The sequence below is a fragment of the Paracoccus niistensis genome (assembly GCF_042432925.1).
Lineage (GTDB): Bacteria > Pseudomonadota > Alphaproteobacteria > Rhodobacterales > Rhodobacteraceae > Paracoccus > Paracoccus niistensis.
Map to the genome: position 1 here is coordinate 1 of NZ_JBHLWE010000008.1, position 55,432 is coordinate 55,432.

A 55,432-nucleotide genomic window follows, 5' to 3' on the forward strand; every position below is an offset into this window, starting at 1 on the left:
GTCGTGGACACCGACGAGAGAAACTCTCACGGGATCCGAAGTCGCATCTGGGGTAGCGCGTCCAGGGCCGGATCGTTTCCCCCGGCGGCACCGGGCAGGTCTGCGGCAAGGAAAGGAATGCAGGCTGCAGGGCGTGGCGCCAGTTGACCGGCGCTTTCCCGGCACCCGCCGCGATCAGGATGACGGGCCCTCTGGTCGTCCGGCCGTGAAGCAAATGCGTGATCCGGCATGACATCCGCCTCCGCGCGCTTGCGCGGCCCTGCCCTTGCTCTGTCCGGCTTATCCGGCGGGCTTCTGCATGATGAGGTCGAAGTAGCTGTCCATCACGCGGGTCAGTGCCGCGCGCGGATCGGCGGGATTTCCCCACAGCCGGGCGCGGTCCATGTCCTGCAGCGCGACAATGCCGAGCGTCAGCGCCCGCATCGTCAGCATCACCTCAGGAATGTCGATGTCGGCGCGGATGAGGCCGGCGGTGCGGGCCCGCTCCATCATCGACTCGGCAAGTCCGTAGATCGCGCTTGAGAACCGCTTCACCTGGTGCTGCGAAAGCACCGTCACGACGACGGGACTGACCAGCAGGCGCCCGCCGACGGGATTGTCGAAGAGCCATTCCACATAACCGTGGATCAGGGCGCGAAGCTGGGCGACCACATCGTCCGAAGGGGCCGCGGACACCCGCTGCGTCAGGTGATCCGTCACAAGCACCATCTGCTGTTCGAGAACGGCGACGCTCAGCGCATGGGCATCGGCAAACCACGTCTGCGCCTCGTCCAGCGGGACCCCGGCCTCCTGCGCGGCGAGCGCCAGGTCGGGCTGCGGGGTCAGCGCGGCCATCTGCTCGGCGGCGCGGCCCAGCAGACGGTCATAAGGGCGCATCTCGGGACCCTGCTTCATCGCCGCCCCTGTTCCCGCTTTGCTGCGCCGATTGTGCCGGCCGTCACTGTGGCGGTCCGGGTCCTCTCATGAGGACGTTTCTTGCGGCGTGGAGACTGTATGTGCATTGGCGGCTCCCACAGCGCACAATGCGCCCGCGTCCTGATGGTTCCTCAGGTTGCGGAACGGCCGGGTCATGCAACCGGGCCAGGAGAGGTGCCAGAAGGCCGCGGACCTGCCCCTGCGTCCGGGCAGCCCGGCCATGACGTCAAGCCCGCTGTCGGGGATGCCCACGCGGGTGGCGCGGCCTGCGGCCGGACGGGCGAGGGGCAGAGATGGCAGCCCTCATGAAACCGGCCACCGTCCGCCCGGAACCGGCAGGCGGTGGTCTTTCCGTTTGTCAGCCGATGATCCGGGTGAAGGTGGCCGAGGGGCGCATCACCCTTTCCAGCATGGCCGGATCGGGGTGGTAATAGCCGCCCAGATCGGCCGGCTTGCCCTGATCCGCAGCCAGCTCGGCAACGATCGTGGCTTCGTTTTCGGCCAGCGCCTCGGCGATCGGGGCGAAGTGGGCGGCCAGTTCGGCGTCCGCGGTCTGCGCGGCCAGCGCCTGCGCCCAGTACAGCGCGAAATAGAAGTGGCTGTCGCGGTTGTCCGTCTGGCCGACCTTGCCCAAGGGCGAGCGGTTGTTGTCCAGGACGCCCTGGGTCGCCACATCGACCGCCTCGCCCAGGACGCGGGCCTTGGCGTTGCCCTTGGCCTCGGCCAGGAACTTGAGGCTTTCGCCCAGGGCGCAGAACTCACCCAGCGAATCCCAGCGCAGGTGGTTTTCCTCCATGATCTGCTGGACGTGCTTGGGGGCCGAGCCGCCCGCGCCGGTTTCAAACAACCCGCCGCCGTTCATGAGCTTGACGATGGACAGCATCTTGGCGCTGGTGCCCAGTTCCAGGATCGGGAACAGGTCCGTCAGGTAGTCGCGCAGGACGTTCCCGGTGATGGCGATCGAGTTCTCGCCCTTGCGGATCGTTTCCAGCGTCAGGCGGGTCGCCTCGCGCGGGGCAAGGATCTTGAACCTGTCCGACACGCCCGCCGCGTCCAGGATCGGCGTGACGTATTTGATCAGCTCGGCGTCATGGGCGCGGGTCTCGTCCAGCCAGAAGATCGCCTGGCAGCCCTCGGCCTTCTGCCGCGAGATCGCCAGGTTCACCCAGTCCTCGATGGGCGCCTGCCGGGTCGAGGCCGCGCGCCAGATGTCGCCCGCCTCGACCTTGTGCTGGTGCAGCACGTCGCCATTGGCCAGTACGATCCGCACCGTGCCGTCATGCGGGATCTGGAAGGTGGTCGGGTGCGAGCCGTATTCCTCGGCCTTCTGCGCCATCAGGCCGACGTTCTGCACCGTCCCTGCCGTGGAGGGGTCCAGCGCGCCGGTTTCCTTGAAATAGCGCACCGACTCTTCATAGACTGCCGCATAGGAGCTGTCGGGGATCACGCAGTTGGTGTCCGCGGCCTTGCCGTCCGGCCCCCAGCCCTTGCCGCCCGCGCGCAGAAGCGCGGGGATCGAGGCGTCGATGATGACGTCCGACGGCACATGCAGGTTGCTGATGCCCTTGTCCGAGTTCACCATGTACATCGGCGGGCGGTCGGCCATGACGGCCTCGATGTCGGCCAGGATGGCCTTGCCTTCGGGCATGTCGCCCACCCGCTCCAGCAGGGTGCCGAGGCCCGAGTTCGGATCCGCGCCCGCCGCTTCCAGGGCCGCGCCGTGCTTGTCGAAGACGGGCTTGAGGAACTGCTTGACCGCATGGCCGAAGATGATCGGGTCCGAGACCTTCATCATCGTGGCCTTCAGGTGGATCGAGAACAGCACGCCCTCGCGCTTCGAGGCCTCGATCTGCTCGGCCAGGAAGGCGTCCAGCGCCCTGGCCGACATGAAGGTGGCATCGACCACGGTGCCCGCGGGATAGGTCACCTTGTCCTTCAGCAGGGTGACCGTGCCATCCTCGGCCACCAGTTCGATCCGGGCCGCGCCCGCCTGCTCGGCCGACAGGGTGGCCGAGATCTCGTTCGAGCGGAAATCGTTGCCCGACATGGTGGACACGCGCGTCTTGCTGTCGGCCGACCACTTGCCCATCGAATGGGGGTTGGCCTTGGCATAGTTCTTGACGGCGACGGCGGCGCGGCGGTCCGAGTTCCCTTCGCGCAGCACCGGGTTCACCGCCGAGCCCTTGATGGCGTCGTAGCGGGCGCGGATCGCCCGTTCCTCGTCCGTCGCCGGTTCCTCGGGGTAGTCGGGGATGTCATAGCCCTGCCCCTGCAGTTCCTTCACCGCCGCGACCAGCTGCGGCACCGAGGCGCTGATGTTGGGCAGCTTGATGACGTTCGCCTCGGGCGTCTTCACCAGTTCGCCCAGTTCGGCCAGGTCGTCCGACTGGCGCTGTTCGGCGGTCAGCCTTTCCGGGAAGGCCGAGATGATCCGCCCGGCCAGCGAGATGTCGCGGGTTCCCACCGTCACCCCGGCCGCCGAGGCGAAGGCGCGGATGATCGGCAGAAGCGAGGCCGAGGCGATCTGCGGGGCTTCGTCGACCTTGGTGTAGATGATGTCGGGGGTGGGCAGATCAGCCATGTCTTGAACCTGTCTTGCTGAGAAGGAATGCGCGTCGGACCGGCCTTAGCAGAGACCGCCGCCTGCGTCAGGTCCCCAGTGCGGTCGCGGCAAAGATCGGACGGCCTGCCCGTCGGCTTCCGACCGGGCCCCGGGCCCCGGGCCCCCGTCGCGGCAAAGGCCCTTGAAGACAAGGGCGGGCGTTCCGGGCAGGGCGATCCTGAGGCCGCCGCCGACGTCCGCAAGCCTTGGATGCAGCGGCTTGTGGCAAGCGCGAAGGTGAAGGGCATCGGGCGCGCCGGAACGGAAAGCGGCCCCCGAAGGGGCCGCGACCGGATTTCAGACCACCTTGACGGTGATGTCGTCCACGCCTTCCACATGGCCGGTCATCACGTCGCCCCGGACCACGGCGCCGACGCCCGCCGGGGTGCCCGCGAAGATCACGTCGCCGGGGCGCAGCTCGAACAGCCGCGACAGGTAGGAAATCATTTCCGGCACCTTCCAGATCATCTGGTTCAGGTCGCCTTCCTGGCGCGTCTCGCCATTGACGGCGACTCGGATCGCGCCCTGCGTGGGGTGCCCCACCTCGGACACCGGGTGGATGGCCGAGCAGGGCGCCGAGGCTTCGAAGGACTTGCCGGTTTCCCAGGGACGGCCCATCTTCTTGGCGGCGCCTTGCAGATCGCGCCGGGTCATGTCGAGGCCCACGCCATAGCCGAAGACGCAGTCCAGCGCCTTGTCCAGCGGGATGTCGGTGCCGCCCGATTTCAGCGCCACGACCAGCTCGATCTCGTGGTGCACGTCGCTGGTCTCGGTCGGATAGGGAAAGTCCTTGCCGGGCGGCACGATCGAGTCGGGGTTCTTCTGGAAGAAGAAGGGCGGCTCCTTGTCGGGATCGTGGCCCATCTCGATCGCGTGCTCGGCGAAGTTGCGCCCCACGCAGTAGATGCGGCGCACGGGAAACAGCTTGTCGCTGCCGGCCACCGGGATGGTGGGGGTGGGTTCGGGCACGAAGACATAATCCGCCATCTTGGTCATCTCGTTCATCATCTCGCTCCTGCGTAGTATTCGATGCGTTTTTCCGCGTTTTCCACGATCGCCGACAGCACCATCGCCGCGGCGAAGAGAACCAATGTGAGCGCCCAGAACCGCTCCATGTCGAAGCTGCGGGAATACAGCTCGAAGAGTTCGCCGTATCCGATCACGGCCACGAGGATCTGGCCGATGACCACCCCCTTGACCCCCCGGATCACGCCGATGCGGATGCCCGCGAGGATCTCGGGCAGGGCCGAGACCAGGATGATCTTGCGCATGATCGTGGCCTGCGAGGCGCCATAGGACCGCGCCATCTCGACCAGCGAGGCGGGCACCTGCATGACGCCCGCGCGGGCATCCAGCACGATGATCCAGACGGCGAACAGGAAGACCGTGACGACGATGGTCGCCTCGCCCATTCCGAAGAGGATCATCAGCACCGGCACCAGCGCCGACAGCGGCGCGCTGACGAAGATGTTCACCCACAGCCCGAAGATGTTGTCGATGATCTTCACCCGGCCCATCATCACGCCGAGCGGCACGCCGATGCCGATCGCCAGCGCCATCCCGATCACGAAGGACCGGATCGTGACCAGCGTGGCGTTCTGCCAGGAATTGGTCTGCACCAGGTCGAAGCCGGCGGCGATGATCGCGGTCATCGGCGGGATCAGGAAGATGATGTCCAGCCGGCCCACGATCTCCCACACCAGCGCCCAGACGATCAGCGAGGCCATCATGGGGATGCGATATCCGAACATGGTCATGGCCGGTCACTCCGCATAATGGCGCAGGCCCTGCCAGATCTCCTCGACGACGTCGAGATAGCCTGGGTCGCGCCGGATGTCGTCGGGGTTGGCGGTGCGGTCGATCCGGGGATCGATGATGTTCGACACGCGGCCCGGCCGCGGCGACAGCAGCACGATCCGGTCCGAGACATAGACCGCCTCCTCGATCGAGTGGGTGACGAAGATGAAGGTCTTGCGCTCCATCTCGACCAGCCGCAGCAGGTCCTCCTGGAACTTGCGGCGGTTCTGCTCGTCCACGGCCGAGAAGGGTTCGTCCAGCAGCAGCACGTCGGCGTTCACCGCAAAGGCGCGGGCGATGCCGACCCGCTGGCGCATGCCCCCCGACAGCTCGTGCGGATACTTGTCCTCGAAGCCCTGCAGCCCGACCTCCTCGATATAGCGCCGGGCGATGCGGTTGCGCTCGGCCGCGGCCATGCCCTTCAGCTCCAGCCCGAAGCCCACGTTGCGCAGGACCGTGGCCCAGGGCATCAGCGCGAAGTCCTGGAAGACAAAGGCGCGTTCCGGACCCGGCCCCGTGACGGCCCGGCCGTTCACGACGATCCGCCCCGAGGTCGCGGGAACCAGCCCCGCGATGATCTTCAGCAGCGTGGTCTTGCCGCAGCCTGACGGCCCCAGCAGCGTCGTCAGCTTGCCGCGCTCGAACTGCAGGTCGATGCTGCGCAGCGCCTCGACCGCGCCGTAATGCTTGCAGATCCCCTCGACCCGCACGACCGGATCGTTGGTGACGACGCTGGCGGGATCGAAGGCGTCGGTCGCGAGTGCGTTGACGGTCATCTCAGCTCCTCCTCTTTTCGGGGCGCATCACATTGGTCTCGAACCACTGCAGCAGGGCCAGCGTCACGGTGGACGCCGTGATGATGGCCGCGACGGCCGCATACATGTGCGCGTAGTTGGCGACCGAGCGGTGATAGGTGATCAGGTCGCCGATCCCCGTGGGGGTGATCAGCAGTTCGGCCAGCATGACGCCAATGAAGCCGGCGGCCACCCCCAGGCGCAGGCCCGCGAACAGGACGGGCGAGGCGTCGGGGATGATGATCTTGAAGATCTGCTGGCGCCGCGTGCCCTGGAAGGACCGGCACATGTCCACCAGCGAGGGGTTCACGTGCCGCACCGCCTTGTACGAGTTCAGCACGATCACCGGCAGCGCCAGCATGATGACGGCCAGCGTCTTGGCGACCAGCCCGATGCCGTAGACAAAGGTCACCAGCGGCACCAGCGCCGCCATGGGCGCGGCCTGCAGCACGATGAAGACCGGCGCGAGCAGCCATTCCAGCCGGTCCGACAGCCCCATCACGATCCCCAGCGCGATCCCCAGCAGCGCCGAGATGGCGACGCCCAGCACCAGCGGCTGCAGCGTCAGGAAGAAGGCGCGGATCATCGAGCCGTCCGCGACCATCTCGAAGAAGGCGGCCAGCGTGTCGAGGAAGGTCGGAAAGGCAAAGCTGATCGGGACACGGCCCGCGATCTCCCAGGCGGTGAACAGCACCAGCAGCGAAAGGACGACCCAGAAGGACCTGCGCCGTTCGGCAAACAGGCGCAGCGCCTGTCCCGTGGTGGCCGCGGGGGCCACCACCTTCACATCCTGTGACATGACGCTCATCTCACTGCGTCCCGAGCTTGCCGAGCACGCCGTTCAGGACAGAAAGATCCCAGAAGTCCTCGACCTTCAGGTCCTCGGGCTTGCCTTCCAGCGCGCCCGAGGCGGTGTAGAAGGCGAAGTCGCTGCGCGCGGCCTCCTCTCCGCCGCCGTTCAGCGGCAGGGCGTCCTTCATCCCCGCGTAATAGGGCTCGATCTCGGCCAGCATCTCGGGGGTGGCGTCGGGCAGCAGGTTGTACTGCTCGCGCAGCCTGACCGCGGCGGACGGGTCGGCCGCGATCTCGCGCCAGGTGGTCACGACCGCCTCGACAAGCTTCGCCACATCCTCGGGATTCTCGGCCAGGTAGGAGGTGTTGGCGAACATCGCCTCGTCCGTCGCCTCGACCCCGTCCAGCGGCAGGAAGGCGAACTTGTCGGGCGCCTCGGCTTCGAGCACGCGCTTGCCCGAGGAATCCACGATGGTCGCCTTGACGTTGCCCTGCAGCAGAGCCCCCGTCCGCACCTCGGCCCCCGGCACATAGGCGACGCTGGAATACTTGATGCCATGCTTGTCGGCCATCATCTGCATGATCGCCTCGGTGCCCGAGCCGCGCGAATGGACGGCGATCTCCTGCCCGTCCAGGTCGGCCCAGTCCTTGTAGAACTCGGTGTTGACCACGGGATACATCTGCAGCTCGCTCAGCTGCAGGAAGATGCGGATCGGCGCCTTGACCTTCTGCAGCAGCGCATAGGGGCCGCCGATGCCGATGTCCGCCTGCCGCTGACCACCGCCTGCGCGGCGATGTCCTCGCTTTTCAGGAAGGTCGGCTCGACCTCGACCCCCTGTTCCTTCGCCCGCTCGATCGCGATGAGCAGCCCAAGGGTCTCGATGGTGGCGATGTCGCCAAAGGCGATGCGCATCGGATCGGCGGACGCTGCAGCCGGCAGGGCCGCGACCAGCGCAAGTGCGGACACGGCCACCCGCCGCCGCATCCTGTCAGCAAGAAATCCCATCTTCTTTCCTCCCCAGGATCGGGCTCCTCCAAGCCCGGTATGGAACCAATCATCGTATTGATCGTAATTGTGCGTCAACGATCTTGAGAGGGGTCGCTGGCGAAGGTGCCAATGTTTACTTGTATTACTATGTTATAGAAAGATAATTTTCTTTCATCCGGGTAGATTGACATTCGAGTCTTGCACGTAAAGTATGAACCAATCAAAGGATTGGTTCAAAGATGCAGCCGCTTCATGCTTCCCCTTTGGATAAACTGCGGGCCTATCTCGAAACCGCCGATCTTGGCGAAGACGGCCGCCTTCCGCCCGAACGGGAACTGGCCGAAACGCTCGACATGGGCCGCACGGTGCTGCGCAAGGCGCTTGCCGCCCTGCAGGGCGAGGGGGTCGTGTGGCGCCATGTCGGCAAGGGCACCTTCATGGGCGAGCGGCCCATCAACAGCGCAAGCGAGATCAACGCCTTGGTCCTGCGGACGAACCCGACCGAGGTCATGGCGGCCCGCCTTGCCTTTGAACCCGAGATCGCGCGCCTTGCGGCCGCGAATGCCACGGGCGCGCAGATCAACGACCTGCGCGCCTGCGCCCTGAAATGCCGCGGGGCGCCGACCTGGCGCCAGTACGAGCATCACGACAACCGCCTGCACCGCGCCCTGGGCGAGGCGACCCAGAACTCGCTGCTGCTGGGCCTGCTCGACACGATGACGACGGTCCGCCGCGCCGTGACCTGGGGCCGCCGCCGCGACAACCCCGGCCGCCCTCCGCGCGACCACCACAGTTTCGAACAGCACGACCGGATCGTGGAAGCCGTCGCCGCGCGCGACGGCCAGGCGGCGGCGGACGCGATGCGCACGCATCTGCGGACGGTCGAGCAGAACCTGCGGGACAGCCTAGGGTATTGAAGGCTTGACTGGCAGGCCGGTGCCGGATCACGCGCCGGCATCATCGGGTTTCCCGATGCGACCTTGCAGGGACAGCCGGAGTGATGGTGGACCCTCGCGGGCCAGCGGTTTATCTATAAAAGATGGAAAACCAGCCCAGACATACCCTGGCCATGCAGATTGCGGGAACCCTGGCCGACCGCATCATCACGGGCGCCCTGCGGCCGGGCGCACGCCTGCGGCAGGATCACGTCGCGCAGGAGTTCGGCGCCAGCCATGTGCCGGTCCGCGAAGCCTTCCGGCAGCTCGAGGCGCAGGGCCTTGCCGTCAGCGAGCCGCGCCGGGGCGTCCGCGTGACCTCCTTCGATGTCGAGGAACTGCACGAGGTCGCCGCCATGCGCGCCTCGCTCGAGGCGCTGGCCCTTCGCCACGCGGCGCCGAACATGGGTGCGGATGTGCTGTCGGCAGCCGAACAGGCGGCGGAAGCTGCTGACTCTGCACAGGATGTCCGGGAATGGGAATCCGCCAACCGGCGTTTCCACCGCCTGATCCTGACGCCCTGCGGCATGCCCCGCCTGCTGTCCACGATCGACGGCCTGCACATGGCCAGCGCGCGCTTCCTGTTCGCGGCCTGGCGCAGCGACTGGGAAGCCTCGACCGATCACGAGCACCGCGCCATTCTTGCCGCCTTGCGCCGGCGGCAGACGGACGTGGCCTGCATGATCCTGTCCAGGCATGTCGGCCGCATCGGCGGACGCGGCGCACGGCGGGGGATCGTGAGACCCGCAATTGTCGGCTGATTATCTATAATACCGCTTGGATGGCAGGAGGCGTTGTTCCTAGTCATAGATAAACCAATTGGGAGATCCATGATGACGACTGACGCACTGTCTGCCACCCACGGCCGGCGCAGCATGTTCCTGCAGGGCGCGACGATGCTGGGCCTTGCCGCGCTCATCACCCTCGCCGCCAAGGTGCAGGTGCCCTTCTGGCCGGTGCCGATGACCCTGCACACGCTTGCGGTGATGATGATCGCCCTTATCGGCGGCCCCCGCGTCGCCGTAGGAGCGATGGCCACCTACCTGGCCGCCGGTGCCATGGGGCTGCCGGTGTTCTCGGGCTCGCCCGAGCGCGGGATCGGGCTGGCCTACATGGTCGGGCCCACCGGCGGCTATCTGCTGGGCTTCCTGATCGCGGCGGGGGTGACGGGCTGGCTTGCGGCGGGCGGCGGAACCCTGCGGCGCCTGCTGGCCATGCTGGCGGGGCTTGCGGTCACCTATGCCGCCGGGGCCGCATGGCTGGCCGTCTTCCTGCCGGCGGACAAGCTGCTGGCCGCAGGTGTCCTGCCCTTCGTCACGGGGGACCTTCTGAAGGTCGGCGTGGCGGCGCTGCTTGCCGGTGGCTGGGACCGCCTGCGCAAGGGCCGCTTCGCATGATCCGCACCGACTGGACGCTTGAGGAAGCGCGCGCCATCCACGCCTTGCCCTTCGCCGATCTCATGCACCGGGCGCAGACCGTCCACCGGGCGCATTTCGATCCGACCGTGGTGGAGCACGCCAGCCTGCTGAGCATCAAGACCGGGGGCTGCCCCGAGGACTGCGGCTATTGCTCGCAAAGCGCCCATCACGACACGGGCGTCAGGGCGACCAGGCTGATGGATGTCGAAGCCGTCCTTGCCGCGGCCCGCAAGGCCCGGCTGGCCGGTGCGCAGCGCTTCTGCATGGGGGCGGCATGGCGCAGCCCGAAGGACCGCGACCTTGACGCCCTTTGCGCCATGGTCCGCGGCGTCCGCGACCTGGGGATGGAGACCTGCATGACCCTCGGCATGCTGTCGCCGCCGCAGGTGGCGCGGCTGAAGGAGGCGGGGCTCGATTTCTACAACCACAACATCGACACCTCGCCCGATCACTATGCGCGCATCGCCACCACCCGGACGATGGAGGATCGGCTGGAGACGCTGGACCACGTGCGCGAGGGCGGCATCCGGGTCTGCTGCGGCGGCATCCTCGGCATGGGCGAGGACGAGGAGGACCGCATCGCCATGCTGGTCACCCTGGCCACCCTGCCCCGCCATCCCGAAAGCGTGCCGATCAACCTGTGGCAGCCCATCGAGGGCACGCCGGTCGAGGCGGTGGCGCGGCCGGTGGACCCCTTTTCCCTGGTCCGCGCCGTGGCGCTGGCGCGCATCCTGATGCCGGAAAGCGTGGTGCGCCTGTCGGCGGGGCGCACGGGGATGAGCGACGAGCTTCAGGCCCTGTGCTTTCTTGCCGGGGCCAACTCGATCTTCGTGGGGGACGTGCTGCTGACCACGGACAACCCCGCCTCGTGGCAGGACGCGGACCTGTTCGCGCGCCTGGGGATGCGCAGCGCTCCTGTCCAGCTGGCCGGGTTCGGGGCCTGAGCGGAACCTGCGCCGCTGAACCACTTGCGGCGCTTTCGCCACAAGGGTCGAGTTCCGGCTTCAAGCCCGATGCGTTTGAAGCCGGATTCTTCCGGCAGGCACGCGTCCTGCCTGTCAGGCGAAGGAATAGGCACGGGGCGAGGAGTTACGGGCGGGAAACCTGATTGCCGTAATTCCGATAGGAAACATTTCGCATCGGAACCCTGCTGCGGGATCAACGCCATCAGCCGATGACCGGGTCGAATTGCCTGAATGTCCTGCATGAACAGGCCTGCCAGCGGATGGCAGGTGACCCGAAGCGGAATGCATTTCGGGGTATGAACGAGGGATGGTTCGGTCCCTCGTTGGTACTTTTGAAACTGCCCGAACCGGCGAACTCTTTAACTGAAGACAACATAGCCCCAGTCGCGGGGGCGAAACAGTTGCCAAAATGGTCAGGTTCAATTCGCGCCGTCGCACCCCTGACAGCCGGGGGAATCGCTCGGCACGAAGCCGCCCTTGATCCCGGCAGGATCGCGCGTCGGACCTGACGATCCCGCCGGCCCGACGCGTCAACCTGCGGGCTGCCCCGGGGCGCGGCGCGGGCGTTCAGCCGTTGTCCTGGTCCTCGGGCTGGCCGCTGCGCTTGTTGTGCTGACTTTCCTGGTTCTCGCCGCGCAGCATCGGGTTGCCGTCGTCGCTGGCCAGCGGCGTCGGGTTCCGCGGCAGGTCGGTTTCCACGATCCGGTCGCGCACCTCCTTGGAGGCATTCAGGTAGGGCCGCGGGTCGAAGTCCTTGTCCGCGTTGCTGGTATCCACGCGCCCTTCGATGATCTGGCGCTGCTGCTGGTGGGTCTTGTCGCCGCTCATGCGGGTCTCCTTTCCCAAGGGGCCGCCGCGCCCGGAAAGGGCGCGGGACCGGGCTGTCACTTGTTCTCGCGGCCGCGCTGGTTCGGATCGATGCCGCCTTCGGGGGTGGTGTCGTTCATCACGTCCCCTTCAAAGGTGTTCTCGCCCTCCAGCTCGGGGTCCGAGCCGGTCGCGCCCTTCGAGCTGCCGATACCGGGATCGCGCCGCAGGTCGGCGTCCGAGGGGCTGTCGGTCTTGGGATGCTTGCTGCTGGTCATTGCCCCTGCTCCGTGCGGCTTTCGGGGCGCTCGTCGGCCAGCTTCTCGCGGTCCACGTCGCCCGCTTCGCCCTGCCCCGGCGCGTGGCTGGCCACGTTGTCGTGGCCCTGCTCGTTCAGGACATGGCGGGAATCGAGCCCGCGCTGGTCGGAATGGCGCGAGGTGTCGCGGTTCGACAGGACCTCGGTCGGCAGCGGCGCATCGGGCTCGAGCGGGGCCATGCCCCCCGAACCGTCGCCCTTGCCCTGGTCCTGCTGCCCCGCGCCGAACTTCTTGCTGCTTGCATTTGCCATGAGCTTTCCCCTGCGTGGTGCCGCGCGACGGCGGCGGTTCAGGGTATCAACGGCCGGGGGCGCGCCATGTTCCCCGGAAAGGACCGGCGGGGGCAGAAAGCGGCCCTTGCCTCACCCGGCGCCCGGTCCCTGCAGGCCGGGGGGCGGGATGGCCTCGGCATCGGGATCGCGGCCGTGCTTCCGGTCGAGCAGGCGCATGACCGGCGTGACCGTCAGCCCGTGCATGAGGATCGAGACAAGGATCACCAGCCCCGTGATCGCCCAGAGCCGCTCGGTCCCCTCGGCCTCCATGTGGTTCAGCCCATAGGCCAGGTAGTAGATCGAGCCCACGCCGCGGATGCCGAAAAAGGCGATGGTCAGCTTTTCGCTGAGCGAGGCGCGCAGCCCCAGAAGGCCCAGCAGGCCCGTCGCGGGGCGGATCACCAGCAGGATCACCAGCGCCGCCGCCACGTCCCCCGGCGCGAGGCCGGACAGCAGTCCCTTGGCCAGCGCCCCGCCGAACAGCAGCAAAAGGACCATCATCGCCAGCCGCTCGACCTGTTCGGTCACGTCATGCATCTCGCGGTGGAAGTCGTGGCTGCGGTGGGCGGCGCGGAAGGTCAGCGCGGTCACGAAGACCGACAGGAAGCCGTAGGAATGGATGATCTCGGTCAGGCCATAAGACACGAAGGTTGCCGACAGCGCGATCAACCCGTCGCCGGTCTGCGCCAGCTTGGTTTCGGCCGGGATGCGGAAGGTGACCCAGCCGAAGGCGCGGCCGATCAGCCAGCCCCCCGCGACGCCCGCGCCGATTTCCCACAGGACGTTGTAGGTCAGCCATTTCGCGGCCCAGGGCTCTCCGGTCGCGGCGGCCAGCGACAGGGCGATGGCCAGGTGGACAAAGGGAAAGGCCGCGCCGTCGTTCATCCCCGCTTCCGAGGTCAGGCCGAAGCGCACCTCGTCCTCCTCGCCCGACTTGGGCGGGCCGACCTGCACATCGGCGGCCAGCACTGGGTCTGTGGGCGCCAGCGAGGCGGCCAGAAGCAGCGCGACCGGCCAGGCCAGCCCCATCCATGTCCCGGCCAGCAGGGTGATGGCCGCGATGCTGAGGGGAAGGGTCACCAGGATCAGCCGCCAGCTGACCTCCCACCGGCGCCAGCCGAAGGGGCGGTCGAGCTTCAGCCCCGCCCCCATCAGCGCGATGATGACGACGAACTCGGCGAAGCGCTCGGTGAACTCGGGGTGGTCCAGGGGCGAGGGCACCAGCCGCGCGCCGGGCAGCGAGAAGACCGCAGCACCCAGGGCGATGCAGACGATGGGCAGCGACAAGGGCATCCGCCGCAGCGCCAGCGGCAGCCAGGCCACCAGCGCGATCAGGAAGCCCGCGCCGGTCAGGACAAGGATATAGGGATCGGGGTCGAGCAGCGGGACCATGGCACCCAAGGGGTCAGGGGTTCAGTCAGGCCGACAGCAGGTCTGTCCGGACGCGCGCCCGCGCGCCCCGCGCCTGTGTCCCTCGGATGCCGGTCCCCCGGGGAGATCGGCCATGGCCGCCGCCCCTTTGCGCGGGGCGGCGGACGGTGGCGGGGCTTACTCGCGCAGGGGGCCGCTTCCGCCGATGCGGCCCGCATCGGGGTGGCGCTCGGTGACGCGCAGGTTGTTCTGGACATGCCGCACGCCCGAGCAGCCTTCGGCCAGGTCCTCGGCATGGCGCTTGGCGAAGCGGCTGTCCACCGTGCCGCTCAGCGTGATCTCGCCGCCGCTGACCGAAACCTCGATGTCGGTGGCATCCAGCCGGGGGTCGTCGGTCAGCCGCTCGCTTACATCCTCGCGGATGCGGTCGTCCGAGCGGCTGTAGTTGCGGGGGCCGCGGCCGCGATGGCCCGCGTCCATCTCGCGCCGGCGGCTGGCCTCCTCGTCGCCGAACCACGAGGCGATCTCGTCGCCCGCGCGCTCGAAGAAGCCGCGCTCGTTGCTGCCGCGCCAGCTTTCGCCGCCGTGGCTGCGCCGCTCGTGCTCCATCCCGAAGGACGGGGGATAGCTGGACATGCCCATGCCCAGCCCCGTCATGCCGGGATCGGGGGCGCCGTAGTTGCGCCCGTAGCCCGGATCATAGCCCGGCCCGTCCGGGAAACGTCCGCCATAGGGGCCGCGGTCGTCGCCACGAGAGCGGGCGTCGCGCTGTTCAAAGCCCATCATGCCGTAGCCGCGCGCCTCGTCCATGCGGCGGCGGCGTTCCGCGTCCCGGTCGCCGGACCAGGACCGGACCTCGTCCCCTGCCCTGTCCATCCAGTCTCGGGACCGGTCCCGGCCCCAGTCGTCGCGGTCATGGCGGTCCTGTGCCATCTGCGTCCTCCTCCAGAAGCGGGATGCGAAGCGGCATCCCCCTGTCCTTCAACCCCGGTTCCCCGCCCGCCGTTCCCGGCACAGCGGCTCAGCGCAGGGTGCCGTCGGGGTTCACCTCGACCCATTCGCCGCGCTCGGCCGAGATGTAGATCGCCTCCAGCAGGTGCATGTCGCGCAGGCCCATCTCGGCCGGGGTCAGGATGGGGACCCCGTCGCGGACCGCCTGGCTGAAATGGTCGATCTCGCCCGTGAACTGCTGCTCGCTGGGTTTCGAGGGCGTGGGCATCTCGTCGCCCTCGGCCGTGCTCAGCGTCAGGCGGTTGCCGAAGTACTCGGTCGCGGGGTCCAAGACGGCCACGGCCTGCGAGCCCCACAGGTCGATGCGCTTCTTGTTGGCGACATAGCCCGACGAGATGCTGGCCCGCCGCCCCGAGGGGAAGACCAGCTGCACCTGCCCGATGGCCTCGATCTCGCCGAAGCGGCCGTCGGGGGTTTCGGGCGAGAAGGTGGTGGCGACCAGCCGTTCGGGCACCTCGTCCAGCAGCCAGATCAGCCCGTTCAGCGAATAGATCCCGATGTCCATCAGCGAGCCGCCGCCCGCGAGGTCGCGCACCATCCGCCACTGGTCGCGCTCCACGCTCGGGTCCAGCGGGCGGTGGTGGTCCGAGGTCGCATACCAGATGTCGCCCAGCTCGCCCTTCTGGACCATCTCCTTCAGGGCGGTGTTGTTGGGTTCGAAATGGGCACGGTAGGCGATCATGATCCTGCGGTCGGCGGCCTTCGCCGCGTCCATCATCCGCTGCGCCGCGGCCGAGTTGTGGGAGAAGGGCTTTTCGCAGAAGACGTGGTTGCCCGCTTCCAGCGCGGCGATCACGTTCTCCTCGTGGATGGCGTTGGGGGTGATGACATAAACGACGTCCACCTCGTCGTTGTCGGCCAGCCCCTGCATTCCGTAGTCGTAGACCGACCCTTCCGGCACGCCCCAGGCCCCGGCCACGGCCAGCGCCTTGTCGCGGCTGCCCGAGATGAGCCCGGTCAGCTTCGACTCGGCCGAGCGGCCGATTGCCGGGATGGCATAGTTCTGGGCGAAATGGCCCAGCCCGCAGACGGCCCAGCCGACCCGGCGCCCGGGCGGCGAGGGGCGCGGCGTCGCGTCCAGTTCCGGCTCGGGGCGTCCGGCGGCCTGCCGTTCCAGCGGATCGGCGGGCGGGGTCTGGCCGCTGCCGATGGCGCGGCCGGCGGTCTGGGCCAGGGCCTCGAACCCGCCGAGGCCGAGGCCCATCCCGGCCCCCAAGCCGAGGGCGGATGTCCGCATGAAGCCGCGGCGCGAGAAATCAGGCAGGTCGTTCATGGAGAGATCCACTTCCGCTGAGGGACCGAGGGGCAACTCGCCCTGCCGCCGATCGTTCCACGCGGTTCAGCCTGCGGACAGGTCCTGCGGCCGGTCCACGTCCACCAGCTCGGACGGGGCAGCGGGGATCGTCACGGCATCCCCCAGCAGGACGCCCGCGCCCTGATCGCCACGCAGCTTCGACAGCGCCGCGAAGGCAGAGGCCGGGAAGCAGGCAGGCGCGCCGGGGCGGCCGTCCGGGTGCAGGACGGCCGAAGGGCGGTCGCCGGTGCAGCCCTCGACCAGCGAGGCAACCGTGGCGTCGGACAGGGCGGGCATGTCGCCCAGCAGGACCAGCAGCCGCGCGGCGCCCGAGGACTGCGCCCAGGCCACCGCCGCGCGCAGGCTGGCCGACTGGTCCTCGCCCTCCGGCGCCAGCGGCTCCAGTCCCGGCAGCAGCGCCCCGATCCGCTTGTCGCGCAGGACAACCGCGCGCAGGTCCACCGGCGCGCGGGCCAGCAGCGCCGCGGCGCGGGCCACAAGCGCCTGCCCGTTCAAGGGGGCCAGCAGCTTGTTGTCCGGCCCCCAGCGGCGGGAATGGCCCGCGGCCAGCAGCACGCCGGCGGTCGGACCCCCGGTCATTGCGCGCGCTCGGCCAGGATCTCGGCCAGCACGGACACCGCCAGCACGCGCGGGTCGCGGGCCGAGGGGATCAGCCCGATCGGGCCGCGCAAGCGGGCAATGGCGTCCTCGGGAACGCCCATCCCGCGCAGCGCCTCGACCCGGGCGCGGTGGCTGCGCAGGCTGCCCTGCGCGCCCACGTAGAAGGCGGGGGTGGCCAGCGCCTCGGCCAGCACGGGCGGCTCGCGGTCGTGGTCGTGGTAGAACAGCACCACCGCCGTCCAGGGATCGGCGTCGCCGGGCCCGCCCGCGCGCAGCGCCACGCCCTGCGCGGCGGCGGTCGAGGCGGTCGCCTCGTCATGGGTCGCGAGTTCCGCCGGATAGCCCGCCGCGCGGGCCAGCGCCGCGAAGGTCACCGCCTCGACCCCCGCCCCCCAGGTCAGGAAGCGCGTGGCCGGCAGGATGCGCAGCGCGAAGCCGGGGCCGTCCAGCGCCACCGTGCCGCGGTCGAGGTCGATCCCCAAGCGGCTGTCCCGCCGCGCCGCGCGGGCCGCCAGCGCCTGCCGCACCGGCGCGGGGTCCTCGACCGGCACCAGCGCCACGTCCAGCCCGCCCCCGCAGGGCAGAACCAGGTCGCGGAAGGGCGAACCCGCGCCATAGCGCAGGCGCCGCACCCGGCCCTGCGCCGCCACCTCGCGGGCGTGCAGCGCAAGGTCGGCCTCGATGCAGCCGGAACTGAGCTGGCCGACGCTGCCGCCCGCCGCCGGAAAGGCCATGATCGTGCCGGGATTGCGGTAATGCGGACCTTCCACCCCCGTGATGACGGCCAGCACCCCGCCGTCCGCCAGCGCGGACAGCGGATCGCCCATCGGGTCGGTCCCGGCAGGCGTGGCGATCGGCAGGACCTCGGCCATTCGGGGGGCAATCTTGTTCATGGGCAGGGAACACCCGGCGCGCCGCGGTTGTTCCCTGTCGCGCCCGCAGCCGAAGGAGAGCCACGGATGGATGTCACCCTGACCGTCAACGGGACCCCCCATGTCCTGGAAATCGACGACCCGAGGGTCTCGCTTCTGGATGCGCTGCGGCAGCGGCTGGACCTGACGGGAACCAAGAAGGGCTGCGACCACGGGCAATGCGGGGCCTGCACGGTGATCGTGAACGGGCGGCGCATCAATTCCTGCCTGACGCTGGCGGTCATGCACGAGGGCGACGAGATCACCACCATCGAGGGGATCGGCACGCCCGGCGACCTCGCGCCGCTGCAGCAGGCCTTTATCCGGCATGACGGCTTCCAGTGCGGCTATTGCACGCCCGGCCAGATCATGTCCGCCACCGCCATGCTGGAGGAACTGCGCCAGGGCTGGCCCAGCCAGGTGACGGGCGACCTCGGCCAGCCCGACCTGACCGACGATGAGATCCGCGAGCGCATGTCGGGCAACCTTTGCCGCTGTTCCTGTTATCCCAACATCGTGGACGCGATCCGCGAGGTGGCAGAGGGGGGTGCGGCATGAAGGCCTTCGACTATGCCCGCGCGGCCACGCCCGCCGATGCGATCGGGACCGACGCGCGCATCATCGCGGGCGGCACGAACCTGCTGGACCTGATGAAGCTGCAGATCGAGACGCCCGCGCGGCTGATCGACATCAACCACGTCGGGCTGGACGGGGTCGAGCGTGACGGCGAGGGGCTGCGGGTGGGCGCGCTGGTGCGGAACTCGGACCTTGCCGCGCACCCGGCGGTGCGGCAGGACTGGCCGCTTCTGTCGCGCGCGATCCTGGCGGGCGCCAGCCCCCAGCTTCGCAACCGCGCCACCACCGGCGGCAACCTGATGCAGCGGACGCGCTGCTATTACTTCTATGACGTGGACGCGCCCTGCAACAAGCGCGTGCCGGGCTCGGGCTGCGGGGCCATCGGCGGGGTGAACCGCATCCACGCGATCCTCGGCGCCTCGGACCATTGCATCGCCACCTATCCCGGCGACATGGCCGTCGCGCTGAGCGCGCTGGACGCCGTGGTCGAGGTCGAGGGCCCCGGCGGCCGGCGCGAGATCCCGGCCACCGACTTCCACCGCCTGCCGGGCGACCGCCCCGACCTCGACACGGATCTGCAACCGGGCGAGATGATCCTGTCCGTGCGCCTGCCCGCGCCGCTTGGCGGGCGGCAGATCTATCGCAAGGTGCGCGACCGACGGTCCTATGCCTTCGCGCTGGTGTCCGTCGCCGCCGTCGTGACCATGCGCGCGGGCCGGATGGACACGGTGCGGCTGGCCTTCGGCAATGTCGCCCACAAGCCCTGGCGCGCGCCCGCGGCCGAGCGGATGCTGACGGGCCAGGCCCCCTCGCCCGAGCTGTTTGCCCGCGCGGCCGAGGCCGTGCTGGAAGGCGCACGCGGCCAGGGGCACAACGATTTCAAGATCCCGCTGCTGCGCCGCACGCTGGCCGCGGTGCTGGCCGAGGCCGTGGGGGAGACCGAGTGATGCCCGAACCGATCGAACTGAAGCTCGAACACCGGATGGACCTTCCCGACCAGGAGGACCTGCTGGACCGCATGGCGCAGGGCGTCATCAGCACGCCCATGGACCGCCCCGAAGGGCCGCTGAAGGTCAGCGGGACCGCAAGCTATGCCGACGAGGACCATCCCCCCGGCACCGCCTATGGCTGGTTCGTGCGCGCCAACATCGCCAAGGGCTGGGTCACGGGGCTGAACACGAAGGAACTGCAGGCCATGCCGGGCGTGCTGGCCGTGATCCGCGACGACCGCATGATCCGCAACCCGGCCCAGGGCGGGGACGCGAAGTCGCCCCATCAGGGCCCGGCCGAGATCTTCTACAAGGGCCAGCCCATCGCGCTGGTCGTGGCCGAAACCTTTGAACAGGCCCGCGACGCGGGCCTGGCCGCCCGCGCCGACTACAAGGACAGCAGCCACAAGGCCGTGATCCTTCCCGCGCAGGCGAAATACGAGGAGCCCAGGTCCAAGCAGTTCTCGCAGGGGAACCTGGACCGCGCGATGAAGAAGGCCGCCTTCTCGGTGGACGTGGAATACGACACGCCCTCGATGAGCCACGCCGCGATGGAGCCCCACGCCGCCGTCGCCTGGTGGGAGGACGGCCGCCTGACCCTGCGCGGCAGCTACCAGATGCTGAACAGCAACGCCCAGGAACTGGCCGACGCGCTGGGGGTCAACGTCAGGAAGGTCCGCATCCTGTCGCGCTATGTGGGTGGGGGCTTCGGCTCCAAGCTGGGGATCGGGCACGAGGGCGTGGGCGCCGCCATCGCCGCGCAGAAGCTGGGCCGTCCCGTCGCCATCGCGCTGCACCGCCGGCAGGTCTTCGAGGCCACCCACCGCCGCAGCGAGACGCGCCAGCGCGTGCGGCTGTGCTGCGACGCGGACGGCCATCTGACCGGCATCGGCCACGAGGCCTGGGTGTCGAACCTGCCCGGCGAGGACTTCAGCGAGCCGGTGACGCAGGCGACCTCGTTCACCTGGGCGGGCGAGAACCGCGAGATCGGCCATTACATCGGGCGGCTGAACCTGACCGGCGCGGGGTCCATGCGCGCGCCGGGCGAGGCCGTGGGCGTGCCCGTCACCGACGCGGCCATGGACGAGCTGGCCGAGGCCGCGGGCATCGACCCGGTCGAGTTCCGGCTGAGGAACATCCCCGAGACGGACCCCTCGACGGGCAAGCCCTTCAGCAGCAACCGGCTGGCCGACTGCATCCGGATCGGCGCGGAACGCTTCGGCTGGTCCGAGCGGCCCAGGGTGCCCGGCAGCCGCCGCGAGGGCGAATGGCTGATCGGCTTCGGGATGAGCGCGATCATCCGCGTCAACATGCTGGGCGATTCGACCGCGCGGGTGACGCTGCGCCCCGACGGCACAGCGCTGGTGGAAACCGACATGACCGACATCGGCACCGGCAGCTATTCGGTGCTGACCCAGATCGCGGCCGAGATGCTGGGCCTTCCGCCCGAGCGGGTGACGACCGTGCTGGGCGACAGCGACCTGCCGCCCTCCATCGGGTCGGGCGGCTCGCGCGGGGCGGCGTCCTCGGGCAGCTCGGTCATGCTGGCCGCCCGCGCGCTGCGGGGCAAGCTGGCCGAGCGGATGGGCTGCGACGAGGAGGAGCTAACCCTGAAGGACGGCACCGTCATCGCCGGGAACCGCCAGCGCGAGCTGACCGAGGTTCTGGCGGGCGACAGCCTGCAGGGCACCGGCACGATCCGCAAGGGCAAGGCCGAGGACGGGCACCGCCAGTCCTCCTGGGGGGCCGAGTTCTGCGAGGTCGCCGTCAGCAGCATCACGGGCGAGGTCCATGTCCGCCGCCTGTCGGGCGTCTTCGCCGCCGGGCGCATCCTGAACGCCAAGACCGCGCGATCGCAATGCATGGGTGGCATGATCTTCGGCATCGGCCAGGCCCTGCACGAAGAGGTCTTCCACGACGCCCGCGACGGCAGCTTCATGAACCGGGACCTGGCGGAATACCACATTCCCGTGAACCTCGACGTGCCGCAGATGGACATCGAGCTGCTGATGGACGACCGCGACCCCTTCGCCAATCCCATGCAGGCCAAGGGCATCGGCGAGCTTGCCCTGTGCGGCACGGCGGGCGCGATCGTGAACGCCATCGCCAACGCGACCGGGCACCGCTTCCGGTCCTTCCCGGTCACGCTGGACAAGGTGCTGGAAAAGCTGGGCTGACCCCTGTCAGCGGCGCAGGAAGGCTGCGACCGCGTTCAGTTCGGGTGCCGTGATCTCGTGGCCGCCGTCGTGCAGCGCAAGCTTAAGCGCGGCGCCCTGCGCCTTGAGCCAGCCCGCCAGCGCCTCGGTCTGCGGCAGGGGGCAGATCGGGTCGCGGCGGCCGGCGGTCACAAGCACCTGCCGGCCGGCCAGCCCCGGCTGGTCCGCGGGCGTCCAGGGGATCAGCGGGTGCATCAGCACCACGCGGTCGAACAGCTCGGGCGCCTCGAACAGGACGGCGGCCAGGATGTTCGCCCCGTTCGAATAGCCCATCGCATGGACGGGACGGCCGGGGTTCGCCTGCACATGGGCGCGCAGGAAGGCAGTCATCTGCCGGGTCCGGGCGCGCAGGTCCTCCATGTCATAGACGCCCTCGGCCCGGCGCCGGAAGAAGCGGCTGGCGCCATGTTCCGACACGTCCCCGCGCGGGGCGACGATCCCCGCTTCGGGCAGGATCTGCCCGATCAGGCCGGTGAACTGGTGTTCGTCCCCGCCGGTGCCGTGAAAGGCGAAGACCAGCGGCGCGCCCTCCGCCCCGGGCCGGGCAAGGTGGTGGTAAAGGTCGGTCGACATGGGGCTCAGTCCCTGATCTCGGGCAGCATCTGTTCCAGCCGGGGGCGCAGATGGGCGTGCTGGACCGGCAGCTTCAGCGCCTGGCCCAGATGCGCGGTATCCTCGTCGCGGTCGAAGCCGGGCTCGTTGGTCGCGATCTCGAACAGGACGCCCCCGGGGGTGCGGAAGTAGATCGCCCAGAAGTAGTCGCGGTCGATCACCGGGGTCACGTTGTAGCCCGTGTCCATCAGGGCGCGGCGGACGCGCAGCTGCGCTTCGCGGTTCTCGACGGCGAAGGCGACATGGTGGACCGATCCCGCGCCCTGGGCGGCAGGTCCGGCCACGGCCAGGGTTTCCACGTCGATGACATCGGCGCCGTTGCCGTCGATGGCGAAGCGGGTGATCCCGCCCTGCCGCTCCACCTCCTGATAGCCCATGAAGCGCAGCAGCTCGGCCGTGGCGCCGGCGTCGCGCAGCCGCAGGCTGACGCCGCGGAAGCCATGCACGCCCTGATCTGCAGGAACCGGGCCGCCCGTCCAGGGAGCGCGGGGGTCGTCCGCGACCTCGACCAGCGCGAAGCCGTCGCCGTCGGGCCCCTGGAAGCGCAGGCGCCTTTCGCCGAAGCGCTCCTCTTGCCCGAGGACACCCGCGCCCTGCGCCGCGAAGCGGTCCTTCCAGTAGTCAAGCGACCCTTGCGGGACCGAGAACAGGGTTTCCGACACCTCGCCCGTGCCGGGGCGGCCACGGCGGATATGCGGGAACGGGAAGTAGGTCATCACCGTGCCGGCCGAGCCCGTCTCATCCCCGTAATACAGGTGATAAACGTCCGGCGCGTCGAAGTTCACGGTCTTCTTGACCCGGCGCAGGCCGAGCGTCTTCGTGAAGAAGTCGTTGTTCTGCTGCGCATCCGCCGCCATCGAGGTGACGTGGTGCAGGCCCTTGATGTCGTTCAGCATGGCTGCCTCCGCAAGTGCATCGTTTCCCTTGGCCCCAAGATAAGGGCGCGGCGGGACGGGCAGAACGGCAGACAGCCGGCATTGATCATTGCGTTTTCCGCAATGATCCAGCGCTCAGAGGGGACGGGCCTCGCGGATATGTGCCTCGAAGAAGTCCGAGAAGGTGGCAACCTTCAGCGGCAGCCGCTCGTAGGGCGGATAATAGAGCGTGAGCCAGATCCCGGGCGCGGACCAGCCGGGCAGGATCTCGGCCAGACGCCCGGCGATCAGATCCTCTTCGACGATGAAGCGGGGCAGCAGGGCGATGCCTTCCCCATTCAGCACAAGCCGCGCCAGCACATCGCCATTGTTGGCGCTGAACCGCCCCGTCGCCCGGTGGCTGCGGCGCGAGGGTCCGCGGGACAGGTCCCACACCTCGTCGCGGGCGTCGGCGCGGTAGCCGAGGCAGGTGTGGCCCGCCAGATCGGCCGGGTCCTGGGGTGTGCCGTTGGCCGTCAGGTAGCCGGGCGCGGCGACCAGCACGCGGGGCACCGGGCTGATCTTGCGCCAGATGGTCGACTTGTCGTCCGGCGGACCCGAGATGCGGATGGCGAGGTCGTAATCCTCCTCGACGATGTCCACGAAGCTGTCCGACAGGTGCAGCGCCACATGCGTCTGCGGGTAGAGCGTGGCGAACTGCGACAGCACGTCGGGCAGCACCCGCATTCCCAGGGACATCGGCGCGCTGACGCGGATCAGCCCCGAGGCGATGCCCTGCGCCTCGCGCGTCTCCTGCGCGGCCTGGGCGAGCCCCTCGGCCAAGGGCGCCACGCGGGCGGCATAGACCGCCCCCGCCGAGGTCAGCGAGACCTGCCGCGTGGTCCGCACCAGAAGCTGCACGCCGAGCCGGTCCTCCAGCGCGGCGATAGTCCGGGTGACCGACGCCGGCGTCAGGCCAAGCTGCCGGGCGGCGCCCGCGAAGCTCTGCTGCTCGACAACGGCCAGGAAGACGCGGATGGATTCAAGCTCGCCCATGCGGGCATCGTTGCATCAGCCGGAACAATGGGCAACGTCGCCCCCTTCCGGCGGAAGGCTCCGGCCCCTGCCTCGCCCGACACCGGGGCGCCGAACGGGGAAGGCCTTTCATGCAGGCCCGTCCGTTCCGGCCGGGACAACGGCGCCTGCATGGCAGCCGCCTTGCAGGAAAGGCGCGCCGTCTTTCAGGCGGCCATCTCCTCCAGCGTCCGGCCGGCCTCCAGGGCGTCATGGACCCAACGGGGCCGGCGTCCCCGGCCGCTCCAGGTCTGTTCGGGATTGTCGGGATTCACATAGGCCGGCGGCCCGCTTGATTCGGCCTCGCCCGCCTTGCTCTTCGATCTGCCGGTCTGGCGATCGGAGATCAGTTCCGACAGCTTGAACCCGTGATCGCGGGCCGCCTGCTCCAGCGCCGACAGCGCCTGCTGCCGCTTCCGCGTCTCGTAATTCGAGATGGCACGATCCAGCTTCTTTCGCAGTTCCTTCAGCTCGCCGAGGTTCATTCTTTCCAGAACTTCAGACGAATCAGTCTTATCTTCCTTCCCATTCATCAGGTCAGTCTCCCCAAGTTTCTCCCGTCTCCTTTACGGGAGGATAATTCCGTGTCGTGGCCTCTATATTTGCCGGGTTTGTGCAAATTCAATATGAATGACCATGCAGTACTTGATAAAAATTAACGTGATTCTTTCGCTCCAGGCCGCTGGCTCACCGCCTGCCCTTGTCGCCGCGCGCGGGCTTTCCCAGTGGCCGATCCGGGCCCGGGGAAAAGGTCCTGCAGCGCGATCTCCTCCGCGTTACCGCCTTCCTTCCTCTCCGAAAGACTGTTCATCCTCTTGCGGATACAGGCGTGATTGCCGACCGCTCATGATCGCTGCTTAGCATGACTCGGGCAGGCTTGGGGTAGCCGGAATGTGACCTGAAGCTTCGCTCGGCAGATTTCAGCGCAATTGTTGCTCTGGCGCTTCTATTAAGGAGGCCCCGGCGGGCCGCGTTAATCATGCCCAAGGAAACGAACAGTCGTGAAATTCGATTTCACGAGGGAATGTCGGGTGGTCGATTCCGCCGATGTCCCTGAAAAGTCCGGAAAACCGGCGGCGCATCCGGGTGCTCCCCCGAATTGCGCCGGATTTCACGGGCAGCCTTCCCGTCCGGCGTCAGCAAAGGGAGGCTGCAGCGGCAATATGGCCCGCCGTCACTGCCCGGCGGCCAGCGTCACCGTGACCTCGGCCTCGCGACCCTCGCGCAGAAGGCCGAGCGCGACCGTCTCGCCCGCCCGCCGCTGGTCGAGGGCCGAGCGCAGGTCCTCGGAATCCTCGATCGCCGCGCCGTCAAGGGACCGGATCACGTCCCCCAGCGCCAGCCGCCCGTCGGGCGTGATCCGCGCGGGCCGCAGCCCGGCCGCGGCGGCGGGGCTGCCGGGCGTGACCTCCAGCACCATCACCCCTTCGATCCCGGCGCGCCTGAGCAGCGCGTCGCCGCGCGGGTCATGCGCGACGCCCAGAGTCGGCGGCGCATAGCGGCCCGTCGCGATCAGTTGCGGCACCACGCGGTTCACCGTGTCCACGGGCACCGCGAAGCCGATCCCCGCGCTTGACCCCGAGGGGCTGTAGATCGCCGTGTTGACCCCGATCAGCCGCCCCGCGCTGTCCAGCAGCGGCCCGCCCGAGTTGCCGGGGTTGATCGCCGCATCCGTCTGGACCAGCCCCCGGATCGCCCGGCCCCGCGCGCCCGGAAGTTCCCGGTCCAGGGCCGAGACGATGCCGGTGGTCAGCGTCCAGTCCAGCCCGAAGGGGTTGCCGATGGCAAGGACGCTCTGGCCCACGCGCAGGTCCTCGCTGACGCCCACGGCCAAGGGCAGCGGCGTTTCGGCGCCCGCGTCGATGCGCAGGACGGCCAGGTCGTGTTCCGGCGCGGCGCCCACCAGCCGGGCGGGATAGGCGCGGCCGTCGGCCAGCCGCACCAGCGCGCCGGTGGCGCCCTCGATGACGTGGTTGTTCGTCACCACGTGACCCTGCGCGTCCCAGATGAAGCCCGAGCCGCTGCCGCGCGGGACGTCATAAGCATTCCGCGTCCAGAAATCGACGACGCGGCTTTCGGTGGTGATCGAGACGACGCTGTCGCGGGCATTCTCGAAGATGGCGATGGTGGTCTGCTCGGCCCCCGTCAGATCCTCGCGGGGCGCGACGGCGCGGGGTTCGTCCACAGGGCCTCGAAGGGCCTGCTCCAGCAGGGGAAACCCGCGCCAGACCAGGATCACCAGGATCGCCGCAAGCGTCACCAGCGCGAGTTTCGGCAGAAAGCCGTCCTTGGTCATGCATCGCATCCTTCGCCGGGGTCCGGGGCCGCCACGCGGATCAGACCCCGAAGCGCGGCCGGGATCAACGGGGACCGGGGTCCCTGGGCGGGGCCTCGGGCGCGTGCTCGGGCGCGCCGACCAGCAGGGCGGTCTCGGGCAGGCGGACAAGCTGCAGATAGCGCTCGAACTGCACCAGCACGTCCGAGATGATCTGGTCGCGGGTCATGCCCATCAGGTCATAGCCCTGGCTGCCGTCGCTGAAGAAGGTGCGCGCCTCGAAGCGCAGCTCGGGGTCGGTGGCCTCGGGCAGGGTGAAGGCGGCGACCGCGCGGCTGGCCGGCTGCACGCCATAGACGAAGTCGCGGCTGTTGGGCGAGGGCACCTTCAGCACCGCCGCCTCCTCGTCATCCCCGAAGGTGACGGCGGCGTTCAGGCCCCGCCGCTTCAGCTCGGCCGCGACGGCGCGCAGGGCCGGCAGGACGGTGCGGGCGATATGCGCCTCGGCCTCGGCACGGGTCGGGGCGTCCAGCATCATGGCAAGCCGCCGTTCCCAGGACGGCCCGGCGGCAGGCTCGGCCCGCCGGGCGGCGAGGCTGCGGCCCATCTGGTACTGCGCCACGTCCGCCCGCATCCCCTTGGCCAGCCCCCAGATCAGCACCAGCATGATCAGCGTGAAGGGCAGGGCCGAGGCGATGGTCGCCGATTGCAGCGCGCCAAGACCCCCCGCCACCAGCAGGACGCCGGCGACCACGGCCTCCAGCGCGCACCAGAAGACCCTCTGCAGGGCCGAGGTGTCGGTGCGCCCGCCCGCCGCGATGGTGTCCACCACCAGCGAGCCCGAATCGCAGGAGGTCACGAAGAACACCGCGATCAGCGCCACGGCGAGGGCCGAGGTGACGGCAGGCAGCGGCAGGTATTCGAAGAACTGGAACAGCGCGACCGACATGTCGGCGGCGACCGCGGCGGACAGCGCCCCATCGGCAACGGTCGTGTCCAGAAACAGTGCCGTGTTCCCGAAGACCGTCATCCAGATGAAGGTGAAGCCCACCGGCACGCAGAGCACCGCCACCACGAATTCCCGCACCGTCCGCCCGCGCGAGATGCGGGCGATGAACATCCCCACGAAGGGCGACCAGGAAATCCACCAGGACCAGTAGAACAGCGTCCAGGCGTCGATCCAGGGCTTGGGCTCATAGGCATAGATGTTGAAGGTCCGCAGCAGGAAGCTGTCGAGGTAGAAGCCGATGTTCTGCACGAAGTCGCGCATCAGCAGCCCCGTCGGCCCTACCGCCAGCACGAAGAGCATCAGCAGGACCGCCATGACGAGGTTCAGCTCGCTGAGGATGCGGACGCCCTTGTCCACCCCCGTCACGACCGAGACCGTGGCCGCCGCGGTGACGATCGCGATCAGGGTCAGCTGCACCAGGACGTTGTTGGGGATGCCGAAAAGATGCTCGAGCCCCGCGTTGATCTGCAGCACGCCGAAGCCCATCGAGGTCGCGACCCCGAACAGCGTCCCGCAGATGGCGAAGATGTCCACGGCATGGCCGATGGGGCCGTTGATGCGTTCCTTCAGCAGCGGATAAAGGCCGGACCGGATCGTCAGCGGCAGGTTGTAGCGGTGGCCGAAATAGGCCAGCGACAGCCCGACCACGGCATAGATCGCCCAGGCGTGCAGCCCGTAGTGGAAGAAGGTCACGGTCATCGCCTGCCTCTGCGCGGCGACGGTCATGGGCTCGGCATCGGGCGGGGCCGCGTAATGGGTCATCGGCTCGCCCACGCCGAAATACATCAGCCCGATGCCCATGCCGGCGGCAAACAGCATCGCGCACCAGGACAGATAGGGGAAATCCGGCGTGGATTCGTCCGGCCCCAGCTTGATGTTGCCGTACCGGCTGGCCGCGAAGAAGACGACCGCCCCCAGGAAGACCGCCACGGCCAGCAGGTAGAGCCAGCCGAAGGAGGCCAGCGTCCAGCCCTGCACGGCGGCGAAGATGACCTCGGCCTGCCCCGGCAGGAAGGCGCCGACCGCCACAAACAGCCCCGTGAGCGCCACGGCGCCGATGAAGACGGGCGGGTTGATGATGAAGCGTTGCAAGAGTCCTTGGGCCTTCCCTGGCAGGTCTGTCTTGCCCGTTACAACGGCAGGGAGAGGATATGGTTCATGCTTCCGCGGCATGGCCGGTGCCCGCGGGGCGCCCGGCGACCGGGCCCGGGCGGGCGCTGGCGGTGTGCGACCCGCCGGCGGCCCTCTCCGGCAGGCACGTCCTCCGGAGCGGGAGCCTTCGAGACGATGGGCGCGGACGCGCGGAAGCCCTGACCGGGCATGGCGAGGGCCACCCTTTATCCCGCCACGCCCCGGCGTGCCGCCGTTCAGGAAGGCGACATCCGCGGCAGCCCCGGCAGCGGCAGTTCTTGCGGACCGCGCCGCCGGGCCGGGGTCAGCGGGGCGTCTCGATCCCCAGTTCGGCCGCCTTGGCGGCGTCGATCCGGCAGACGGCGGCCTTGGACAAGGTCGTGCCCTCGGCGGGGGCGGCGTCCCCGTCCAGCGCCTTCTGCGGGTTCTCGGCGGCGCTGGCGTCGGGCGCGGCGGCCTCGACCACCGGGGACAGGTCGCCGCTGGCGCCCGCCACCGCCGCGCCGGTCTGGTCGCCCGCCGAGGACGCGGCCTGCGTTTCGGCCAGCGCCTGCGTTCCCGAGGGGTCCGCGCTCGGGACCGGCTGCTCGGTGGGACCCACGCCCGAGGCGCGCTGCGTGTCCTCGGGCGAGGCCACGGGGGCAAGGTCGGTGGCATCCGCCGCGACCGAGGTCGCCGCCATGGTCGCCATCTGCGTGTCGAGCTCCTCCCATTGCTGAAGCAGTGTCTCGGCGCTGACGCCGCAGGCGCGGGCGGCCAGATCGACGGGCACCTCGACCACGGTGCCCTCGACCCCGATCCCGACGGTCCGGGGCGCACCCTGCGCCAAGGCGGCTCCGGCCAGCAGCGGCAGGGCAAGACAGGCGGCGACGGTCAGGCGATGTGACATGGCTGGAACTCCTCCCGGATGGATCTGCGCGAGACTGCGGACAGGGGCGCGACGGGACGGCCCCTGCCCGTGGACGGCGGCGGCGCGAGGGTGTCCCCGCCCGCGACCCTGATCCCGGAACCCGCACCGTCCGGGCGCGCACCGGGATGGGCGGCTGTCACAGGCTGTTCCCGAAGGCCGCCCGCAGCGCGTTCAGCGCCACGGCATCCGGGCCGCCCTCGCAGGAGGTCCGCATGGCGACCAGCCGGCGGTCGCCGCCCTCGTCACTGACGGAGACCTCGGTCCCCTCGGGGGTGACCTTGCCGCTTTCGTTCTCGCCCGCGACGACCTCGGGGGCGCCGGTGCCACCTTCGGTCCCGGCTTCGGGCGCCGCGGTTTCGGACACTCCGGCCCGTTCCGCGACGACCCGGCGCCCGGCGCCCGGCGCGGGCAGGGGCGTGTCCGGCAGGGGCTCGCCCGAGGCATGGGCCAGCATCGCCGCCTTGACCGCCACCTGGCCGCCCGCGTCAAGGGCCAGGAACTCGCGGCAGGTCATGGCCTCGAGCCGGGCCGCGGCATCGGGCGTGGCCTCCTGCGCAAGGGCCGGGGCCGCGATGCTGGCCGCCGCGACGACCGGGAACAGAAACCTCATCCTGAAACCCCTTCTGAGGGTGGTGGAAAGGACGGGGGGAACAGGCCCCCCGCTGCGTCACAGGTTGCCCGCGCCCATTTCGCGGGCGATGTGGTCGGCTTGGCGGATGGCCAGCGCCACGATGGTCAGGGTCGGGTTCTCGGCCGCTCCGGTCGTGAACTGCGAGCCGTCCGACACGAACAGGTTGGGGATGTCGTGGGTCTGCCCCCAGCGGTTCACCACCCCGTCGCGCGGGTTGTCCGACATCCGGTTCGTGCCGATGTTGTGGGTGGACGGATAGGGCGGCGTCGGCAGCGACCGCACGGCCCCCGCCGCCTTGTGGATCGCGATGCCGCGGGCATAGGCGTGGTCGCGCATGGCCACGTCGTTGGGGTGGTCGTCGTAATGGACCACCGGGGTCGGCAGCCCGAACTGGTCCACGACCGCCGGATCCACCGTCACCCGGTTGGTTTCCTGCGGCATGTCCTCGCCCACGATCCACATGCCGGCCATGTTCTCGTAGCCGTCCAGCGCGCTGGTGAACTCGCGCCCCCAGGCGCCGGGGTCGAGGAAGGCCGCCATGAAGGGCAGCCCCAGCGCCAGCGTTTCCAGTTCATACCCCGCGACGAAACCGCGCGAGGGGTCGTGGCGGGCCTCGTCCTGCACGATCCCGGCCATGGTGGTGCCGCGCCACATCCGCACGGGATGCTCGAAGATGCTGTAAACCGAGCCGGTGACATGGCGCATGTAGTTGCGCCCGACCTGCCCCGAGGAATTGGCCAACCCGTCGGGGAACATCGAGGACGCCGAGTTCAGCAGCAGCCGCGGGCTTTCGATGGTGTTGCCCGCCAGGCAGACGATCCGCGCGGCCTGCCGCTGTTCCACCCCGTCCTTGTCGAAGTAGACGACGCCCGTGACCTTTCCGCTGTCGTCATGCTCGATCCGGGCCGCGTGGCAGCGTTCGCGCACTTCCAGGTTGCCGGTCTCCTCGCCCAGGGGGATCTCGGTATAGGCGGTGGACCACTTGGCCCCCCACTTGCAGCCCTGGAAGCAGAAGCCCGTCTGCTGGCAGGCCTGTCGCCCGCCGTATTCGATCGAGTTGATCGCCATGCGGCCGGTGTGGACTTCCCTGTAGCCCACGTCCTTGGCGCCCTTTTCCATCACCAGGAAGTTGTTGTTGCCCGGCAGGCCCGGCAGGCCGTTGGTGCGCGTCACGCCCATCTTGGCCTCGGCCAGGGTGTACCAGGGGTCCATCTCGGCGGCGTCGATGGGCCAGTCGAGAAGGCTCGCGCCGTCCACCCGGCCATAGGTCGTCAGCGCCTTCCATTCATGGTCCTGGAAGCGCAGCGAGGCGCCCGCCCAGTGGGTCGTGGTGCCGCCCACCGCCTTGACGATCCAGGACGGCAGCCCCGCGAAGTCCCGCGACAGCCGGAAGCTGCCGTCCGACCGCCGGGTGTCCAGCCAGGCCAGTTGCGCGAAGCTGGCCCATTCGTCGTTGACGTAATCCTCGGGCAGGTAGCGGCCGCCCGCTTCCAGCGCCACGACGGAAATGCCCTTCTGCGCAAGCTCGTTGGCGAGCGTCCCGCCGCCCGCGCCGGTGCCGATGATGACGACCACGCTGTCGTCGGTGTTGCTGAACGGAGCAGCCATGGTCCGGTCCCTCCCTTACAGCCAGGCGATGTCGTTGAAGCCGCGGTCGATATAGCCGCCGTGGCTGAAGCTTTCCCCTTCATAGCCGAAAAGGGGCCAGATTTCCTTCTGGTTATAAAGGTCGGTGACCAGGCCCGCGCGGATCGTGCGGAAGAACTCGCCCTTCTCGATGCTGCGCAGGACGGCCACGCGCTCGGCCTCCCACAGGGCGCCGAGGTAGCCCGGATGGCCCTGTCCCTGCGCGGCGGCGTCCAGCGCGGCGATGCCCGCCTCGACCATGGGGGCCTTTTCGGCGGTGTCATAGCCCTTGACGGCGACGGCATAGCGGTCGTCGGGGATGCGGTCGTGGGGATAGATGTCGCGCGCCATCTGCACCAGCGTCGCCATGGTTTCGGGCTTCAGCGCCGTCACTTCCAGCGCCCAGGCGGCCCCGCGTTCCGTGACCCAGCTTGCGCCGACAAGAAGGCTGCCCCCTGCCGCGACGCTGCGCGCCAGAAGCTCGCGCCGGGTCATCCCGGCGCGGTTGATCCTGTTCATGTTGTTCCTCCCTTGGGTCCGGCCGCCTCCCTGCGGCCTTGCCTTCAGCGATAGCGGCCTTGCCGCTGCAGCACCTCGATCTGATAGCCGTCCGGGTCGGCGATGAAGAAGAAGCGGGCGATCACCTCGCCCGCGGGGGCGAAGTCCACCAGCTTGCGCGGGGCATAGCCCAGTTCCGTCAGCCGCGCGTGTTCCGGTTCCAGCTCGTCCACCACGAAGGCCAGGTGCCCGTAGCCGTCGCCCAGGTCATAGGGCTCGGTCCGGTCCTTGTTGATCGTCAGCTCAAGCTCGAAATCGGCTTCCGGGTTGCGCAGGTAGACCAGCGTGAAAGCCGGGAAATCCAGCCGCGTCTCGACCTTCAGCCCGAAGGCCCGGTCGTAGAACTCGACCGAGCGCGCCTCGTCCAGCACCCGGATCATCGAATGGATCGCCTTGGCCATCGTGCCCTTTTCCTTCTTCCGTTTCCCCAAGACTACAGCCTGCCCGGCGGGGCGGGCAGTAGCAGGTTACTACAGGTTCACGTTTCGGCCTATTCGGCCGCGGTGGCGAACGGGGTGTTCCGCGCCTGCTGCGTCTCGATCAGGCAGGCGCAGCGCAGAAGCGAGGCGAAGTTGCGCGTTTCCCCCTGGATGTCCTGCACCTCGTCATGCAGGCGCGAGATGAAGGCGGGCGTCGTCATGCCCTCGCGCGCGGCCATGCTGTCGAGGATGCGCCAGAAGCTGCGTTCCAGCCGGATGCTGGTGGAATGGCCGCTGAGCCTCAGTCGCCGGGTGACGGGTTCATAGCTTTCGGGACACTGGCCTGCGTAGACCTGACACATGGGGTCCCCCCTTGTTGTGACGCCCGGGTCCGATTCCCTTGCGCCGGGGCCTGAGCCTGAACTTGGCGCGGCTTTCCCGGTGGAGCAAGCCCGACGGCACGGGGGGCGCCGCCCGGGGCCGTCACTGCGCCAGCTGGTCCATCCCGGCCGTCAGGTGGACGATCAGCCCGCCCGGCTGCCAGTCGAACCCGATCCCGCCCCCAAGCTGGTCCGAGGCGGTCGCATGGGCAAGCTCGCTGCCGAAGCCCCGGCTGCTCGGCGGGGTGATCCCGGGGCCGCCGACCTCCTCGGCCCAGTCCAGCGACAGCTTGCCCTCCGACACCGTCCAGGTGACGGCAATGCGGCCCTCGGGGGTGGACAGCGCGCCATACTTGGCGGCGTTGGTCGCAAGCTCGTGGAAGATCAGCGCAAGGCCCACCGAGGCGCTTTCCCCCAGCGTGATGTCGGGGCCCTCGAAGGACATCCGCGGGTCGCCGGGCGCGCCGAGATGCGGCTGCACGATCTTCTCGATCAGCGCGCGCAGGGACGTGCTCTGCCCCTGCCCGACCTGGCCGCCCAGGGCCGAGCGGATGAGGTCATGCGCCCGCGCCAGCGCCGTCAGCCGGCCCCGCAGCGCCTCGGCCATCGCCGGGACCGAGGGCGCGCTGCGCGCCGTCATGGAAATCATCCCCAGCGCGATCGAGAACAGGTTCTTCACCCGGTGGTCCATCTCGCGCAGCAGAAGCTGGCGCTTTCCTTCCGCTTCCTTCAGGTCGTGGATGTCGGTGCAGGTGCCGAACCAGCGCGTGATCGCCTCGTCCTCGCCGCGCACGCAATGCGCCCGCCCGACGACCCAGCGGTAGCGCCCCGAACGGTGCCGCAGCCGGTATTCGATGTGATACGGCTCGCCCGTCGCGACGCTGTGCATCCAGGCCGCGCGGGCGCGTTCCTGGTCGTCGGGGTGGAACACGTCCTTCCAGCCGCTGCCATCGGTCGAGCCCGGCGCCGCGCCCGTGAAGTCATACCAGCGGTCGTTGAAATAGTCGTGGTCGCCGTTGGGCAGGGCCGACCAGATCATCTGGTCGATCGAGTTCACAATCGCCTCGTATTTCGCCTCGCTTTCGCGCAGGGCGGCCTCGGCGCGCAGGACGTCGGTCACGTCCGTCGCCTGGACGAAGATCCCCTGCCCCAGGTCGCCGGGGTCCGCCAGCGGCTGGTAGACGAAGTCCACGATGCGTTCCTGCGGCGCCTCGCCCCCGAGGCCCTGGAAGATCACGGGGATCGCGCGGCCGACATAAGGCACGCCCGTGGCATAGACGCGGTCGAGCAGGTCCAGGAAGCCCTGCGGGACAAGCTCGGGCAAGGCATCGGCGACCCGCTTCCCTTCGAGGTTCGTCTTGCCCACCAGCCGCTCGAAGGGGGCGTTGACGACCTCGAAGACATGCGACGGGCCGCGCAGGATGGCGTTCACGCTGGGGGCCTGGGCGAAAAGCCGCCCCAGCCGCTCGATCTCGGCCTCGGCCTTGCGGCGGGCGACGATCCCCTCGGTCGTCTCGTGGCCCTGGTTGAAGACGCCGACAACGGTTCCGTCCTCGTCGCGGATGGGCGTGAAGCTGTAGTTCCAGTAGGTTTCCTGCTGCACGCCGCCGCGCATGATCGGCAGCATCTGGTCGAAGGCGGAAAAGCCCTCGCCGGTTTCCATCACCCGCGCGAGCTGCGGTCCCACGACGTCCCAGATGTCGGACCAGACCTCGGCCGCCGGCTGGCCGAGACAGGCCGGGTGGCGCTCGCCCGGGATCGGCGACCAGGCGTCGTTGTAAAGCAGGCGAAGGTCGCGGCCCCAGTAGATCGCGGTCGGAAAACTGGAATCCAGGCAGATCGACAGCGCCAGCCGCAGCACCTGCGGCCATGCGTCGATCGGGCCAAGGGGCGTGCCGGACCAGTCGCGGGACCGGATGCGCCCGCCAAGTTCGCCGCCGCCCGGAAGGAAGCCCGGGGACCGGACGTCGTTATCTCGTTTCATCCAGTCCGCCATCATGGGGTTCCCCCTGCCCGAGACCGGGCGATACGCGGGCGAGGGGATCTTGTCGATATCCGGGACCGTTCGCGCTTTTCCCCGGATCGAAAATGAAGAACCCCGGCAATGAAATGAGCTCCGATCCAATCGCAACTGTCTGCGGAAGCCCGCGCCGGAAAACCGCCCTGCTTTCCGGCGACTATGCCGCGCCGCAGCCGTAACCAGAATCCGGCAAAAGCGGAACCGATCAAATGTTATCCGGCAGAAAGAAAGGCGGAAGGCCGCCCGAAGCGGCTCAGCGGCGGCGGCGCATCCGGTGGGCGATGCTCAGCAGGTGGCCTTCCATTGCGCGGGCGGCGCCGGCGCTGTCATGGGCCGAGATGCGGTCCACGAGCGCCTGGTGCTGCCGGCCCAGTTCCCGGATGCGCTCGGCGTCCAGCCGGTCGCCCCGCCAGGCGGCCCAGTCGGATTGTTCGCGGATGGACCGGATCTGGTCGTAGACGCGCAGGAACAGGGGGTTGCGCGCCAGTTCGGCGATGCGGAAATGGAAGATCGCGTCGGCGATCTCGTAGCCCTCGGGGCTGCGGGCGGTCAGGGTGTTGGCCATGAGGTCGCGCAGGGCGCGGGCGTCCTCGGCCGTGGCGCGTTCGGCGGCAAGCGCCGCCAGCGCCGGCTCGACCTCCATCCGCACCTCCATCACGTCGCCGGGGGTGACGCTGCGGGCGAGGCTTTTCAGCCCCGTCCCCGGCACCGGCGGCGGCACCGTGAAGGTGCCCAGGCCGTGGCGGCGGAACAGAAGCCCGTCGCCTTCCAGCACCGCCAGCGCCCGGCGCAGCCGCGTGCGGCCCACGCCGAAGCGCGCGGCCAGGTCGCGCTCGGGCGGGATGCGGCCTTCCTCGTCGGCGATGCGGGGCAGTTCGGCCCGCAGCATCGCCTCAAGCGGGGTAGCGGTATCCGTGTCAGGCGCCGGCAAGGTCGATCCACATCCTGATCGAGGTCAGCAGCAGGAAGATCCCGAAGGCCATCCGCAGCTTACGCCGGTCGATGCTGTGCGCAAGCCTGACGCCATAGCCCGCAAGCCAGGTGGACAGCGGGATGATGACGGCGGCCAGATACAGGTTGACGTAACCCAGCGACAACGGCGGCAGCCCCTCCTGCCCCAGGCCCGTCATGGCATAGATCACCGCGCCCGGCAGGCCGATGACAAAGCCGATGGCGGCCGAGGTGCCCACCGCGCGGCGGATGTCGTAGCCTAGGAAGTTCAGCAGCGGCACGCAGACGGTGCCGCCCCCGATCCCCATCATGGCCGAGACCGCGCCCGCGAAGACGCCGAAGCCGGCCCAGGCGGCGGCGGGGAAGCTGCGCGGCTCGACATTGCCCGAGGGTTTCCGCAGGATCATGTCCAGCGCCACGAACAGCGCAATGGTGGCGAAGACCGCGACCAGCACCCAGCCCGAGACATAGCCGCCCACCAGCGAGCCCAGGATCACGCCGACGATGATCCAGGGCACCCAGCGCCGCAGCAGGGCCGTGTCGATGGCCCCCCGGCGGTGATGCCCGATCCCCGAGGACAGCGAGGTGAAGACAATGGTGGACAGCGACGTCCCCACCGCCACCTGCATCGTCAGCGCCGGGTCCATCCCCGTCAGCGACAGCGCGAAATACAGCGCCGGGACGATCACGATCCCGCCGCCCACGCCCAGAAGCCCGGCGATCACGCCGCCAAAGGCCCCCGCCGCCAGCGCGATCAGCGTCAGTTCGATCAGCGCCTGCGTTTCCATGCCGCCCATCATGCCGCAGCCCCGCCCGTCCTGTCAGAGTTCCGCGCCATGTCAGCGCCCCACCGCATAGGCCTGCATCAGCCGCGGCGTGGCGGCGGCGCGCAGGATGCCGTCGGGTTCGCGCAGCGCGGCGGTCAGGCGGCCGACGGCCCAGGGCTCTGTCACCTCGACGACGTGGCCACGGGCGCGCAGTTCCTCGATCACGGCGGCGTCGAAGGCGGGCTCGATCAGCATCTTCGCCGGCTCGGCCTTGCGGGGGTAGAACGAGCCCTGGAAATGCACCGAATGGAACAGCGGCCGGTCCATGTTGGCCTGCAGGTTGCCGCCGTGATGGACGAAGCGCAGGAACCAGATCAGTTGCCACTGGTCCTGCTGGTCGCCGCCGGGCGTGCCGAAGGACAGCCAGCGGTCGCCGTTCCGCGCCAGCGACGGCGTCAGCGTGGTGCGCGGGCGCGAACCGGGGCGCAGGCCCGAGGGCACGCCTTCCTCCAGCCAGAACATCTGCGCGCGGCTGTTCAGCGGGAAGCCCAAGCCCGGCACGGCCGGAGAGCTTTGCAGCCAGCCGCCCGAGGGGGTGGCCGAGACCATGTTCCCCCAGCGGTCGATCACGTCCAGGTGGACCGTGTCGCCGCGTTTCTCGACCAGATGCGCCATGGTCGGCTCGACGCTGACGGCCACGCTTGCGCCGAAGTCCCGGGCGGCGCGGGCGATGGCGGCGTCGGCCAGGTGCTCGAAGCCCGGCACCCGGCCGGGGCGCTGCTCGGCCGAGGCCGTCGGGCCGATCAGCTTGCGGCGCTCGGCGGCGTATTCCTCGGACAGCAGCACATCCATCGGGATGTCCGAGAAGTCGGGGTCGCCGTAATAGGCCTCGCGGTCGGCATAGGCGAGCTTCATCGCCTCGATCACCGTGTGCACGAACTCGGTCCCGCAGGGGTCCATCGCGGCAAGGTCGATCCCGCGCAGGATCGCTAGCGCCTGCAGCAGCACCGGCCCCTGCCCCCAAGGCCCGGTCTTGTAGACCGTCCAGCCGTGGTAATCGAGCGACAGCGGTTCCTCGGTCCGGGCGCGCCAGCCCGACAGGTCCTCGCGCGCCAGCAGCGCACGGTTGCGCGCCCCGCTGACGTCGGCCAGTTCGGCGGTCTCGATGAAGTCGCAGATCGCGTCGGCCACGAAGCCGTCCGACCAGATGGCGCGGGCAGCCTCGATCTGGGCCACGCGGTCGTCCGACGCCGCCTCGGCCTCGTCGATGATCCGCTGCCAGGTGGCGGCCAGGACGGGGTTGCGGAAGATGCCCTCGGGATCGGGGCAGTCGCCGCCCGGCAGGCAGACCTCGGCCGACGTGGGCCATTCCGTGCGCAGGAAGTCGGCGATGCCCTTGATGGTGTTGGCGACGCGCGGCAGCACCGGGTGGCCCTCGCGGGCGTAGAAGACGGCGGGCTCCATGACCTCGCGCAGGGTCATGCTTCCGCCCTCGGCCAGCAGCTTCATCCAGCCATCGAAAGCCCCCGGCACGACGGTCGCCAGCAGCCCCGATCCGGGGATCAGCGTCAAGCCCAGGCCGCGCATCGCCTCGATGGTGGCGGCCTTCGGCGCCGGCCCCTGGGCGCAGATCACCTGCGGCTCGCCCTCGGCGGTGCGCCAGATCACCGGCAGGTCGCCCGCCGGGCCGTTCAGATGCGGCTCGACCACCTGCAGCACCAGGCCGATGGCCACGGCGGCGTCGCAGGCGTTGCCGCCGCGTTCCAGCATCGCCATGCCGACCGCCGAGGCGATCCAGTGCGTCGAGGTCACGACGCCGAAGGTGCCCCGGATCTCGGGGCGGGTGGTGAAGTCGCTCATCGTCAGTCCCTCAGTTTCTTGTCATTCGCGGGGGTCAAGCGCGTCGCGCAACCCGTCGCCCAGAAGGTTGAAGCCCAGCACGACCAGGAAGATCGCAAGGCCCGGCCACATCGCCAGCCACGGCGCCTGCGCCATGAAGTTCTTGGCCGTGTTCAGCATCGACCCCCAGGACGGCGCGGGCGGCTGCTGGCCGAGGCCGAGAAAGGACAGCGAGGCTTCCGCGATGATCGCGGCGGCGATCGTCAGCGTGGCCTGCACCAGCACGGGCGGCATGGCGTTGGGCAGGATGTAGCGGGCGAGGATGCGCGGGGTGGACAGGCCGATGGCATGGGCGCCCTCGACGTAATCCTCGGCCCGGATGTTGATGACCTGGCCCCGCGTCAGGCGCACGAAGATGGGCGTGGCCGAGATCCCGATGGCGATCATGGCGTTGGTCAGGCTCGGCCCCAGGAAGGCCGCCAGCGCGATGGCGAGGATCAGGAAGGGCACCGCCAGCAGCGCCTCGGTGCAGCGCGAGATGACGATGTCGGTCCAGCCGCCGAAATATCCCGCCAGCACCCCCAGCGGCACGCCGAGGATGATGGCGATCCCGACCGAGACGATGCCCGCCAGGACCGAGGCACGCGCGCCCCAGATCATGCGCGACAGCACGTCCCGCCCGATCTCGTCGGTGCCAAGGGGATGGGCGGCGCTGGGGGCCTGCCGCACGGCGGCCCAGTCGGTCGCGGCGGGGTCCAGCAGCGGCAGCAGCGGCGCCAGCAGCGCGACCAGCAGGAAGGCGCCCACGATGATCGCGCCCAGGATCGCGCTGCGATGGGTGCGGAACTTGCGCCAGCTGCGGCGGGCGGGGGTGTCGATGACGGGCGCGGCGCTGCGCGCGGCAATTGCCCTGGCCGCCATCACGCGGCCCTCAGGCGGGGATTGAGAAGGATATACAGCATGTCGGCCACGAGGTTCATGAGGATGAAGCCCACCGCCGTCACCATCACCACGCCCTGCACGACGGCGTAGTCCCGGGTGAAGACGGCATCGACCACCAGCTTGCCGAAGCCGGGGATGGTGAAGATCTGTTCCGTCAGCACCGCGCCCGCGATCAGTTCGCCGAAGAGCAGCGCGGTCAGGGTGACGATGGGGGTCAGCGCGTTGCGGAAGGCGTGGCGCAGGACCACGCGGCGTTCGGGCACGCCCTTGGCGCGGGCGGTTCGGACATAATCCTGCTTCAGCACCCCCAGCATGGACGAGCGCGTGTGCCGCATCAGCGCGCCCGCAAGCCCCGTGCCCAGCACGAAGGCGGGCATGATCATGGTGCGCATGGACTGCACGAAATCCTCGGTGGGCGGCACGTAGCCCGAGGCGGGCAGAAGCTGCCAGCGCACCGAGACCAGCATGATCAGCAGGATGCCCAGCCAGAAGTTCGGCACCGACATCCCCGACAGCGCGACAAGGTTCGCGGTGTAGTCGGTCAGCGTGCCCTTGCGGACCGCCGAGATGATCCCCGCGGGAATGCCGATCACCAGCGCGATCAGGATCGCCATGACGCCAAGCTGCAGCGTGACGGGCAGCTTCTGCAGGATCAGTTCCGTCACCGGCTGGCCGGTCCGCAGCGAGGTGCCGAGATCGCCCTGCAGCGCCGCCGTCAGCCAGTTGACATACTGCACCGGCAGCGGGTCGTTCAGGCCAAGCTGTTCCCGGATGGCGGCAAGGGCGACGGGGTCGCGCTCCTCGCCCGCCATCGCCAGCACCGGGTCGCCCGGCAGCAGCTTCTGCAGCGCGAAGACGAAGACCGAGATCAGCAGGATCGTCGGGATGGCGCCGACCACGCGCCGCAGGAAAAGGTTGAGCATGGGCCGAGGGCTCCGGCAATCGGTGGACGGGCGCGGCCTGTCGGGGCCGCGCCCGGATGGCGGATCAGTCCGCGTCGGACACGTTCTGCAGGCGGATCATCCCGTCGGGATAGGGCTTGAAGCCCTGAACGCCCGCATCCACGCCATAGAGCCACGCCTGATAGTAGAGGTAGCTGACCGGCAGGTCCTGCTGCAGGATCGCCTGCGCCGCGTCATAGCGTTCCTTGCGCTGCGCGGGGTCCGTCAGGGTGCGCGCCTCGTTCAGCAGGCGGTCCACTTCCGGGTTGGAATAATGCCCGTCATTGAAGCCCGCGCCGGTGGTGACGAACTGGTGCAGGTTCCCGTCCGGGTCGATCCGGCCAGACCAGCCCTTGGTGTGGGACTGGAAGTTGCCCTCGGCCCCGTCGGACACGAGCGTGGCATATTCCTTGGTCACGATGTTGATGTTGAAGCCCGCCTCGGCCGCCATGGCCTGGATCATCTGGGCGGTCTGCTGGTTCTCGGGGCGGTTCGGCACCTGCAGCTCGATGTTGAGGGGGATGGCGGCCCCGGCCTCGGCCAGCAGCGCCTTGGCCTTTTCCACGTCACGCTCGGGCGCGGCATAGGCCTCGTTGTAATAAGGGCTGTCCGGCGGGAAGGGCTGGCCCGCGGGCGGGAAGGCCCCCTGGAAGACCACCTGGCTGATCGCGTTGCGGTCGATCGACAGGTTCAGCGCCTGGCGGATGCGCGCGTCCTGACCCAGCGGGTTCTGGGACTGCGGCCCGTTGGCGAGATTGAAGTAGATGCCCTGGTAGCCCAGGCCCGTGACCTGTTCCACCCGCAGGTTGCCGTTGCCCTGCACGGCCGGGATGTCCGTCGCGGCCAGCTGGTTGATCATGTCCAGATCGCCCGACTGCAGGTTCGCCAGACGCACGGTGGTGTCGGGAATGGGCAGGTAGACCACGCGGTCCAGCTTGATGGCGTCCGCGTTCCAGTAGTCGGCGAAGCGTTCCAGTTCGATCCGGTCCTGCGCCACGCGGCTGACGAACTTGAAGGGGCCGGAACAGGCGGGCGCGCTGGCGAAGTCCTTGCCATCCGCAAAGGCCGCGGGCGACATCATCATCCCGGCGCGGTCGGTCAGCTGCGCCATGACGGTCGCGTCCGGCGCCGACAGGTTCAGCCGCACCTCGGTGGGCGAGATCACCTCGACCGATTCAACCGAGGCCAGTTCCGACTTGCGGACGCTGTCCTCGAGGGTCTTCGACCGCTCGATGTTGGCCTTGACGGCCTCGGCATTGAAATCGGTGCCGTCGTGGAACTTGACGCCCTCGCGCAGGGTGAAGGTGATGGACCGGCCGTCCTCGGACTGGGTCCAGGCGGTGGCCAGCTGCGGCACGATCTCGAGCTTCTCGTTCACGTCCACGAGCTTGTCGCACAGGGCGGTGAAGACGATGCGGCCCACGAACAGGCGCGAGCGGTCGGGGTCCAGCGTGTCGGGGTCGTTCTCAAGCCCGATGCGCAGTTCGGCGGCACTGGCGGCCGCGGCCGTGGACAGCAGAAGCGCCGCGATCAGCGAAAGTCTGGTGGTCATGCGTGTCATTTCCCTGTTGTCGGTGTCGGGGATTCGGCCTGCGCCACGGCGCGGCGGTAAAGGGCGATGCGGGCGGCGGCGGGGCCGTCCCCGTCGCGGTGGGCGGGGGGCGCGAAGGGGTTTTCCGCCGCGATCTCGCGCCAGAAATGGCAGGCAACCGGATGGCCGTCGCCCGCGTCGTCCAGCAGTTCCGGCACGTCGATCCGGCAGCGCTCGCGCGCATAGGGACAGCGGGTGTGGAAGCGGCAGCCGGGCGGGGGCGCGGCGGGCGAGGGGATCTCGCCCCCGATCGCCTCGGCCGGGCGGTCGAGGCCGGGCACGGGTTCGGGGATCGCCGCCAGCAGCGCGCGAGTGTAGGGGTGGCGGGGGGCGGCGAAGATCTCGTCGGTGTCGCCCAGTTCGACCAGCGTGCCCAGATACATCACCGCCACGCGGTTCGACATGTGCCGGATCACGGCCAGGTCATGGGCGATCACGATCAGCGTCAGGCCCAGGGCCTCGCGCAGGTCCGCCAGCAGGTTCACCACCTGCGCCTGGACCGAGACGTCCAGCGCGCTGACGGGTTCGTCCCCGATTACCAGCGTCGGACGCGAGGCCAGCGCGCGGGCGATCCCGATCCGCTGGCGCTGGCCGCCCGAGAACTCGTGCGGATAGCGGCCCATGTGCTCGGGGCGCAGGCCGACCTGGGTCAGCAGCTCGGCCACGCGGTCGCGCCGTTCGGCGGCCGACATCTGCGGGAAATGGGTTTCCAGCGGCTCGCCGATCAGGGTGCCGACGCTGGCGCGCGGGTTCAGCGAGGAGAAAGGGTCCTGGAAGATGAACTGCACGTCGCGGCGCAGGTCGCGCAGGGGCTTGCCCGACAGGCCCGCGATCTCGCGCCCTTCGAAGGACACGCTGCCCGCGGTCGGTTCCAGCAGGCGGGCCAGAAGCCGCGCCAGCGTGGACTTGCCCGACCCGGATTCCCCCACGATGGCGAAGGTCTCGCCCCGGCGGATGTCCAGCGACACGCCGTCCACCGCGCGCACGGGCGGGGGCTTGCGGAAGGGCGCGCCCGCGCCCTGGAAATGCCGCGTCAGGCCGCGGGCCGACAGGATGGTGTCATCGCTCATGCGGCGGTCCCGAAGCTGAGTTCAAGGGGCGCGTAATGGCAGGCCGCGCGGTGTCCCGCCGCAAGCTCGCGCAGGCGGGGCTGGTCGGCGCATTTCGGCTGGGCGAAGGGGCAGCGGGTGGAAAAGCGGCAGCCCTTCGGCATCTCGGCCGGCGAGGGCACCGAGCCCGGCACCGTGGCCAGCCGCGTGCGCGGACCCGTCAGCGAGGGGATCGAGCCCAGAAGCCCGATGGTGTAGGGATGCTGGGGGTCGTTGAAGACCTGCTCGACCGTGCCGGTTTCCGCGATGCGCCCCGCATACATGACGGCCACGCGGTGGGCGACCTGCGCCACGACGCCCAGGTCATGGGTGATGAAGACCACGGCCATCCCCCGGTCGCGCTGAAGCTGCGAGATCAGGTCGAGGATCTGGGCCTGGATCGTCACGTCCAGCGCCGTGGTCGGTTCGTCCGCGATCAGCAGCGCGGGCTCGTTCACCAGCGCCATGGCGATCATCACCCGCTGGCGCATCCCCCCGGAAAGCTCGTGCGGATACTGGCGCATCCGGCGTTCGGGGGCCGAGATCCCGACCTTGCGCATGATGTCCAGCGCGCGGGCGCGGGCCTCGGCCTCGGTCACGTCGCGGTGGCAGCGCACGGCTTCCGCGATCTGGTCGCCGATTCGGAAGGCCGGGTTCAGCGAGGTCATCGGTTCCTGGAAGATCATCGCCATGCGGTCGCCGCGCAGCCCGGTCAGGCTGTCGGGGCGGGCAAGGTCCAGCCGCTGGCCGTCGAACTCGGCCGCGCCCTCGATCCGCACGCCCTTGGCGCCCAGAAGGCCCATCACGGCCAGCGAGGTCACGCTCTTGCCGCTGCCGGATTCACCGACGATGGCCAGCGTCTCGCCCGGCGCAACCGCCAGATCGACGCCCGAGATCACCTCGGCCGAGCCCCCGAAGGTGATCCGCAGATCGCGGACCCTCAGCAGCGCCTCGGCGGGGGTTCCTGTCATGTCCGTGGGGTGAAGGGTCAAACCAATATCCAAACCACATTGCCAGTGGTTCAGTTATGGAGAGCGCCTTTCCCCCGAGTCAACATCTTTCGGCAGCCCTGCGCAGCTTATGCGCAGGGGCTTTCAAGCCTGCCGCCCCGGCAGGCAGCAGGCCCATCCGGGCGGCAGAGGTTTGCGCGTGGTTCGGGAAACCGCGCCCCTTTCAGGCGGCGCGGCCGGGGATCGGGCGGCCGAGGGTCAGGCCGGCCACCCGCGCGGCGATGGTGTCGGCGTCGAGGCCGAAATGGCGGTAAAGGTCGCCGATGGTGCCGGTCTGGCCGAAATGCTCGACCCCCAGAGGGATCGTCCGGTGGCCCGCCACCGCCCCCAGCCAGGACAGCGTGGCCGGGTGGCCGTCGATCACCGTGACCAGCGTGCAGTCGCGCGGCAGCGGCTCGAGCAGCGCCTCGGCGTGGGAGCGCGCGGATGCGTTTCCACGCGCCCTCGCCCGCTGCGCGGCGGTCCAGCCCGCGTTCAGCCGGTCGGCCGAGGTCACGGCCAGCACGCCCACGTCGCGCCGCCCTTCGGCGATCATGGCGGCGGCGCGAATCGCCTCGGGCGCGACCGCGCCCTGATAGGCGATCACGACGTCGCTGTTCGGCCCCGGCGGGCGCAGCCAGTAGGCGCCGTCGATCGCGCCCTGCCGGAAAGCCTCGTCGCGGCGGCGGCCGGGCTGCTCGATGGGGTTGGTGGACAGCCGCAGATAGACCGAGCCGCCGGTCTGGTCGCGCAGCCAGGTCCGCTCGTCGGGGTCGCCCTCGCCGTCGCGCTGAAGATAGTCGAAGGCCCATTCCATGATGACGGCCAGTTCATCCGCGAAGGCCGGTTCAAAGGCGGCAAGCCCGTCCTGGCTCATCCCGATCAGGGGCGTGCCGACCGACTGGTGCGCGCCCCCTTCCGGCGCCAGCGTCACCCCCGAGGGCGTGCCCGCCACGATGAAGCGCGCGTCCTGGTAGCAGGCGTAGTTCAGCGCGTCCAAGCCCCGCGCCACGAAGGGGTCGTACAGCGTGCCGACCGGGATCAGCCGCCGCCCGAACAGCGAATGCGACAGCCCCGCCGCGGCCAGCAGCAAAAACAGGTTCATCTCGGCGATGCCCAGTTCGATGTGCTGGCCTTCCGGCGCAAAGTCCCATTTCGCGGTCGAGGGGATGTTCTCGGCGCGGAAGGTGTCGGCCAGCGGGTTGCGGGCGAACAGCTTGCGGCGGTTGACCCAAGCCCCCAGCCCGGTCGTCCCCGTCACGTCGGGCGAGGTCGTCACCAGCCGCTCGGCCAGCGGGCTGTCGCCGCGCGCAAGCTGGTCGAGGATCTTGCCGAAGGCCGCCTGCGTGGAAATCTCGCGCTCGGCCGCGGGTTCCACGGCGGGCACGGGAAGCGCCGCGTCCGACAGCCGCCGCGTCCCCCTGGCGAAGAAGGGCACGGAGTCGAGGAAGGCGCGGAAGCCCTGAACGTCCTCGACGCCCGCGAAGCGGTCCCATTCCTGGCCCTCGGGCACGCCCATGTGGGCCTGCCATCCGGCCATCTGGGCCTTCGTCATCAGCCCGCCGTGGTTGTCCTTGTGCCCGGCGATGGGGGTCCCCCAGCCCTTGACGGTATAGGCGAGGAAACAGGTCGGGCGGTCATGGTCGATCCCGGCGAAGACCTCGGCCATCGTGTCCACGCAGTTGCCGCCCAGGTTCTCCATCAGCGCGGCGAGTTCCGCGTCGCTGCGGCGGGCGATCAGGGCGGACACCTCGCCCTGGTCGCCCAGGTCGTCCATCAGCCGCGCCCGCCAGACCGCGCCGCCCTGAAAGGTCAGGGCCGAGTAAAGCTGGTTCGGGCAGTCGTCGATCCACCGGCGCAGCGCCTCGCCGCCGGGTTCGGCAAAGGCCGCGCGCTGCAGGGCGCCGTATTTCACGCGCACGACATCCCAGCCGAAGGCGCCGAAGATCGCCTCGATCCGGCTCCACAGCCCTTCGCGGACGACGCCGTCCAGCGACTGGCGGTTGTAGTCGATCACCCACCAGCAGTTGCGCAGGTCGTGCTTCCAGCCTTCCTGAAGGCATTCGTAGATGTTGCCCTCGTCCAGTTCCGCGTCGCCCATCAGCGCGATCATCCGCCCCATGGGCCGGTCCCCCGCCCAGGGCTTGGCCGCGACATAGTCCTGCACCAGCGAGGCGAAGGCCGTGACCGCCACCCCGAGGCCGACCGAGCCGGTCGAGAAATCCACGTCATCCACGTCCTTGGTGCGCGAGGGATAGGACTGGACGCCCCCGAAGCCGCGGAAGTTCTCCATCTTCTCGCGGGAAAGGTTCCCCATCAGGTATTGCATGGCGTGAAAGATCGGCGAGGCATGGGGCTTGACCGCCACCCGGTCCTGCGGCCGCAGCGCGGTGAAATACAGCGCCGCGAGGATCGACACCATGGACGCCGAGGAGGCCTGGTGCCCGCCGATCTTGATCCCGTCCACCTTGGGGCGGACATGGTTGGCGTTGTGGATCATCCAGTGCGACAGCCACAGCAGCCGCTGCTCGACGGTCTTCAGATGGGGGCTGGACATGGCGCGTTCTCCTTGGCTTCGGGACAGGATAGTCCGGGCGCCCTGCGAGTGCGAGGCCGACCCTCAGATCGCCGAGGACGGGGGCTGGCGGAAGCGCCTGAACCGGCCCCAGCGGAAGGGCGACAGATCGTGCCGGGGGCGGCGGCCCATCGCCAGGTCCGCCAGCGCGCCCGCGACGCCGGGGCCGATGCCGAAGCCGTGCCCGCTCATCCCGGTGGCGACCGTCAGGCCGGGGATGGGCGTGTGGTCGATCACGGGCAGGGAATCCGGCGTCACGTCGATCATGCCCGCCCATTGCCGGACGATCGGCGGCCGCCCGATTGCGGGGAAGGCGCGGGCGAAATGCTGCCGCACCGCCGAAAGGTCGCCCGCGGCAGGGCGGGGGTCGAGGATGCGGCAGGCCTCATAGGGGCTTTCGCCGCGCCTTCCGGACCTGCGCCAGGCATCCGGAAAGCCGGCCGGCGCCATGGGGCGGAAGCGGGTGCTGGCGGGGTCGGCCAGGAACTGCGGCAGGAAGGGCAGAAGGTGGCGGAAGGCGGCGGGGCCGATGAAGAACTCGTGCCGCGACCAGGGGGTCAGGGTATAGCCGCCGTCGGCCCGCCTGCGGATGGCGAAGCGGTCGTCGGCCGCCGCCCCCGGCAGGAGCTCCGGCAGCGGCCCCGTGACGCTGACGCTGGAGGTGACGGAGAGCTGAGGCAGCGACAGCCCATGCGCGCGCAGAAACAGCGAGGACCAGGCCCCGCCCGCAAGGATCACGCGCTCGCAGCGGACCGCGCCCGCCTCGGTCTCGATCCCCGCGACCCGGCCCGCCGACAGGTGCAGGCCGCGCACGGCACAGTTTTCCCGGATCGTGACACCATCTTCGGCAGCGGCGCGGGCCAGCGCGGGGACGGCCCGCAAGGGCTCGGCCTGCCCGTCGGAGGGCGTGTGCAGCGCGCCGATCCAGCCCGCGGCATTGGGCAGCATCGTCTCGGCGCCCTGCCGCGACAGAAGCTGGCTGTCGAGGCCGAAGGCCCGCGCGCCGTCGAGCCAGTGTTCATAGGCGGCCAGATGCGCCTCGGTCCGCGCCAGATAGGTGATGCCGGTCTGGCGGAAGCCCGTGGCGCGGCGCAGGGGACCCGGCAAGCCGCGCCAGATGCGCAGCGCCTCGATCATCAGGGGCATCTCGGCCAGGTCGCGGCCCTGCTGCCGCACCCAGCCCCAGTTGCGGCCCGACTGCTCGCCCGCCATGCGGCCCTTTTCGCAGACCAGCACCCGCTGGCCTTCGCGGGCCAGCGCCCAGGCGGCCATCAGCCCGACGATGCCGCCGCCGATCACGGCCACATCCACCGCCTCGGGCAGGGGGCCTTGATGCTCGGGCGGGGTGGAAAGGGTGATGGGAAAGCCGTCCATGGGTCAGAACCTGCCGATGCCGTAGGGGGTGGGGTCGATCCGCGGCGCACGGCCCGCCACGGCGTCGGCCACCATCAGCGCCGTGATGGCCGAAAGCGTCAGCCCCAGGTGGCCGTGGCCGAAGGCGTGGATCACCTGCGGCCCCCCGGACGACGGTCCGATCACCGGCAGCGAATCCGGGGTCGAGGGGCGGAAGCCCATCCATTCCGTGGCGACCGGCCGGTCCGCCAGCCCGGGCAGCGCCCGGCGCGCGCCGGGCAGCAACGCCCGGATGCGGCGGAAATCGGGGGCTGCGGTCAGCCCCGCCAGTTCATCCCCGCTGACCAGCCGCAGCCCGCCCTGCATGGGCGACAGCACCATCCCCAGCGCGGGCAGCCCCACGGGGCGGCGCAGAAGGTCCTCGGTCCCGCGGCCGAAGCCCAGGTGATAGCCGCGCTCGGTGTCGAGGCTGACCCGGTCGCCCGCCTGCCGGGCGAGAGGGGCCGACCAGGCCCCCGCCGCGATCACCACGCGGGCGAAATGATGCGGCCCGGCCTCGGTCTGCAGCGTGACGCCATCGGGGCGGCGGGCGAGGTCCCGCACCCGCAAGCGCAGGTGGCGCGCGCCGCGTGACAGGGCGGCATCCGCATAGGCCTGCGCCAGCCCGCGCGGATTCCGCACGAAGCCGCTTTCGGGCTGGTGCAGCCCGATCCGGGCGAGGTCGGGGTTGAGGCCCGGTTCCAACGACAGGACCTCGTCCCGGTCCAGCACCTGATAGCGCACGCCCGCGCGGTCCATCAGCGCCCGGTCGGGGCCGGTTGCGGCAAACTCGGCCTCGGACGCGAAGACCTTGAGCCAGCCCTCGTCGGTGATCATCCCCCCTGCCCCGGCCAGCGCCGCCAGATGCCGGTGCGCCCGCAGGCTGCCCTGAACCAGCGGCTGCAGGGCGGCGGCGATGCGGGCGACCTCGGCCGGGCGGCCCGCGCGGACGAAGCGCCACAGCCAGGGCAGCGCGCGCGGCGCGTGGCGCAGGCGCAGGACGGCGGGGCCGTTGCGGTCCAAGACGTAACCCGGCAGCGACCGCAGCACCTGCGGCGTCGCGGTCGGCACCACGGCGCCCGTGACGATCCCGCCCGCGTTCCCCGACGAGGTGCCCGCGCCCGGCGGGTCGGGGTCGAGGATCGTGACCCGGTGGCCGTCCGCCGCCAGCGCCAGCGCGCAGGCCGCGCCGACAAGGCCTGCGCCGATCACGGCGATCTCCTGCGAGGGGTTCGTCATGGGGATCAGTGGTGCAGGATCTTGCCCAGGAAGTCCCGGGTGCGGGCATGGACGGGGGCGGTGAAGAAGGTTTCGGGCGGCGCGGTTTCCACAATGGCGCCCCGGTCCATGAAGATCACCCGGTCGGCCACCTTGCGGGCAAAGCCCATCTCGTGCGTGACGACCATCATGGTCATGCCCTCGCGCGCGAGGCCCACCATCACGTCCAGCACCTCGTTGATCATCTCGGGGTCCAGCGCCGAGGTGGGTTCGTCGAACAGCATCACCTTTGGCTGCATGCAGAGCGACCGCGCGATCGCCACACGCTGCTGCTGCCCGCCCGACAGCTGGTGGGGATAGTTCCCCATCTTGTCGCCCAGCCCCACCTTTTCCAGAAGCGCCCTGCCCCGGGCCTCGGCCTCGGCGCGGTTCAGCCCGCGCACGTGGATGGGCGCAAGCGTGACGTTCTCCAGCGCGGTCTTGTGGGGATAAAGGTTGAAGCTCTGGAAGACGAAGCCGACCTCCATGCGCAAGGCGCGCAGGGCGCGGCGGTTGGACAGGTCGGTGCCGTCCACGACCAGCCGGCCCTGCTGGAAGGGTTCCAGCCCGTTGACGCAGCGGATCAGCGTGCTTTTCCCCGACCCCGAAGGGCCGCAGACCACGACGACCTCGCCCTTGCCGACGGTCAGGCTGATGTCGTTCAGGACATGCAGGGGCCCGAACCACTTGTTGACGCCCGAGAACTCGATCATGCGCGCTTCTTTTCCCATGGGCTGATCCCCCCTCACAGCAGGGCGTCCTGCCCGCGCCGTTCCAGGCGCCGCGACAAAAGGATCAGCGGATAGCAGATGATGAAATAGCCCAGGCCCACGGTGCCGAAGACCATCAGCCCCTGCGGCACCGACTGCACGATCATCCAGCCCGAGCGCGTCAGGTCCAGAAGCCCGATGGCCGAGACGACCGAGGAATCCTTGATCAGCAGCACGAACTGCCCGACCAGCGAGGGCGTGACGATCCGGACCGCCTGCGGCATCAGCACCAGCCGCATCTGCTGCGCGGGCGTCATGCCCGAGGCAAGCGCGGCTTCCCGCTGCCCCTGCGGCACGGCCTTGAGGCCCGCGGCCACGATCTCTCCGATGAAGCAGGCCGCGAGGTTCGACAGCGCCACGACCCCTGCGGCAAAGGCCGACAGCTCGATCCCCGCGGCGGGCAGGATGAAGAAGACGATGAAGACCTGCACCAGGAAGGGCGTGCCGCGGAACAGGTCGATGTAAAGGCCAAGTGCACGGGACAGCCAGCGGTTGCCGCCCGCGCGGATGATGCCGAAGGCAAAGCCGACCGCGGCGCCGATCAGCAGCGACAGAAGCGACAGGCCGAGTGTCATCCCAAGGCCCTTCAGCAGGACCGGCCAGTAGCCGAGGATGCGTTCGGCGTAGAACCAGAACATGCCCCTACCCCCGGCCCGGAAGGGCGTTGCGCGCGGACCAGGCCCCCGCCGCCGATTTCAGCGCGTAATACAGCACCAGGTAGCCGAGTGCGGTCGCCACCAGTCCCTCGACCGGCATGAAGCGGTCGATGGCGATCCGCTGGCCCGCCCGCGTCAGTTCCACCACCGAGATCAGCGACAGAAGCGAGCTGTCCTTGACCAGAACGATGGTCTGGCCGATCACCGGCGAGACCGTCGCCCGCAGCGCCTGCGGCAGCACGATCAGCCGCATCCGCTGCATGTAGCTCAGCCCCGTGCTCATCCCCGCCTCGACCTGGCCGCGCGGGATCGACAGGATGCCCGAGCGGATGATCTCGGCCATGTAGGCGCCCGAGTTCAGCGCCAGCGCGATGATGCCGATCAGCATCTCGGGCAGGACGATGCCGAGGCGCGGCAGCCCGAAATACAGGAAATACAGCTGCGCCAGCAGCGGCGTGGCGCGGATCACGTCCACATAGGCGACGGCGGGCGCGCGCAGCCAGCGCAGGGGCTGGATCGCCAGCGCGCAGGCCAGCACCCCCAGGGCCATCGCCCCCAGGAAGCCCGCAGCCGAAAGCCACAGCGTCGAAAGGAAGCCCTGCCAGATCTCGGGCAGGTATTCCAGCATCACGCGCGTGTTCAGTCCGCCCAGCATCTCGCCCCAGGGGTTGCCGCAAAAACATGGCGCCGCGGGACACAGGCCCCGCGGCGCCGCACAAGGATCAGTGGTCAGCCTTCCAAGCGTCCGAGTTCACCCAGTAGTCCAGGTTCTTCTGCAGCCGCCCGTCCAGTTCCACCGTGTCGATGAACAGGTTGCCCCAGGTCAGCAGGTCCATCGAGTCGTAGCGGACCGCATAGGCCAGCGGCTCTTTCGACAGCATCTGGTCGAAGATGGCGAAGGTGCCCTCGGGGTAGGCCGCGGCCTGGGCCTTGACGGCCGAGTTGTCGTTCACCCCGCAATCGGCCTGGCCCGAGGCGACCGCGTCCAGCAGCAGCGTGCCGCCGCCCTTGAAGGACTTGATCTCGGCCTCGGGGAAGACGGTCGGAGCGAGCTTCTCGCCGGTCGAGCCGAGCAGGACGGCCACGGTCGCGCCGGGCTTCTTGCAGTCCTCGACCGAGGCGATCTCGCCCCCCTGCTTTGCGAAGGCCACCGCGCCCACATACATGAAGGGCTTGGTGAAGGCGACTTGGGTGGCGCGGGCCAGCGTCGGCGTCATGTCGGCCGCCAGCATGTCGGCCTTGCCCGACATCAGCGCGGGCAGAAGCCCGTCCCAGTCGAAATCGAGATAAACGACCTTCACGCCCATCTCCTGGGCCATCAGGGTGGTCAGCTCGATGGCGCTGCCGGTGCGCTGGCCGTTCTTGTCCATGAACGAGAACGGAGGTCCCTGGGTCTGCACCGCCACGCGCAGCTCGCCCCGCGCGAGGATGTCTTCCAGCGTTCCCGCCTCGGCCGGGGTTGCGGCCGGAACCGCCGCCGCCGCCGCCAGCCCCGCCAGCGCCACGACGCCGGCGATCGCATTCAGTCTGCCCATCTTGTGTGTCTCCCCTTCTGCCGGGGCGCTGCGGCCCCATTGTCCTGTTTGCCGGGCCTCAGGCCTCGGCGCGCCTGCCGCGGGCCCGGGGGTCCGCGGCGTCCTCCTCCCACACGCCTTTCGGCACGCTCAGCCACCTGTTGTGAGAGCGCATGACCACAAAGGTCTCGCTGCCCTGGATGCAGCCGGGCTCGGCCAGTCCCGGCAGCAGTTCGCTGGTGACGCGGTAAAGATCCGCCATGTCGCCCTCGATCAGCACCTCGGCGATGAGGTCGTAGCGCCCGGTGACGATGCTGACCGAGGTCACAAAGGGCAGCTCGGACATGCGCCGCGCGATCTCGTCCAGCCGGCCGCGCCCGTTGGCGTGGATGCCGATGATGGCGCTGATCAGTTCGGGCCGTTCCGAGACGTTCAGAACGCCCACGATCTTCAGCAGCCCCGCCCCCACCAGCGCCTTCAGCCGGGCGCGCACCGTGGGCGGGCTGACCTCGAGCCGCGCGGCCAGGTCGTTGACCGAGGCCCCGCCGTTCTCGGCCAGAAGCCGCGACAGCTTGCGGTCCACCCTGTCGAACACCTCCCGCACGCCGCCCTGCCCCGACCTTTCCACAGGCGCCAGCTTTCGGATCGGAAAACTTCCGTGTCAACGGGTTTTTATCAGGAAGATTCGAGGGCCTTCAATTTTCAACCCCCGCGTGAGGACCGACCTTGAAGGCTGCGGATTGCCAATTGGCAATTCAAAGAGGATTACCCTCGGCATAGCGGCGGAAGAAGGCCAGAAAGGCGCGGTCCGGGTCGTTGGGCGCATCCTTCCCTTTGGACCACGCGCGCCACTCGCCCTCGACGAAGTAGATGTCGTAGCCGGGATGGCGCAGGCGGGCGGTCTCATAGGTTTCTGTCAGCAGCGCAGGCCCGCGACTGTCGAGCCAGGCAGGGCGCCCGCGCAGGGGCGCAGCACCCTGCCCCGCCAGCGGTGCCGCTGCGGGCTCGACCTGCTCGGTCCGGCCCTCGGCCTTGGCGCGGCGGCCGACCTTGGAGAACTGCAGCGCCCGGTCAGCCGCCCCAGAGGCGTCGCCGTCCTTGCGCCACCAGCGCAGTTCCACATGCGTGACCGCCCTGCCCGTCTTCAGCGGCACCACCTCGACCATGAAATCCGACAGCGCATTCACCTCGGCCACCGCCGGGTCGATCGCCCGCAGCTTGAGGTTCGACCAGGACGACAGCTTGCCCTTGGGCACGCCGATGATCCCCCGGAAGCTGTCCAGCGCGAAGCGTTCCGAGGCCTTCCAGCGCAGGTTGCCGCGTTTCTGCACCATCTCGTAAAGCGTCAGCGCATATTTCGACGACAGCGCGAACATCACCTCGCGTTGAAGGCGTGCGAAGACTTGGCTGTTGCGGATGATCTTCCGCAGCCGCGCGGGGATCTCGTATTCCAGCAGCCCGTCCGCCCGCCCGCTTTCCAGGTTCCCGCCCAGAAGCTGGACCCGCTCGATCGCCGGCTCGCCGTCCCAGACCACCGCGACCTTGACGATGGCCGACATCAGGCGCTCCAGGCTTTCGCCCACGCGGTCGTTGGAATTGTGGCTTCCCCGCAGCGCCGCCTTGGCGATGACATGGGTCACCGGCTTGTCGATGGCATCCCAGGCGTTTTCCAGAAGCAGGTTGTAGATGCGGCGGTCGTTCAGCGTGAGCGGCGTGACCTCGACCAGATCGACCAGTTCGCCCGGCTTGACCAGGCTGTCGGCCGTGGGACGCGCCTCCACCGTGCGAATCGCTGTTGCCGCCATGCGTTCCCGCCCTCACCAATTCTTACGTTGGTAGCCGGGGTGCCGTAATTTTTCAACGGGGCTGCGGGCGTTGCACCCGAAAAGTAAGCAACGGGGTTGCCGAGAGGCGAAAGGCGATTCGCACTAGGCTGATTTCATTGAGCGATTTTGGTCCGATTGCCGGAGCGGTTGCCCTCACCCCAAAGGTAAGCCCTGGCACCCACCCGGAACGTAGGGGGAGCCGCCCCGATTCGTAGTGCCATACCGCCCCAAACGTAGCGGATGCCGTCCCGAAAAGTAGGAACTGGCGGAATAAACCTGCAGATATCAGTTAGTTGCCTCTCACGAACTGTGAACAAGAAGAATCCAGAACCAGAAGAGGTTTTGTTATCCACAGGATATGGGGAAGGCCGCTCTGGGGGTCAGCGTGAGTCCTTACGAATTGGGATGACAAGCCTGCCTGAAGGTACGGTTTCTGCCAACGAACGGTTGCCAAAATCGTTCGTGCACGGCGTAGCGCCTCGGTTTCCGTTTCTGGAACCTGCCCCTCGCAGAACCGAACTTTACCGGACACCCGCGACAGTGCATGGTTCCTGCAAACAAGGGAACCGGATCATGGACAGCGTTCTTCTGCCCGTCACGCTTGACGAGCTTTCCGTCCTCAGCCGCCGCGCCGCCACGGTGATCGAGCGTCTGCGCGAACGGGTCTTCGCCCCCGGCACGCAGAAGCAGCTGGACCTGCGCTTCAACGTCCGCACGGCCGCCGAGATGGTCGGCCGGTCGGAAAAGGCGATCCGCGACGCCGAAGGCGACGGTCGCCTGCCATCCCCCGACAAGGACGAGGACACCGGCCGCCGCCGCGGCTATTCGCTGGCCGACATCGCCCGGATGCGCGAGGTCTTCGGCACCCTGCCGCATCGCGCCCCCGACGACCCGCCGCTGGTCCTGGCCGTGCAGAACTTCAAGGGCGGCGTTGGCAAGTCCACCATCGTCACGCATCTGGCGCAGTATTTCGCGCTCAAGGGCTATCGCGTCTGCATCATCGACTGCGACAGCCAGGCTTCCAGCACCGCCGTCTTCGGTCTGAATCCCGACGTGGATGTGGATGAGGAAGAGGACACGCTTTACCCGTTCCTGCGCCACGGCGGCCCCAAGACGCTGCACTATGCCTTGCGGGCGACCTATTGGCCGGGGATCGCGATCATCCCGGCGAACCTCGGCCTTTACGACGCCGAATACGAGTTCGCGGCCCGGATGGCGCGCGACCCGGCCTTCATCCTTGA

Annotated in this window: 54 protein-coding genes (1 of these 54 cut by a window edge); 8 read left to right on the forward strand and 46 right to left on the reverse strand. The window is 69.3% G+C overall.

Annotated elements, in window-relative coordinates; all coding sequences use genetic code 11:
• Positions 1 to 279: 279 nt before the first annotated feature.
• From ACFFII_RS02185 to ACFFII_RS02220, 8 genes are all read right to left on the reverse strand, one after another.
• Positions 280 to 894, reverse strand: coding sequence for a hypothetical protein (locus ACFFII_RS02185; protein ID WP_377697250.1), 615 nt, complete (start codon positions 892 to 894; stop codon positions 280 to 282).
• Between the two features lie 379 nt (positions 895 to 1,273).
• Positions 1,274 to 3,496, reverse strand: coding sequence for an NADP-dependent isocitrate dehydrogenase (locus tag ACFFII_RS02190; protein WP_377697251.1), 2,223 nt, complete (start codon positions 3,494 to 3,496; stop codon positions 1,274 to 1,276).
• Positions 3,497 to 3,814: 318 nt separating this feature from the next.
• Positions 3,815 to 4,504: a fumarylacetoacetate hydrolase family protein gene (locus ACFFII_RS02195; protein WP_377697332.1), complete on the reverse strand. Its 690-nt coding sequence runs from the start codon at positions 4,502 to 4,504 to the stop codon at positions 3,815 to 3,817.
• Between the two features lie 17 nt (positions 4,505 to 4,521).
• Positions 4,522 to 5,274, reverse strand: coding sequence for an ABC transporter permease (locus ACFFII_RS02200; RefSeq protein ID WP_377697252.1), 753 nt, complete (start codon positions 5,272 to 5,274; stop codon positions 4,522 to 4,524).
• Positions 5,275 to 5,280: 6 nt separating this feature from the next.
• On the reverse strand, positions 5,281 to 6,090 hold the full coding sequence (locus ACFFII_RS02205) for an ABC transporter ATP-binding protein (protein WP_377697253.1): 810 nt from the start codon (positions 6,088 to 6,090) through the stop codon (positions 5,281 to 5,283).
• A gap of 1 nt (position 6,091) precedes the next feature.
• Complete coding sequence (locus ACFFII_RS02210) at positions 6,092 to 6,916, reverse strand: ABC transporter permease (protein WP_377697254.1); 825 nt, start codon at positions 6,914 to 6,916, stop codon at positions 6,092 to 6,094.
• A gap of 1 nt (position 6,917) precedes the next feature.
• Positions 6,918 to 7,580, reverse strand: a complete 663-nt coding sequence (locus tag ACFFII_RS02215) for an ABC transporter substrate-binding protein (RefSeq protein ID WP_377697255.1) — start codon at positions 7,578 to 7,580, stop codon at positions 6,918 to 6,920.
• Positions 7,581 to 7,591: 11 nt separating this feature from the next.
• Positions 7,592 to 7,984, reverse strand: coding sequence for a type 2 periplasmic-binding domain-containing protein (locus ACFFII_RS02220; protein ID WP_377697256.1), 393 nt, complete (start codon positions 7,982 to 7,984; stop codon positions 7,592 to 7,594).
• A 167-nt stretch (positions 7,985 to 8,151) separates the two neighbouring features.
• Between ACFFII_RS02220 and ACFFII_RS02225 the strand changes: the two genes are divergently transcribed.
• The 4 genes from ACFFII_RS02225 to bioB all read left to right on the forward strand — a co-directional run bounded on the left by ACFFII_RS02225 (position 8,152) and on the right by bioB (position 11,185).
• Positions 8,152 to 8,805 carry a FadR/GntR family transcriptional regulator gene (locus ACFFII_RS02225; RefSeq protein ID WP_377697257.1) on the forward strand — a complete coding sequence of 218 codons (654 nt, stop codon included), beginning with the start codon at positions 8,152 to 8,154 and terminating at the stop codon, positions 8,803 to 8,805.
• 122 nt (positions 8,806 to 8,927) lie between these two features.
• Entirely contained in the window at positions 8,928 to 9,584 is a 657-nt protein-coding gene (locus ACFFII_RS02230) for a GntR family transcriptional regulator (RefSeq protein WP_377697258.1), read from the forward strand.
• Between the two features lie 72 nt (positions 9,585 to 9,656).
• Positions 9,657 to 10,220: a biotin transporter BioY gene (locus tag ACFFII_RS02235; protein WP_377697259.1), complete on the forward strand. Its 564-nt coding sequence runs from the start codon at positions 9,657 to 9,659 to the stop codon at positions 10,218 to 10,220.
• Positions 10,217 to 11,185: a biotin synthase BioB gene (gene bioB, locus ACFFII_RS02240; protein WP_377697260.1), complete on the forward strand. Its 969-nt coding sequence runs from the start codon at positions 10,217 to 10,219 to the stop codon at positions 11,183 to 11,185. Before ACFFII_RS02235 ends, bioB begins: the two co-directional genes overlap by 4 nt.
• A gap of 588 nt (positions 11,186 to 11,773) precedes the next feature.
• Here the strand turns inward: bioB and ACFFII_RS02245 are convergent.
• From ACFFII_RS02245 to ACFFII_RS02280, 8 genes are all read right to left on the reverse strand, one after another.
• The gene (locus tag ACFFII_RS02245; protein WP_090756801.1) at positions 11,774 to 12,034 is read right to left on the reverse strand and encodes a hypothetical protein; all 261 of its coding nucleotides are present in this window, start codon (positions 12,032 to 12,034) and stop codon (positions 11,774 to 11,776) included.
• A 56-nt stretch (positions 12,035 to 12,090) separates the two neighbouring features.
• Positions 12,091 to 12,291, reverse strand: a complete 201-nt coding sequence (locus ACFFII_RS02250; RefSeq protein ID WP_090756800.1) for a hypothetical protein — start codon at positions 12,289 to 12,291, stop codon at positions 12,091 to 12,093.
• A complete protein-coding gene (locus ACFFII_RS02255; RefSeq protein ID WP_377697261.1) occupies positions 12,288 to 12,584 on the reverse strand; it encodes a hypothetical protein in 297 nt (98 codons plus the stop codon). The genes ACFFII_RS02250 and ACFFII_RS02255 overlap by 4 nt, the downstream gene beginning before the upstream one ends.
• A gap of 111 nt (positions 12,585 to 12,695) precedes the next feature.
• Entirely contained in the window at positions 12,696 to 13,997 is a 1,302-nt protein-coding gene (locus tag ACFFII_RS02260) for a cation:proton antiporter (protein ID WP_377697262.1), read from the reverse strand.
• A 156-nt stretch (positions 13,998 to 14,153) separates the two neighbouring features.
• Entirely contained in the window at positions 14,154 to 14,909 is a 756-nt protein-coding gene (locus ACFFII_RS02265) for a BON domain-containing protein (RefSeq protein WP_377697263.1), read from the reverse strand.
• An 88-nt stretch (positions 14,910 to 14,997) separates the two neighbouring features.
• On the reverse strand, positions 14,998 to 16,260 hold the full coding sequence (locus tag ACFFII_RS02270; RefSeq protein ID WP_377697264.1) for a Gfo/Idh/MocA family protein: 1,263 nt from the start codon (positions 16,258 to 16,260) through the stop codon (positions 14,998 to 15,000).
• 66 nt (positions 16,261 to 16,326) lie between these two features.
• The gene (locus ACFFII_RS02275) at positions 16,327 to 16,881 is read right to left on the reverse strand and encodes an NTP transferase domain-containing protein (protein ID WP_377697265.1); all 555 of its coding nucleotides are present in this window, start codon (positions 16,879 to 16,881) and stop codon (positions 16,327 to 16,329) included.
• A complete protein-coding gene (locus tag ACFFII_RS02280) occupies positions 16,878 to 17,795 on the reverse strand; it encodes an XdhC family protein (RefSeq protein WP_377697266.1) in 918 nt (305 codons plus the stop codon). The genes ACFFII_RS02275 and ACFFII_RS02280 overlap by 4 nt, the downstream gene beginning before the upstream one ends.
• Before the next feature lie 66 nt (positions 17,796 to 17,861).
• On the opposite strand from ACFFII_RS02280, the gene ACFFII_RS02285 reads away from it, so the two are divergent.
• The 3 genes from ACFFII_RS02285 to ACFFII_RS02295 are packed head-to-tail and all read left to right on the forward strand — an operon-like array spanning position 17,862 to position 21,555.
• Complete coding sequence (locus ACFFII_RS02285) at positions 17,862 to 18,371, forward strand: 2Fe-2S iron-sulfur cluster-binding protein (RefSeq protein WP_377697267.1); 510 nt, start codon at positions 17,862 to 17,864, stop codon at positions 18,369 to 18,371.
• Positions 18,368 to 19,336, forward strand: coding sequence for an FAD binding domain-containing protein (locus tag ACFFII_RS02290; protein WP_377697268.1), 969 nt, complete (start codon positions 18,368 to 18,370; stop codon positions 19,334 to 19,336). The genes ACFFII_RS02285 and ACFFII_RS02290 overlap by 4 nt, the downstream gene beginning before the upstream one ends.
• On the forward strand, positions 19,336 to 21,555 hold the full coding sequence (locus tag ACFFII_RS02295) for a xanthine dehydrogenase family protein molybdopterin-binding subunit (RefSeq protein WP_377697269.1): 2,220 nt from the start codon (positions 19,336 to 19,338) through the stop codon (positions 21,553 to 21,555). Before ACFFII_RS02290 ends, ACFFII_RS02295 begins: the two co-directional genes overlap by 1 nt.
• A 6-nt stretch (positions 21,556 to 21,561) precedes the next feature.
• Here ACFFII_RS02295 and ACFFII_RS02300 read toward each other — a convergent pair whose 3' ends face one another.
• The 30 genes from ACFFII_RS02300 to ACFFII_RS02445 form a co-directional block, all read right to left on the reverse strand.
• Positions 21,562 to 22,167: an alpha/beta hydrolase gene (locus tag ACFFII_RS02300; protein WP_377697270.1), complete on the reverse strand. Its 606-nt coding sequence runs from the start codon at positions 22,165 to 22,167 to the stop codon at positions 21,562 to 21,564.
• 5 nt (positions 22,168 to 22,172) lie between these two features.
• Positions 22,173 to 23,102: a VOC family protein gene (locus ACFFII_RS02305; RefSeq protein ID WP_377697272.1), complete on the reverse strand. Its 930-nt coding sequence runs from the start codon at positions 23,100 to 23,102 to the stop codon at positions 22,173 to 22,175.
• Positions 23,103 to 23,216: 114 nt separating this feature from the next.
• Entirely contained in the window at positions 23,217 to 24,116 is a 900-nt protein-coding gene (locus ACFFII_RS02310) for a LysR family transcriptional regulator (RefSeq protein ID WP_377697273.1), read from the reverse strand.
• Between the two features lie 185 nt (positions 24,117 to 24,301).
• Positions 24,302 to 24,667, reverse strand: a complete 366-nt coding sequence (locus ACFFII_RS02315) for an H-NS histone family protein (protein WP_377697274.1) — start codon at positions 24,665 to 24,667, stop codon at positions 24,302 to 24,304.
• Between the two features lie 641 nt (positions 24,668 to 25,308).
• A complete protein-coding gene (locus ACFFII_RS02320) occupies positions 25,309 to 26,430 on the reverse strand; it encodes a S1C family serine protease (protein WP_377697275.1) in 1,122 nt (373 codons plus the stop codon).
• A 64-nt stretch (positions 26,431 to 26,494) separates the two neighbouring features.
• Positions 26,495 to 28,510, reverse strand: coding sequence for a BCCT family transporter (locus tag ACFFII_RS02325; RefSeq protein ID WP_377697276.1), 2,016 nt, complete (start codon positions 28,508 to 28,510; stop codon positions 26,495 to 26,497).
• Between the two features lie 343 nt (positions 28,511 to 28,853).
• Complete coding sequence (locus ACFFII_RS02330) at positions 28,854 to 29,438, reverse strand: hypothetical protein (protein ID WP_377697277.1); 585 nt, start codon at positions 29,436 to 29,438, stop codon at positions 28,854 to 28,856.
• A gap of 157 nt (positions 29,439 to 29,595) precedes the next feature.
• On the reverse strand, positions 29,596 to 30,069 hold the full coding sequence (locus tag ACFFII_RS02335) for an HdeA/HdeB family chaperone (protein WP_377697278.1): 474 nt from the start codon (positions 30,067 to 30,069) through the stop codon (positions 29,596 to 29,598).
• 57 nt (positions 30,070 to 30,126) lie between these two features.
• The gene (locus ACFFII_RS02340) at positions 30,127 to 31,698 is read right to left on the reverse strand and encodes a GMC family oxidoreductase (protein WP_377697279.1); all 1,572 of its coding nucleotides are present in this window, start codon (positions 31,696 to 31,698) and stop codon (positions 30,127 to 30,129) included.
• Positions 31,699 to 31,713: 15 nt separating this feature from the next.
• Positions 31,714 to 32,235, reverse strand: a complete 522-nt coding sequence (locus ACFFII_RS02345; RefSeq protein WP_377697280.1) for a Twin-arginine translocation pathway signal — start codon at positions 32,233 to 32,235, stop codon at positions 31,714 to 31,716.
• A gap of 44 nt (positions 32,236 to 32,279) precedes the next feature.
• Positions 32,280 to 32,675 (reverse strand): VOC family protein, encoded by a 396-nt coding sequence (locus ACFFII_RS02350; protein WP_090756782.1) that lies wholly within the window; start codon positions 32,673 to 32,675, stop codon positions 32,280 to 32,282.
• 89 nt (positions 32,676 to 32,764) lie between these two features.
• Entirely contained in the window at positions 32,765 to 33,055 is a 291-nt protein-coding gene (locus ACFFII_RS02355; RefSeq protein ID WP_090756781.1) for a ribbon-helix-helix domain-containing protein, read from the reverse strand.
• Between the two features lie 121 nt (positions 33,056 to 33,176).
• Complete coding sequence (locus ACFFII_RS02360) at positions 33,177 to 35,072, reverse strand: PAS domain-containing HWE histidine kinase family protein (protein ID WP_377697281.1); 1,896 nt, start codon at positions 35,070 to 35,072, stop codon at positions 33,177 to 33,179.
• A 274-nt stretch (positions 35,073 to 35,346) separates the two neighbouring features.
• On the reverse strand, positions 35,347 to 36,024 hold the full coding sequence (locus ACFFII_RS02365; protein ID WP_377697282.1) for a FadR/GntR family transcriptional regulator: 678 nt from the start codon (positions 36,022 to 36,024) through the stop codon (positions 35,347 to 35,349).
• Positions 36,011 to 36,841 (reverse strand): sulfite exporter TauE/SafE family protein, encoded by an 831-nt coding sequence (locus tag ACFFII_RS02370; protein WP_377697333.1) that lies wholly within the window; start codon positions 36,839 to 36,841, stop codon positions 36,011 to 36,013. Before ACFFII_RS02370 ends, ACFFII_RS02365 begins: the two co-directional genes overlap by 14 nt.
• A gap of 42 nt (positions 36,842 to 36,883) precedes the next feature.
• A complete protein-coding gene (locus tag ACFFII_RS02375; protein ID WP_377697283.1) occupies positions 36,884 to 38,671 on the reverse strand; it encodes a gamma-glutamyltransferase family protein in 1,788 nt (595 codons plus the stop codon).
• A 21-nt stretch (positions 38,672 to 38,692) separates the two neighbouring features.
• Positions 38,693 to 39,571, reverse strand: a complete 879-nt coding sequence (locus ACFFII_RS02380) for an ABC transporter permease (RefSeq protein ID WP_377697284.1) — start codon at positions 39,569 to 39,571, stop codon at positions 38,693 to 38,695.
• Positions 39,571 to 40,515, reverse strand: coding sequence for an ABC transporter permease (locus ACFFII_RS02385; protein ID WP_377697285.1), 945 nt, complete (start codon positions 40,513 to 40,515; stop codon positions 39,571 to 39,573). The genes ACFFII_RS02380 and ACFFII_RS02385 overlap by 1 nt, the downstream gene beginning before the upstream one ends.
• Positions 40,516 to 40,579: 64 nt before the next feature.
• A complete protein-coding gene (locus ACFFII_RS02390; protein WP_377697286.1) occupies positions 40,580 to 42,085 on the reverse strand; it encodes an ABC transporter substrate-binding protein in 1,506 nt (501 codons plus the stop codon).
• A gap of 5 nt (positions 42,086 to 42,090) precedes the next feature.
• On the reverse strand, positions 42,091 to 43,194 hold the full coding sequence (locus ACFFII_RS02395; protein ID WP_377697288.1) for an ABC transporter ATP-binding protein: 1,104 nt from the start codon (positions 43,192 to 43,194) through the stop codon (positions 42,091 to 42,093).
• A complete protein-coding gene (locus tag ACFFII_RS02400; RefSeq protein ID WP_377697291.1) occupies positions 43,191 to 44,183 on the reverse strand; it encodes an ABC transporter ATP-binding protein in 993 nt (330 codons plus the stop codon). Before ACFFII_RS02400 ends, ACFFII_RS02395 begins: the two co-directional genes overlap by 4 nt.
• Before the next feature lie 202 nt (positions 44,184 to 44,385).
• Positions 44,386 to 46,758 (reverse strand): thiamine pyrophosphate-binding protein, encoded by a 2,373-nt coding sequence (locus ACFFII_RS02405; RefSeq protein WP_377697293.1) that lies wholly within the window; start codon positions 46,756 to 46,758, stop codon positions 44,386 to 44,388.
• Between the two features lie 63 nt (positions 46,759 to 46,821).
• Positions 46,822 to 48,150 carry an NAD(P)/FAD-dependent oxidoreductase gene (locus ACFFII_RS02410; protein ID WP_377697294.1) on the reverse strand — a complete coding sequence of 443 codons (1,329 nt, stop codon included), beginning with the start codon at positions 48,148 to 48,150 and terminating at the stop codon, positions 46,822 to 46,824.
• A gap of 3 nt (positions 48,151 to 48,153) precedes the next feature.
• Complete coding sequence (locus ACFFII_RS02415; protein WP_377697296.1) at positions 48,154 to 49,407, reverse strand: NAD(P)/FAD-dependent oxidoreductase; 1,254 nt, start codon at positions 49,405 to 49,407, stop codon at positions 48,154 to 48,156.
• A 5-nt stretch (positions 49,408 to 49,412) separates the two neighbouring features.
• Positions 49,413 to 50,156, reverse strand: coding sequence for an amino acid ABC transporter ATP-binding protein (locus ACFFII_RS02420; RefSeq protein WP_377697297.1), 744 nt, complete (start codon positions 50,154 to 50,156; stop codon positions 49,413 to 49,415).
• A 14-nt stretch (positions 50,157 to 50,170) separates the two neighbouring features.
• Positions 50,171 to 50,833, reverse strand: coding sequence for an amino acid ABC transporter permease (locus ACFFII_RS02425; protein ID WP_377697299.1), 663 nt, complete (start codon positions 50,831 to 50,833; stop codon positions 50,171 to 50,173).
• A gap of 4 nt (positions 50,834 to 50,837) precedes the next feature.
• Positions 50,838 to 51,506, reverse strand: coding sequence for an amino acid ABC transporter permease (locus ACFFII_RS02430; protein WP_377697300.1), 669 nt, complete (start codon positions 51,504 to 51,506; stop codon positions 50,838 to 50,840).
• 67 nt (positions 51,507 to 51,573) lie between these two features.
• Complete coding sequence (locus ACFFII_RS02435) at positions 51,574 to 52,386, reverse strand: ABC transporter substrate-binding protein (RefSeq protein ID WP_377697301.1); 813 nt, start codon at positions 52,384 to 52,386, stop codon at positions 51,574 to 51,576.
• A 58-nt stretch (positions 52,387 to 52,444) separates the two neighbouring features.
• Entirely contained in the window at positions 52,445 to 52,960 is a 516-nt protein-coding gene (locus ACFFII_RS02440; RefSeq protein WP_377697302.1) for an Lrp/AsnC family transcriptional regulator, read from the reverse strand.
• Positions 52,961 to 53,120: 160 nt separating this feature from the next.
• Complete coding sequence (locus ACFFII_RS02445; protein WP_377697303.1) at positions 53,121 to 54,170, reverse strand: replication initiation protein; 1,050 nt, start codon at positions 54,168 to 54,170, stop codon at positions 53,121 to 53,123.
• Between the two features lie 594 nt (positions 54,171 to 54,764).
• Between ACFFII_RS02445 and ACFFII_RS02450 the strand changes: the two genes are divergently transcribed.
• On the forward strand, positions 54,765 to 55,432 hold the 5' portion of the coding sequence (locus ACFFII_RS02450) for an AAA family ATPase (protein ID WP_377697304.1). It continues 532 nt past the right edge of the window; only the first 668 of its 1,200 coding nucleotides appear in the window; it begins with the start codon at positions 54,765 to 54,767; its stop codon lies off the right edge, out of view.

Bases quoted from the DNA above. Each gene is read 5' to 3' on its own strand.
- ACFFII_RS02350 (WP_090756782.1), bottom strand. From the start codon at position 32,675: ATGGCCAAGGCGATCCATTCGATGATCCGGGTGCTGGACGAGGCGCGC.
- ACFFII_RS02335 (WP_377697278.1), bottom strand. From the start codon at position 30,069: ATGAGGTTTCTGTTCCCGGTCGTCGCGGCGGCCAGCATCGCGGCCCCG.
- ACFFII_RS02245 (WP_090756801.1), bottom strand. From the start codon at position 12,034: ATGAGCGGCGACAAGACCCACCAGCAGCAGCGCCAGATCATCGAAGGG.
- ACFFII_RS02275 (WP_377697265.1), bottom strand. From the start codon at position 16,881: ATGACCGGGGGTCCGACCGCCGGCGTGCTGCTGGCCGCGGGCCATTCC.
- ACFFII_RS02380 (WP_377697284.1), bottom strand. From the start codon at position 39,571: ATGGCGGCCAGGGCAATTGCCGCGCGCAGCGCCGCGCCCGTCATCGAC.
- ACFFII_RS02295 (WP_377697269.1), top strand. From the start codon at position 19,336: ATGCCCGAACCGATCGAACTGAAGCTCGAACACCGGATGGACCTTCCC.
- ACFFII_RS02405 (WP_377697293.1), bottom strand. From the start codon at position 46,758: ATGTCCAGCCCCCATCTGAAGACCGTCGAGCAGCGGCTGCTGTGGCTG.
- ACFFII_RS02410 (WP_377697294.1), bottom strand. From the start codon at position 48,150: ATGGACGGCTTTCCCATCACCCTTTCCACCCCGCCCGAGCATCAAGGC.
- ACFFII_RS02425 (WP_377697299.1), bottom strand. From the start codon at position 50,833: ATGTTCTGGTTCTACGCCGAACGCATCCTCGGCTACTGGCCGGTCCTG.
- ACFFII_RS02445 (WP_377697303.1), bottom strand. From the start codon at position 54,170: ATGGCGGCAACAGCGATTCGCACGGTGGAGGCGCGTCCCACGGCCGAC.
- ACFFII_RS02400 (WP_377697291.1), bottom strand. From the start codon at position 44,183: ATGACAGGAACCCCCGCCGAGGCGCTGCTGAGGGTCCGCGATCTGCGG.
- ACFFII_RS02200 (WP_377697252.1), bottom strand. From the start codon at position 5,274: ATGACCATGTTCGGATATCGCATCCCCATGATGGCCTCGCTGATCGTC.
- ACFFII_RS02250 (WP_090756800.1), bottom strand. From the start codon at position 12,291: ATGACCAGCAGCAAGCATCCCAAGACCGACAGCCCCTCGGACGCCGAC.
- ACFFII_RS02330 (WP_377697277.1), bottom strand. From the start codon at position 29,438: ATGTCACATCGCCTGACCGTCGCCGCCTGTCTTGCCCTGCCGCTGCTG.
- ACFFII_RS02355 (WP_090756781.1), bottom strand. From the start codon at position 33,055: ATGTGTCAGGTCTACGCAGGCCAGTGTCCCGAAAGCTATGAACCCGTC.
- ACFFII_RS02205 (WP_377697253.1), bottom strand. From the start codon at position 6,090: ATGACCGTCAACGCACTCGCGACCGACGCCTTCGATCCCGCCAGCGTC.
- ACFFII_RS02340 (WP_377697279.1), bottom strand. From the start codon at position 31,698: ATGGCTGCTCCGTTCAGCAACACCGACGACAGCGTGGTCGTCATCATC.
- ACFFII_RS02390 (WP_377697286.1), bottom strand. From the start codon at position 42,085: ATGACCACCAGACTTTCGCTGATCGCGGCGCTTCTGCTGTCCACGGCC.
- ACFFII_RS02285 (WP_377697267.1), top strand. From the start codon at position 17,862: ATGGATGTCACCCTGACCGTCAACGGGACCCCCCATGTCCTGGAAATC.
- ACFFII_RS02430 (WP_377697300.1), bottom strand. From the start codon at position 51,506: ATGCTGGGCGGACTGAACACGCGCGTGATGCTGGAATACCTGCCCGAG.
- ACFFII_RS02420 (WP_377697297.1), bottom strand. From the start codon at position 50,156: ATGGGAAAAGAAGCGCGCATGATCGAGTTCTCGGGCGTCAACAAGTGG.
- ACFFII_RS02320 (WP_377697275.1), bottom strand. From the start codon at position 26,430: ATGACCAAGGACGGCTTTCTGCCGAAACTCGCGCTGGTGACGCTTGCG.
- ACFFII_RS02185 (WP_377697250.1), bottom strand. From the start codon at position 894: ATGAAGCAGGGTCCCGAGATGCGCCCTTATGACCGTCTGCTGGGCCGC.
- ACFFII_RS02345 (WP_377697280.1), bottom strand. From the start codon at position 32,235: ATGAACAGGATCAACCGCGCCGGGATGACCCGGCGCGAGCTTCTGGCG.
- ACFFII_RS02360 (WP_377697281.1), bottom strand. From the start codon at position 35,072: ATGATGGCGGACTGGATGAAACGAGATAACGACGTCCGGTCCCCGGGC.
- ACFFII_RS02210 (WP_377697254.1), bottom strand. From the start codon at position 6,916: ATGAGCGTCATGTCACAGGATGTGAAGGTGGTGGCCCCCGCGGCCACC.
- ACFFII_RS02230 (WP_377697258.1), top strand. From the start codon at position 8,928: ATGGAAAACCAGCCCAGACATACCCTGGCCATGCAGATTGCGGGAACC.
- ACFFII_RS02255 (WP_377697261.1), bottom strand. From the start codon at position 12,584: ATGGCAAATGCAAGCAGCAAGAAGTTCGGCGCGGGGCAGCAGGACCAG.
- bioB (WP_377697260.1), top strand. From the start codon at position 10,217: ATGATCCGCACCGACTGGACGCTTGAGGAAGCGCGCGCCATCCACGCC.
- ACFFII_RS02415 (WP_377697296.1), bottom strand. From the start codon at position 49,407: ATGACGAACCCCTCGCAGGAGATCGCCGTGATCGGCGCAGGCCTTGTC.
- ACFFII_RS02370 (WP_377697333.1), bottom strand. From the start codon at position 36,841: ATGGGCGGCATGGAAACGCAGGCGCTGATCGAACTGACGCTGATCGCG.
- ACFFII_RS02270 (WP_377697264.1), bottom strand. From the start codon at position 16,260: ATGAACGACCTGCCTGATTTCTCGCGCCGCGGCTTCATGCGGACATCC.
- ACFFII_RS02235 (WP_377697259.1), top strand. From the start codon at position 9,657: ATGACGACTGACGCACTGTCTGCCACCCACGGCCGGCGCAGCATGTTC.
- ACFFII_RS02435 (WP_377697301.1), bottom strand. From the start codon at position 52,386: ATGGGCAGACTGAATGCGATCGCCGGCGTCGTGGCGCTGGCGGGGCTG.
- ACFFII_RS02395 (WP_377697288.1), bottom strand. From the start codon at position 43,194: ATGAGCGATGACACCATCCTGTCGGCCCGCGGCCTGACGCGGCATTTC.
- ACFFII_RS02305 (WP_377697272.1), bottom strand. From the start codon at position 23,102: ATGCTGAACGACATCAAGGGCCTGCACCACGTCACCTCGATGGCGGCG.
- ACFFII_RS02375 (WP_377697283.1), bottom strand. From the start codon at position 38,671: ATGAGCGACTTCACCACCCGCCCCGAGATCCGGGGCACCTTCGGCGTC.
- ACFFII_RS02290 (WP_377697268.1), top strand. From the start codon at position 18,368: ATGAAGGCCTTCGACTATGCCCGCGCGGCCACGCCCGCCGATGCGATC.
- ACFFII_RS02315 (WP_377697274.1), bottom strand. From the start codon at position 24,667: ATGAATGGGAAGGAAGATAAGACTGATTCGTCTGAAGTTCTGGAAAGA.
- ACFFII_RS02260 (WP_377697262.1), bottom strand. From the start codon at position 13,997: ATGGTCCCGCTGCTCGACCCCGATCCCTATATCCTTGTCCTGACCGGC.
- ACFFII_RS02190 (WP_377697251.1), bottom strand. From the start codon at position 3,496: ATGGCTGATCTGCCCACCCCCGACATCATCTACACCAAGGTCGACGAA.
- ACFFII_RS02300 (WP_377697270.1), bottom strand. From the start codon at position 22,167: ATGTCGACCGACCTTTACCACCACCTTGCCCGGCCCGGGGCGGAGGGC.
- ACFFII_RS02385 (WP_377697285.1), bottom strand. From the start codon at position 40,515: ATGCTCAACCTTTTCCTGCGGCGCGTGGTCGGCGCCATCCCGACGATC.
- ACFFII_RS02280 (WP_377697266.1), bottom strand. From the start codon at position 17,795: ATGAACAAGATTGCCCCCCGAATGGCCGAGGTCCTGCCGATCGCCACG.
- ACFFII_RS02215 (WP_377697255.1), bottom strand. From the start codon at position 7,580: ATGTATCCCGTGGTCAACACCGAGTTCTACAAGGACTGGGCCGACCTG.
- ACFFII_RS02310 (WP_377697273.1), bottom strand. From the start codon at position 24,116: ATGGGCGAGCTTGAATCCATCCGCGTCTTCCTGGCCGTTGTCGAGCAG.
- ACFFII_RS02265 (WP_377697263.1), bottom strand. From the start codon at position 14,909: ATGGCACAGGACCGCCATGACCGCGACGACTGGGGCCGGGACCGGTCC.
- ACFFII_RS02195 (WP_377697332.1), bottom strand. From the start codon at position 4,504: ATGGCGGATTATGTCTTCGTGCCCGAACCCACCCCCACCATCCCGGTG.